Source organism: Pseudomonas putida (assembly GCF_026625125.1).
Lineage (GTDB): Bacteria > Pseudomonadota > Gammaproteobacteria > Pseudomonadales > Pseudomonadaceae > Aquipseudomonas > Aquipseudomonas putida_X.
On the sequence record NZ_CP113097.1, the window covers coordinates 57,672 to 113,434 of the forward strand.

Here is a 55,763-nt window from a genome sequence, read left to right on the forward strand (position 1 = left end):
GCAGGCGCGGTTCAGGCGGTTGCTCGCGGAGCACCAAGCGTGGCGTTTACTGCATGCAGAGAATGCGCCCATCGTTCTTGCGTTCATCAGTGATCTTTTTGCTCAAGACAGCGAGGTCCCATTCGGGAAAGCACGGGCTGCGTTGGAGGCTGAGCTGCCCCTCTGGCAGGAGGCTTACGGCCTGCACGACAACTCGGGAACCTATCTGCGCCAATGGATCCAGGCGGGCTGGCTGCGTGAGCTTGATGACAAGCTCGCCCGAACCGATGCCTTCGAGCTGGCACTACGCTTTGTCCAGAGCCTGGATCAGCGAGACAGTAACGCCACGGCCTCGCACCTGCGCATTGTGCAAGACGCCGTACGAGATTTGGCTGTCGCCCTGAGCCCAAACCCGGAAGAGCGAATCACTCTGCTCACTGCCCGCCGGCAGGAACTCGATCTGGAAATTGAGCGTTTGCAGATGGGCGAGGTGCCAGAGCTGAGCGCGCCGGAACAGCGTGAGCGCATCCGGGGACTGTATCACCTGACGTCAGTGCTCACGGGCGACTTTCGTCGGCTGGAGGACGAAATTCGCCAACTCGATCAGCGCATGCGTATCCGCATGATCGAGTCGGAGTCTGGGCGCGGTGAAGTGGTGAAGGCGTTGATAGAGCATGAAGGTGAACTGCTCCAGACCGATGCCGGGCAGGCCTTCGACGGCTTCTATCAGTTGCTCTGTGATCAGAATCGAATCACTGAATTCCGTGAGCAAATCCGTTCGATCTTGGCACGCCCGGCATCCCAGTATCTGAAATCAGACGAACTTCGTTACCTATCCCATCTGGTCCGCGAGTTGGGCAAGGAAAGTGAGCGGGTATTCCAGGTCCGGCGCCGGACCGAGGAGAGCCTGCGGGCTTTTGTGGAAAGCGGCGTTCAGCAAGAGCGCCGTGCGGTCGAACGACTGCTTCGCCAACTGGAGCGGCTGGCGGTGAATTTCAAGGAACAGGAGCTGAGCCTGCGCGAGCCGGTGGCTGTGGATCTCCCCACGGGCAGTCTGCGTGTGCGTTCTCCGTCCAGTATTCACCTACGACTACCTGAAGAGCGCCTAGATACCCGGCAGGTGGCCGCAAATACCAATAGTCACGTTGCCAGTCTCGGCATGCTGGATCACCTCAACACGGTCAAGGTGCTGGAAGTGGCCCAGGATGTGAAGCAGTTGCTCACTGAGCACGGCCCGATGACGGTGGCGAGCATCGTCAGTCACCGCCCTATCACCGGAGGGTTGGAAGAGCTGGTGGCGCACGTGCGGATCGCCAAAGCAGTCAGCGCTGTAGTGTTGGAACACCCAGAAAGTCTGGTGGTAGTGGATCGGACCGGCAATGGGATTCGGGCCAACATTCCCTCTTTGCTTATGTCCGCCGAGCAGTTTCCAACGGATTTGGAGGAACTCGCCTTATGAACGAGGAAGAGCAGCATTCCCAACAGGCCCCTGCCCTGTTTGACCAGTATCGAACGATTCGCCCTGAAACGCCGTCAGTCAGCGGTGAGGTGAAGACGTTTGAGGATGCCCCGGTTGAGCCGCCCGTCGTTGGGGGGGCTGAAGTCGGCATGCCACTAGAAGCCCGGCGCGCCCTGGTGCTGTTACTCCGCCAAGGGGTGGTGATGGCCGATAGCAAACGTCTGGCGTTCGAAGCGCTGTGCCGGCACGAGGGCCTTATTGCAGAGCACTTGGGCAACATGTTCATGCGCATGTTGCTGGACATGAAGGCCGGCATTGCCATCCTGCTCCAGCAGGAGGTGGCAGAGCAGGACGAGGAGGCTGACGAAGCGTCACGCCTAATCAACAAACGCACGCTCAGCCTCTATGACACGCTGCTGTTGCTGGTGCTGCGCAAGTACTACCAGGAGCGAGAAACAGCGGGCGAACAGAAGATCATCATCGATATCGAGCGGATCGAAGCATTGATGACACCCTTTTTGCCGCTGACCTACAGCTCCCGTTCCGAGCGGAGGACACTCAACGGATCGCTCGCCTTGTTGAAAGATAAGCGTCTCATCACTGCGGTTCGTGGGGATGACGAGCGGTTTGAGATCACCTCGGTGATCCGCTATGTCGTCAATGCCGATTTTCTTGAACGTCTATTGAAAGAGTACGAACGCCTAGCTGGTGATGCGGGCGTCAAAACGGGCGAAGAGGTGCAGGATGCTTGAGGCAAGCGAGGTAAGTCTGAGTGAGTTGTTCAGCACTGGTCAGATCCGTCTAGCCGAGCTGTCGGTATACAACTGGGGCTCCTTCCATGGCCTGCATTCCGCGAAGATAGACCCCGAGGGAACCCTCATTACCGGTGACAACGGTGCCGGTAAGTCGACACTCATTGATGGGTTGATGGCGCTGTTGCTGCCCTCCAGCAAGGCGTCGTTCAACATCGCGGCTGCTCAAGGGGACCGTACGGATCGCACCTTGATGTCCTATGTGCGAGGAAACTATGGCAAGGCCCATGATGGCAACGAGACGGCTACCCTGCTGAAACGCTCAGGGGCGACCGCAACGGGGCTTCGGGCGCTGTACCAAGCGGACGATGGTTCGAAGGTCACCTTGGCGGCCCTGTTCTGGATTACCCAGGCCAGCAACTCGCTCAACGACCTCAAACGCCTTTTTGTGGTGGGTAAGCGCGATGTGCGCTTGGATGAGCTGTTGCATCTCTTCGGTGAGGGCAATGCCCGTGTGCTGAAGCAACACCTCAAAGAGGACCCGCTGGTCGAGGCATTCGATTCGTTTACCGAGTATCAAGAGACCTATGTGCGGCTCCTGCGCATGGAGAACCGTAACGCTCCTGCCCTGCTCTCCCGGGCGCTGGGTTTGAAGAAGATTGATGACCTCACCAGCTTGATTCGAGATCTGGTCCTAGAGCCCAGTCAGGTCAAGGAGCATGCCCGGCTTGCGGTCAGTGAATTCGATGACTTGGTCAGCGTCCATGGCGAACTCGATGATGCTCGGCGCCAGCGGGATGCTCTGATTGAGTTGCCAGAGACCAGCCAAGCGCTGAATCAGGCCAGGGAGGAGATGCGGCGGATCTTAGCTGAGCTAGCCGGCCTGCCGGTCTACTTTGGCGAACAGTGTTCTCGACTGTGGGGGCTGCGCCTGAAGCAATACGAGGCGGAACTGTTTCAGTTGGCAGAGGAGATGACCCGCCTTGGCACTTTGGAGGAGCAAGCGACGGGGCGGGTACAGGCACTGTTCCATGCCTACCAGTCGCAAGGTGGTGAGCGACTGGAGGGACTGCGGAAAGACCTGAAAGCGGCGACGCAGGTGCATGACGACAGCGTGCGCGATGCGCGCCGGTATCAGATGGACGCACGAGTCCTTGGTTTGCCCGACACGCTGTCGCTCGACGTGTTCAAGCAAAACCAGGTGACAGCGCAAACGGAGTTGGCGGATATGCCGGCATTACGTCAGGCGCGCCAGGATCAGTTCGCCTCGTCGGCAGCGAACCTGTCCCGTGAGCAAACGCAGCTCAAGGAACTGGCAGGCGAGATCGAAGACATGGAGTCGCGACCTGACTCCAACATTGAACCTTCCTATCAGAAGCTTCGCGACCAACTGGTAGAGAGCTTGTCGCTTGATCCTGCGGAGGTTGTTTTCGTTGGCGAGTTGATCGCTGTCCTGGAGGCGCATCGACCTTGGCAAGGCGCTATTGAACGGGCGCTGGGAGGGCTTCGCACCACGCTGCTGGTGCCTGATGAGCGATATCGCTTGGTGACCAAGTGGCTGAACACTCGCCACACGGGGCTCCATGTCAGGGTGCAGGTTGTTCGGCTGAACCAGCAGCCGCAGGTTGCTGAGTTTCTGCCAGATGGCTTTCTAAAAATGCTGGATTGGAAGCCGCACCCCTATCGTGATTGGCTGAAAAAGCACCTCTCGCGTTTCGACCTGCACTGTGTGGCATCGACCGAAATATTGGACCAGACCGACTTCTCGATGACCATCCAGGGCCTGGTGCATCTGGATAAAGGGCGATTTGAGAAGAAGGACCAGCAGCGCATTGATAACCCGCGTTTCTGGTGTTTGGGATTCAGTAACAAGGGGCGTCTAGCGGCGTTAAGGAAGGATCGTGTCGAGTTGGAGGCAGAGGTCAAAAAGTTGGCCCAGCTGACAGCGGATGCGCGCACGGCCATGGACGACCTCGACAAGCACACACGCGTGTGGGAGCGCATCGCCCAGCTCACGTGGGCGGCAATTGATGTCCAGTCAGCTCAAGATCGGATGCAGTCGCTGAAGACGGATCTAGGGGCGCTTGAGCAGCCTGATAGCGAGCTGGGGGTGGCAAAGGCACGGTGGGAGCAGGCTGGAGCTGAACTTAAAGAGATCCAAGAGCAGAAGGGTGCTGTCAGCAAAAGGATTGGTGGGCTGGATAGCAATGTGACTCAGGCGAACCAGCAGCTGGACCAAGCTTTCGAGCAGGCTAAGGCTGGGTTGACGAATGAAGTACGTGAGTTGCTCATCCTACGTGTTGGGCAGCTACATCTTGAGGACTTGGATGGTGTTGCAGAGCTTGAAGGTCGCCATCGTTCAGAGGCGGAAGACGCGCGAAAGCGAACCCAAACCCGTGAGGTTAGGGCTTCTACTAAAGCGAGCGGAATTGTCTCCGATTTCAAGGCGAAATGGCCGCTCATCGCCAATGATTGGCTCGCAGGCGTCGATGGTCTGGAGGAGTATCTCGATCACCTGACCCACTTGGTACAGGAGGGCTTACCAGACCTGGTGGAGCGTTTCCGAGAGCGCTTGAACCGCAACGCAACCCAGTCACTGGCGCGAATCAGTCAAACGATTCAGGCCGAACGTGAGGACATCCAGGATCGAATCGAAACGATCAACGATGTCCTGAAGCGCACAGAGTTTAGGCAGGGAACCTACCTTCGTCTGGGAAGCCGGGCAGAACTCTTCGAACACGTGAAAGCGTTCAATGGCCAGTTAATGCGCGTGCTGGCACGAGCCGGAAGTGACGATCATGAGGCTCGCTTTGTTGAGCTGAAGGAGTTGATCGAGAAACTGGAGAAGGCCACCAATCCTGCGACCTCGGGCAACCTAGAGAGCCTGCGATTGTTGGACTCGCGCTACCAGCTGTCCTTCTACGCCGAGGAGGTTGAGAAAGGCAGCAAAAAGGTACGCGATGTGCTGGAGTCTTCCAGCGGAAAATCAGGCGGGGAAAAGGAGTCGTTTGCCGGCACCATCGTAGCCGCAAGCTTGGCTTACGTACTGACGCCCGATGGCAGCGACCGTCCGCTCTACTGCACCGTGTTCCTGGATGAGGCCTTCTCCAATACCGCCGAGGCGGTGAGTCGTCGGGTGCTCAAGGTCTTCCGAGAACTGAAGATCCACGTGAATCTGATTACTCCATACAAGAACCTCAACCTTGCACGTGAATCGGCGCGCTCGCTGTTGATCGCGGAGCGTGACCAGGACAAGCATGAGAGTCGGCTCTGCGAGGTCACCTGGGAGGAAATTGACGAGCAGCTGGCGCGTCATGAACAGCAGGGTCTGCAAAAGGTGGCCAGTTCACTGGGGATCGAAGTGGAGCCAGCTCTGTGAGGGATTGGGGACGACTTCCAGATGACGTTGTTGAGGAGCTGCGCCGACTGGAGTGGGAACATACAGGCCGGCTGCGGGAGCGGCTCTTAGGGGCGCGACCTTTCCCAATTCCTTGCTTGCTGAAGCCGCCAACCGGTAGCCAGGCGCTTGAGGATCTTGACCATTTCCATGGCTATATCGCGGCCTGGCGGAAATGGCCGTGGCCGCATCAAGTTGCATGGGTGACGAAGCGATTTCGGCAACTGGGTGAGTGCGAAGTCCCGGTCAGGTTGGAGATCGAATCAACGCAAGCCCTCATCGCTGCGCTGGGGGCTGAGGCTGTTGAACGAAGCAGGGGCTGGGCGGAGCGAATGGAGCCGTTGCTCTCGTTGGATAAGGCTCTGTTCACTACCCTCATCAAGCAGCTTGGAGAGCTGGAGAAGCTCTCCATGACGGACATCCATTTGCTGGCCTGCCTGCTGCCACAACTCCAGCGTGGAATGGGCCAGCGTCGATACTTGCGGGCCCTGCCACTCCAGAAGGTGGATACCAAGTTCGTGGAGCTGAACCAGAGCCTAATTGCCGCTCTGTTGGATACGATGCTCGACCAGGAGGTTTCCGCTCATGGCGGGTTAGAGGCTTGGCTAGGCTGCCGCGCCACGCCATCCAACTGGCTTCACGTGAAACCACTTTGCCCTGACGTGAAAGGTCGCCTTGCTGGGCTTGATCTCGTTCGGCTGTCCTTTGAGCAACTGATGACCCATCCGTTGCCTGCTCAGAACGTACTGGTGGTTGAGAATCTACAGGCTGGTTATGGACTTTCTGAGTTACCGGACACTATTGCGGTGTTCGGCGGAGGTGCAAACACCGCCTGGTTACAAGCCGACTGGTTGAAGAGCAAGCGCATAGGTTACTGGGGAGATCTCGATACGTGGGGGTTGAAATTCCTATCCGATGCCCGGCTGAGGCAGCCCCATGTTGAAGCCGTGATGATGGATCGCGAGACGCTGATCGCCCACGTTGAGCGAGGGGTATGCGAAGAGCTACCAGCTGAGCTACCGGAGTACGGTTTGACCCCTGCCGAGCAGACCCTGTTTGATGAGCTTCGCTCTAGTCAATTTGGGGTTGGCCGACTGGAGCAGGAGAGGTTGTCCCAGGATTTTGTCGAGCAGTTCCTGGCTAGCTGGCTCGGGTTCTCCAGGATCGTTCCGAAGGCTTGAGGTTTGCCAGAAAAAGCTTTTCTGAATGGAGTGCGCTTTTAGGCTGGAGTTTCCAATCAATCAGAGTTCACACGATTGGTTCATCCGAATTCAGTCTGTCGTTTGACGGCCTCTGAACCGATACTTTTTGGCTGGGGTATCGCTACGGCCAGTCTGGGACTGGCACGTAGCACATGCATGGATCAATCAAAGAAAGCCTCAAATGTTTGGTTGGCTTTCTGGCGAATTTCATCCGTGAAATAGGGAGTTAAGGCCACTGCCGCAGCCACTAGCACCCCCAAATCATCGCTATAGCCAACGACCGGGGCGACGTCAGGAATGAGATCAATCGGGCATACAAAATATGTCAGCGCACTGGCGCCAATCGCTTTGACTTTCATCGGGGTCTTCTCATCAATCGTGATGTAGTAGATCTCAAGCGCTTTCTGAACAACCTCACGCCCCGCTTTCTTTGCATACTTGGTCACTTTCTTCCAGAAGCTGTCTTGACTGAAGTCATCCGAGCTAAATTCGGCTGTGGTCATTTTTGCGGCTCCTATGAGCTTTGGTAAGCCATGGCAGCAGGATCTGCTCATGGTGAGAAAATAATTGATCAAAGAGCTGTAACCCGTCAAGTGGGTTGTAATGTATTTTTGTGGTTGGTAGTGTTTATTTGAGTTCCAACTATTGCGTGCTATGCTGCCGCGACTGAATGGCTAGGAGACGGTCATGAGCCTTCCAATTAAGAGCGCGACGTATGCGTCGGTCATCGGGGCAGTACTGAGCGAAGAGCGCGAACGACGCGTAATGACCCAAGCGTCGGTTGCCGCTATTGCCGGTCTGACCCAATCAACGTGGGGAAGAATGGAACTCGGCAGAGCATGCACCTTAGAAAATTTGGGTAGGGCTTCTGTGGCACTTAATATCAAGCTTTGGGAGCTGATGAAGGTTGTCGATGACAGAGTCGCTGGTTTGGAGAAGCAAGGTATCCAGGTTGTGTGTGAACTACCTTCAGAGGAGGAGATCAAGGCAAACCTGGATCAATGGGTGACAGGCAGCAGCCAGATATCAAAGCTCTCATTGATTGGATTAGGAGCGCTTTCTGGGATCGCCATAGGGGGAGTCAGCTCTTACATTTCGTCCATATTCAAGAAATGAAGCCTGCTCGCCGTGCCTGCCGCGCCTTAGGTATTCTTCTTTCTAGCGCCTAGGCAGATTGATGCTTGCCTGGGCATGAGTTGCACTCTGCTCCGACTGCTATGCCGTGGTTGTTTGATCCGCCCTTCCCCTGCTGATAGCCTGAACGATACTAAAGCGATCTATCAATGGCTGAGGCTCCGAAGCGGTGACCGATTCCACGCTGGTGGCGAAATTACGTGCTGAAAATGCTCGACTGATAGCTTTGCTTGAAGCACATCGCATTGAGTGGCAGCTTCCAGCTGAGCCTGTATGTGTACCGGTGGAGGGTAATCAGTCGTTCACCAGTCTTGATACTGGTAGCAAACTCGCCCTTTTCCGCAGCTTGTTCAAGGGCCGTATTGATACTTACCCGTTGCGCTGGGAAAGCAGAGGCGGCAAGTCTGGCTATGCACCCGCCTGCGCCAATGAATGGCGACCGGGAATCTGCGAAAAACCACGCATCAAGTGCAGTGATTGTGGGCAGCGTCAGCTACTGCCGGTGAGCGATGATGTCATTTATCGTCACTTAGCCGGAGCCATTGTGGTCGGCGTCTACCCGTTGCTTTCGGATGATACGTGTCATTTCCTAGCTGTCGATTTCGATGAGGCTGATTGGCGAGAAGATGCACTGGCCTTTGTGCAAGCTGCTCGCTCTCTCGATGTCCCCGTAGCACTGGAAGTCTCGCGTTCTGGAAATGGGGCTCACGCGTGGATTTTCTTCCAAGACAAAGTGCCTGCGATTGATGCCCGCCGTTTGGGGGCCGCGATCATTAGCCATGCTTGCGAGCGCACCCGGCAACTGTCACTCAGTTCGTACGACAGACTTTTCCCGAATCAGGATTTCATGCCCAAGGGTGGGTTCGGTAACCTGATTGCTTTGCCACTGCAAAAGCGAGCCAGGGGTAACAATCACAGTGTCTTTGTCGATGATTCCTTGGAGCCATATTCTGACCAATGGCGGTTCCTCGCCACGGTTCGACGGATGAGCCCTGAAGGTATCCAGCCCGCTGTCAATCAAGCTATGGGCAATCGCGATCCACTGGGTGTTGCTTTTGTCGACGAGCAGAACGAAGCCGAGCCATGGAAACAACGTGAGCAAACATCCCAGTCGTTGACCTGCTCTCTGCCAGCTACCCTTAAGGTCACGCTGGCAAACCTGATTTACTTTGAAAAATCGCAGCTGCCTCAACCCTTGGCTAACAGGCTAATCCGACTCGCTGCTTTTCAAAATCCTGACTTTTACAAGGCACAGGCCATGCGCCTATCAGTCTGGAACAAGCCCAGGGTCATCGGCTGTGCACAAAATTTTCCTCAGCATATTGGGATTCCCCGGGGTTGCTGGGATTCGGTACTGGACCTGTTAAATGAGTACAAAATCACCCCGCAGCTACAGGATGAACGCTTTGCTGGCGTCAGTCTCGACGTTGATTTCTTAGGTAGTTTACGGCCAGATCAAGACGCGGCGATCCACGCTTTGATGCCATACGACACCGGGATACTCTGCGCCCCTACCGCGTTTGGCAAAACAGTAACTGCTGCCGCACTCATCGCCAGGCGTAGAGTCAACACGCTGGTGCTGGTGCACCGCACAGAACTGCTTCGACAGTGGCAAGCTCGGTTACAAACATTCTTGGGCGTAGGCAAAGAGGTCGTCGGTACGATTGGCGGTGGGAAGCCCAAGACAACTGGGCAGATCGACATTGCTGTGATGCAGTCACTTTCGCGGAAAGGTGAAATCAGCGATCTGATCAAAAATTACGGTCAGGTCATTGTCGATGAGTGCCATCACCTCTCGGCGGTGTCTTTTGAAGCATTGCTGAGGAGCGCCCCCGCGCGCTATGTGCTTGGGCTGACCGCTACACCCATCCGTCGAGATGGGCAGCAGCCAATCATTTTCATGCAGTGCGGTCCCATTCGGCATACTGCCGCTCGACCAGAAAGCGCTCCCCATGATTTGTCAGTCATTCCTCGAATGCTCTCAGGTCCGATCCCATTACCTGACGGTGCGGGGATACAGGACGTCTTCAAAACTCTTGCTGATGATACGGGGCGTACCGCGCTGATTGTTTCGGACGTTTGTTCCGCGTATGACCAAGGTAGAAAAGTACTCGTGTTGACACAGCGCACCGAGCATGTAGATGTTCTAGAGCATGCACTGAAGGGACATGTCGAAAACCTCTACACCCTCCATGGGCGAATGCCTAAGAAGCAGCGGTTAGCTCGGCTTTCAGAGCTTGAGTCCTTATCTCAAGACGCACCTCGTGTGCTTCTTGCTACCGGAAAATTGATTGGTGAGGGATTTGACCATCCTGCATTGGATACTCTCGTGTTGGCTATGCCCATTTCCTGGCGAGGAATTCTCCAGCAGTACACCGGTCGGTTGCATCGAGCGCACACTGCCAAGACTGACGTACAAGTCATCGATTTTGTGGATGAGGGCAACGTCGCATTAATGCGGATGTGGGAAAAGCGCAAAATGGGCTACAGGACGATGGGGTACCGGATGATGGATACCCTAGCTACTATGAAACTGCTCTAGGATGGGGTACCTGATCCGCCCTCGTTGGTGTGGGCGTATGTTTCCGCATGCTTGGAGGCCTGTGGCTAAATGGTGGCTTGTAGCGAAACATGCTTCTGTCGTCTGTACGTATTCTACTAGCGTGAAGAGGCCGGTTTTGAAACGACATTTAATAGGGCCAGGAAGCCGCCATACGACACGAATTCGGTTCCGCACGCGACATTTATGGCGCCCATGTTCCACGTGGAACCCCCATTTTCTCGGGGGGAGCCATGACAATTTATGTGCCCATCGACATCAGGTTGTTCTCAACAAAAAGCCCGCGTAAGCGGGCTTTTTGCTTTGGGCGTGTTCAATCAAGCTTCCTGAGTTTCAGGTGAACCGCCCTCAGCTGATCTTTTTCATGCGCGAGTGTGAGTGAAGCATCTGCACGCATCACAAGCTGGTCGCCATGCCTGATGCAACTCTGCCCGAAAAGCGCGGGGTTTATCTGGGCCAGGCTGACCAGGGCCTTGAGCAATCGAAGGTCGACTTCTAGAAGGGCGGCGCCGTCTCTGCTGATAGGGGCAAAGAAATCGTCGAACAGATCATCCACCGTCAATGCTCGCAGGTGAACCCACTCGCAGCTTGTTCCCTGTTCCGGCTCGTAAACGTGGGCCTTGCCCCAGTGCGTCAGTGTCCTGAGGCCCCGGCCAATCACATCGATAGCGGTGCCCGGATCATTGACCGCCGGCGACAGCGCGCGGGACGCGATCTCCGATAGCACGCATAGCCCGAACCTCGGGTCATGCTCAAAGGTCCTTCGGGTGCCTATGGTCAACGTCGCCAGCAGGTCGTTGAGGCTTTGCTCATCAGGGTGTTCGCCACTCAATGGTACAACGCGAGCCACCGGCATACCGACGTGCACAAAACTCCCTGGGAGGACTTCCATATAAATCCGCATCTGTAGCGCTTTGGAAATGGCACTCAAGGCTTGCACATCGATATGTTGGATGTAGCCCGTCTGGTTGCTGGCAACTGTTTGCGCGGACAGCGGAAGTACAAGATCCATCGGGTACGCTGAGCCACCCAGATAGGGCCAGCGAGCGCGATGTGCTATGGCATCCATCGCTGCTTTTTCCACACGGTCAATGGTTTCTCCGACCCGTCCCAGTTTGGAAAGGTGATCGATCCAGCGCAGCAGTGTGTAAATGATCAGCGCCACGACAGCTAGCGTCACCGCAAAAAGCACGACACGCCCCTGGCTGCCGTAGAGGCCGGTACTCAGTGCGATGATGCCAACCAGGCTGAAGAGAAACGATCCGATGAATGTGGCCAGGGCGTTCTGGGTAGTGGTGTCCTCCATGACGAGGGTCGTGGCCCGGGGTGTCACTCCGCTACTGGCGGCCCCGTAAGCGGTGACCATCGTGCTCAATGAGAAGGTGGTGACAGCCAGCATGCTGGAGGCAATGATCCCGAGAATCTTGTCCACAGCATCTGCGCCGATGCGTGTTGGCAAGGTGTGCGGGATGAAATCTCTGAACACGATGGCAAGCAACGCAGTCGCTACACCCAGAAGGGAGAACAGCGTGGCTCTGAACCAGAGTCGCTTGGTAAGTTGTCCCGCTACCCAACGCCAACGCGCAATCATGTGCAGTACCTTCAAAAGACTGGTCGAATAGTTATCAGACTAGAGGTTTCAATCCAGAATCCGGCAAAAAACCCGCGCAAGCGGGTTTTTATGGTGGGCTGTAGGTTTCTACGCCTTAGTAGCCGCTGAGGATGCTAACGATCACCCCGGAAGCAATGGCCACCAATACGTAGTCGCCGTTGACGTACAGCCAACGGTGATCGCGTGGCGGTGGGGATAGATGCCGGGCTCGCCAGTCGGTCACCCAGTAGCGGTCGTTGCGATAGTGCGGGTCTACCACATGGCCACGCTGCCATTGCTGGTGAGGTATCGGCATCCCCGGTTGTGGATGGAAGTCTGGATTACGGTAGGAGTGAGCCTGGCCGTTGCCGGGTTTGCCATGTTGTTGCGGGTGGCCCTGATGCGAGCGGTCGCCATCGTGCCCCTGTGGCGGGCCGGGTTGGGCGAAGCTGGCCAGTGGTGCGCTGAACATCAAGGCAGCGCAGAGCACGGATAGGGTTTTTTTCATCGTATCTCGATCCTTTGCATGTAGACGTCCGGCGTGCTTCAACGAGACGCCGATTACGGTTAATGCTTCAGACCGTCGTTCGAGATGAGTAATCCCTGGCCAGAGGTAAAGGTCCGGTAAAGTATCGCTGGGCCCTAAGCCGGGTTCAGCCCCAGCGCTTTCAAGCGCCGATACAGCGTACGTTCACTCATGCCCAGGTGGCGCGCCAGCTCGCTGCGCGGGCCCGGAAACTGTTCCAGCGCCTGCGCCAGATCACCCAGGTCGCTGCGAGCGCGCCTCTTTTTCTCACCGGATGCGATTGGCGGGCCCACATCTTCCGGCAGATGTTCAGGCCGTATCAGCCCGTCATCGGCAAACAGGCGCGCCCTTTCCAGGATATTGCGCAGCTCGCGGATATTGCCTGGGAACCTATGCAGGGCCAATTGCTGAAGCGCAGCGTCGCTAAGACTGGCGGCAGGTTGGCCTGCCATGCGTTGCAGCAGGCTCTGCGCAAGCAGGGGCAGATCCTCTACGCGTTCGCGCAAGGCGGGCAGGCGGATCGGAAAGCCACTGATGCGGTAATACAGGTCTTCGCGGAACGTACCCTCTGCAACCATCTGCTTGAGCGGTTTGTGTGTTGCAGACACCAGGCGGAAATCTGCGTGCACGGTACGCAGGCTGCCGACTGGGCGGAAACTGCCGGATTCGATCAGGCGCAGCAATTTGACCTGCATCGCCAGTGGCACCTCACCAATCTCATCAAGGAACAGCGTGCCGCCATGGGCCGCTTCAGCCAGGCCGATCTTGCGCTGGTTGGCACCGGTAAAGGCTCCCTTCTCATAGCCGAACAGCTCGCTTTCGAACAGTGACTCGGTCAAACCGGTGCAGTCGACCACCACCAATGGGCCATTGGCCCGTGGGCTGCCCATATGGATCGCCCGGGCGAAAAGCTCTTTGCCTGTTCCGGATTCACCCTGCAGCAACACCGGGATCTGCGCGGGTGCCGCACGTTGCAGGCTGGCCAGCGCCGTTTTGAACGCTGGCGCCCGCCCGACCAAGCCCTGTTGTTGAGGTTGCGCCGAGGCCAGCGTGACCGTGGTCAGCCGTTCCACGAAGGCGACCACTCTGTCCTGCTCATCGAGGATCGGCCGCAGTTCCACATCCACATGTTCAGGCCCGCGCGGGGTGTGATGAATGTGCAGTACCCGTTCCGGCAGCTTGCTGTCCCAGGCCTTGCGCATGGGGCAATGCTCACCGGCCTGGTCGCAAGGCACGGCATAGTGATGGGAAACCCGGTGGCACTTCTCACCCAGTGGCGCACGGTCGTCACGGCCGAACTGGCGGCGATAGGCGGCATTGGCTGCGAGGATGTTGTAGTCGGTGTCCAGCACGATGGTAGGCAACGCATCGTGTTCGAGGTAGGAAACCAGAGCTAGGATGAGGGGATGGGATTCAGGCATGACGGCACCGATGGGCTAAGCCGTTGAGGGTAACAAGGACTGCCAAACACTGCCATTGGCTGACAGTCGACTGCCAGCGCAGCTGACAGACCGGCCTGCCTCGCGCCATCAGGGTTCGATTTTACGGGCGTTGGCATGGCCTGAACCCCTGGCATGCATCTTGATAAACCACCCGTAACTGCCTACGCCTCTAAATGGCGGGGTGGATTATTTGGAGACCGTGATGATCATCGGCAATAACCTTCAGGTGGACGCTTTTTTCGACGACGCCACCTCGACCATCAGCTACCTGGTGCTGGACCGTGAGACCAACCAGTGTGCGGTGATTGACAGCGTACTGGACTATGACCCCAAGTCAGGCCGCACCTGCACCGCCTCTGCTGACCGCCTGATTGATCGGGTTCACAGCCTTGGTGCCAAGGTGCAGTGGATTCTGGAAACCCATGTACACGCCGACCACCTTTCAGCCGCGGCGTATCTCAAGGAAAAGCTCGGCGGCCACACCGCCATTGGCGCGCAGATCACCAAGGTACAGAAAGTCTTCGGTGACTTGTTCAACGCCGAGCCCGGCTTTGCCCGTGATGGCAGCCAGTTCGATGTGTTGCTCATGGACGAGGAAGGCTTTCGCATAGGCAACCTGCACGCCCGCTCGCTGCACACGCCTGGGCATACCCCCGCTTGCATGAGTTACCTGGTAGAGGATGCGGGCGAAAAAGCGCTGTTCGTGGGCGACACTCTGTTCATGCCTGACTACGGTACCGCGCGCTGTGACTTCCCGGGCGCTGACGCTCGCACCCTGTACCAATCCATCCGCCGCCTGTTGGCTTTCCCTGACCAGACCCTGCTGTTCATGTGCCATGACTACCTGCCGGGGGGGCGCGACATGCGCTATGTCACCACCGTGGCTGAGCAGCGCGCCAGCAACATTCATGTCCACCAGGGCATTGATGAGGACAGCTTTGTCGCCATGCGTGAGGCGCGTGACAAGACCCTCGAAATGCCCGTGCTGATCCTGCCGTCAGTGCAGGTCAACATGCGCAGTGGCCATTTCCCACAACCGGAATCCAACGGCGTGAGCTACCTGAAGATCCCGTTGAACAAGCTCTGACAGCCCCACCCCATCGTTGGATTTTCCAGGATTTACGCCATGCCTGCCTTGTTGTCCCCTACTGATTCTTACCACCACAAGGTGGTCATCGTCGGTGCCGGCGCTGCCGGAATCGCCACTGCTGCCAGCCTCATCAGCCGCGACCCGTCACTGGATATCGCGGTGGTCGACCCAGCCGACATTCATTACTACCAGCCCGGCTGGACCATGGTCGGTGCCGGTGTGTTCAAGGCGCCGAGCACCGCACGTACCATGGCCTCGACCATTCCCCGTGGCGTGCGCTGGATCAGGGCGCGCGTGCAGGGGTTCGACCCGCAGGCCCAGCTGGTCATGCTCGAAGAGGGTCGCACCATCAGCTATGAACAGTTGGTGGTCTGCCCTGGCCTCAAGCTCGATTGGGCTGCCATTGACGGGCTCAGTGAGACCCTGGGGCGCAACGGCGTTACCTCCAACTACCGCTACGACCTGGCACCCTACACCTGGGAGCTTGTGCAGAACCTGAAGCAAGGCCGCGCCCTCTTCACTCAGCCACCGATGCCGATCAAGTGCGCCGGTGCGCCGCAAAAAGCGCTGTACCTGTCCTGCGACCACTGGCTGCGCCAGGGGCGGCTGGGCGATGTCAAAGCCTGCTTCTTCAATGCCGGTGCTGTGCTGTTCGGTGTGCCCGATTACGTACCGGCCCTGATGGCCTACATCGACAAGTACGGTGTAGACCTCAATTACAGCCACCGTCTGGTGGCAGTGGATGGCCCCAACAAGTGCGCCACCTTTGTCCGCACCTTGGCCGATGGCAGCACTGAAACCCGCACTGAAGCCTTCGATATGCTGCATGTGGTGCCGCCGCAGGTTGCCCCGGACTTCATTCGTCAAAGCCCATTGGCCGATGCCGCTGGCTGGGTCGATGTGGACCCGCATACCCTGCGTCATCGCCAGTTTGCCAACGTCCATGCACTGGGCGATGTGGCCGGCACCAGCAACGCCAAGACCGCAGCCGCTGCGCGCAAGCAGGCGCCGGTGGTTGCCAACAACGTGCTGGTGGGGTTAGGCAGGCTGGCTGACCTTGCTCAGTACGATGGCTATGGCTCCTGCCCGTTGACGGTCGAGCGCGGCAAGATTGTGCTTGCCGAGTTCACCTATGGCGGCAAGGTCGCGCCGAGCTTTCCGCGCTGGCTGCTGGATGGATGCCAGCCAACGCGTCTGGCTTGGCTGCTCAAGGCGCGAGTGCTGCCGCCGCTGTACTGGCAAGGCATGCTCAAGGGGCGGGAGTGGTTGGCGCGGCCCAAGCCGCTGGCTGCCGAGGCAGCCCAGTGATCGAGCATCAACTGTTCGGTGCCGGGCTGGGCGCCATCATTGGCGCAGTGCTGGCGTTGACTGGGGCGGGGGGCGGCATCCTGGCCGTGCCGCTGCTGGTGTTCGGTCTTGGCCTGTCTATGGCCGAAGCTGCGCCGATTGGCCTTCTTGCTGTAGGTCTTGCCGCTGGCGTAGGGGCGATCCTCGGCTTGCGCCAAGGGCTGGTGCGTTACCGCGCCGCGCTGTTCATCGCCCTGATCGGCATCGTCGCTGCACCGCTCGGGCTGATGCTCGCTCATCGTCTGCCCGATACCCCCTTGGCCCTGGTGTTCGCCGGCGTGCTGGTTTACGCGTGCCTGCGCATCTGGCGCAAGGCTGCCAGTGAGCTGCGTGGCGAGACCAACGGCGCGCACCGTTTCATCGAGCCGTGCGTGCTCAACCCGCTGCAGGGCCGTTTGCGCTGGACACTGCCCTGCGCGCGGGCGCTGGCCATCACCGGAGCACTCTCTGGATTGTTGTCCGGCTTGTTGGGGGTGGGGGGTGGCTTCGTGATCATCCCTGCCTTGAACCGCTACACCAACCTGCGCATGAAGAGCATCGTTTCGACCTCGCTGGCGGTGATCGCCCTGGTGTCCACAGGTAGCGTGGTCAGCGCCAGCCTGGCCGGGGTGATGCACTGGCAGGTCGGCGCACCTTTTGCCGTGGGGGCGGTGCTTGGCCTGCTGCTGGCCCGGCCACTGGCAACCCGGCTGGCCGGGCCTCGCCTGCAGCAGCTGTTCTCGGTGGTGGGCTTTGGGGCTGCCCTGCTGCTGGCCGGTAAGGCGCTACTCGGCTAGCAGCTCGGCCTGCTCCTGCGCGCACAGCGCCAGCAGGTAATCCCAGACCACCCGCAGGCGTACCGACTTGTGCAACTCACGCCGGGTGCATATCCAGTAGCTGCGCTGGATGGTTTCGCTGGGTAGTACCCGTACCAGTGTCGGGTCTTGGCGAGCCATGTAATTGGGCAGCACTGCGATGCCCAGGCCGGCGCGCGCAGCGGCTTGCTGGGCGATCACGCTGGTGCTGCGAAAGGCCACATTGGGCATCCGGCAGAAGCTGTTGAGAAACAGCAGCTCCTGGCTGAACAACAGGTCGTCGACATAGCCGATCCAGCTGTGCCGGGCCAGGTCTTCACGGTTGCGTAAAGGCGGGGCGCGGTCCAAGTAAGCCTGGCTGGCATACAAGGCTAGGCGGTAGTCTGTGAGTTTGCGGGTGATCAGCAGGTCGGCACTGGGGCGCTCCAGGTGAATGCTGATTTCCGCTTCGCGGTTGAGGATACTGACGAAGCGAGGCACGGCCACAAGCTCCACTTCCAGGCCCGGATACCGTTCGAACAGCGCGTTCATGCGTGGGGTGAAGAACATGATGCCGATGCCTTCGGTGACCCCAAGGCGAATCTTGCCCAGCGGCGTGATCGCCTGGGTGATTTCTTCCTGCGCCAGCAACGCGACATTCTCCATGGCTTCTGCGTGCTTGAGCAACGCCTGGCCGGAGGGGGTCAATTCGTACCCCTGCGCGTGTTGCACGAACAGCGGCGTGCCCAGGCATTTCTCGATGCTTTCGATATGCCGAGCAACCGTGCTATGGGTCGTGTTGAGACGCTTGGCAGCGCTGAGCAGGCGGCCACTGCGCTGCAACTCGAGGAAAAACCGCAGATCATTCCAGTCGAACATGCATCCTTTCCCTGTTTGTCGCTGTGCTAAAACGCACAACGGCTGCGCGAAATCTCGTGTTTCCTCAGCGAAATTAATCAATAAGATGTACGACGACAAGAATAAAAATCAGGCGCGAGGTTGCACATGCCATCAGCCGATTCTGTCTTCGACTACGTCATCGTAGGCGCTGGCCCTGCCGGTTGCCTGCTGGCCAATCGTTTGTCCGCCGACCCGTCCTGCCGCGTCTTGCTGCTGGAGGCTGGGGGCCGCGATAATTACCCCTGGATTCACATCCCCGTCGGTTATCTTTACTGCATCGGCAACCCCCGCACTGACTGGTGCTTCAAGACCGAAGCGCAGACCGGCCTGGATGGTCGCAGCCTGGGTTATCCCCGGGGCAAGGTGCTGGGGGGATGCTCATCGATCAACGGCATGATCTACATGCGTGGCCAGGCTGCGGACTATGATCATTGGGCCGAACAGGGCAACGACGGCTGGGCCTGGAAGGACGTGCTGCCGCTGTTCAAGGCCAGTGAGAATCATTTTGCAGGCAGCAGTGATCACCATGGCGCCACGGGCGAATGGCGGGTGGAGCGCCAGCGCTACAGCTGGCCGATCCTCGATGCATTCCGAGACGCTGCCGAACAGAGCGGTATCGCCAAGGTTGATGATTTCAATACCGGCGACAACCAAGGCTGTGGATACTTTCAGGTCAACCAGCGCAGCGGTGTGCGCTGGAACGCATCGAAGGCGTTCTTACGGCCTGTGCATAACCGTTCCAACCTAACCGTGTTGACCAGCGTCCAGGTTGATCAGGTGCTGCTGAACAATACCCGCGCCCGCGCAGTGAAAGCATTTTGGCGCGGCGCCTGGCACGAGTTCGCGGCGCGCCGCGAGATCATCCTGTGTGCAGGGGCGGTGGGTTCGCCCGGCATTCTGCAGCGCTCCGGCATTGGCCCGCGCAGGTTGCTGGAAACGCTCGGCATCGGTGTACGGCACGACATGCCCGGTGTCGGTGGCAACCTGCAGGACCACCTGCAATTGCGCCTGATCTATCAGATCGGCAATACCAGAACGCTCAACCAGATGGCCAACAGCCTGTGGGGCAAGATGGGCATGGGCCTGCGCTATCTCTACGACCGCAGTGGCCCGCTGGCCATGGCCCCGAGCCAGCTCGGGGCGTTCGTACGCTCCAGCCCCGAGCAGCGCACCGCCAACCTGCAATACCACATACAACCGCTGTCGCTGGAACGCTTCGGCGAGCCGCTGCACCGCTTCCCTGCCTTCACCGCTTCGGTTTGCAACCTGCGCCCGGTTAGCCGTGGGCGCATCGACATCCGTAGCTCGGACATGAACAGCGCGCCACTGATCGACCCCAACTACCTCAGCGACCCTCAAGACCTGCGCGTTGCCGCCGAGGCCATCCGTATCACACGCCGCATCGTCCAGGCCCCTGCCCTCGCCGCTTTCGAGCCGAAGGAATACCTGCCAGGCCCTGCCCTGCAGACCGAGGAGCAGCTGTTCGAAGCGGCCGGCAAGATCGGCACCACCATCTTCCACCCAGTCGGGAGCTGCCGTATGGGCAACGGCCCCCTGGACGTTGTGGATAACCAGCTGCGGGTGCACGGCATCCCCGGCCTGCGGGTCGCGGATGCTTCCATCATGCCGCAGATCACCTCTGGCAATACTTGTTCACCCACCCTGATGATCGCCGAAAAGGCGGCCCAACTCATTCTCAAGGGAGCAGCGACGCAAACCTGCCTGAACGAAGACGCGTTACCGACGCCCTGACCCGGGTGCGTGCAGTACCGGCAGCTTGCGGTCAGAAGCTGCCGACAGTGGAACAACAAGAATAATCACTGTGGCCTGCGGGCCGAGGACAGCAACGATGTCGGATTACATCCAAGAACAGGGGGCGACGGCGAGCAGCCCAAGCCGTCGTGAAGAACGCAAGATCATTTTCGCGTCATCCCTCGGGACGGTTTTCGAGTGGTATGACTTTTTTCTCTACGGTGCGCTGGCGGCGGTGATCAGCAAGCAGTTCTTCGCTGGCGTCAACGACACCACCGCTTTCATCTTTGCCCTGATGGCATTCGCCGCTGGTTTCCTGGTACGGCCCTTTGGCGCGCTGGTGTTCGGCCGGCTGGGTGACATGATCGGGCGAAAATACACCTTCCTGATCACCATCGTGCTGATGGGGCTATCCACGTTTGCCGTTGGCTTGCTGCCCACCTATGCAAGCATCGGCATTGCCGCGCCGATCATTCTGGTGGTGTTGCGCATGCTGCAGGGGCTGGCGCTGGGGGGCGAGTATGGTGGCGCGGCGACCTATGTGGCCGAACACGCACCGCCCGGCAAGCGTGGCTTGCACACGGGCTTCATCCAGTCCACTGCCACCCTCGGGCTGCTGTTGTCATTGCTGGTGGTGCTGGGCAGCCGCTACATCAGCGGCGATCAGTTCGAGACCTGGGGCTGGCGCTTGCCGTTCCTGCTGTCGATCGTGCTGCTGGGCATTTCCACCTGGATCCGCATGAGCATGCACGAGTCGCCGGCCTTCGTGAAAATGAAGGCCCAGGGCAAGGTCAGCAAGTCGCCAATCCGCGAGTCGTTCACTTCCTGGCCAAACCTCAAAGTGGTGCTTACCGCACTGTTCAGCATCAACGCCGGCCAGGCCGTGACGTTCTATACGGCGCAGTTCTATGTGCTGTTCTTCATGACCCAGATGCTCAAGATGGATCCTTCCCAGGCCAACACCTTGCTCATCATCAGTGTGGTAATCGGTGCGCCGTTCTTTGTGTTCTTTGGCTGGCTGTCCGACCGCATCGGCCGCAAGCCTATCTTGATGCTCGGCCTGTTGCTGGCCACGGTGTTGTACTTCCCGCTGTTCAAGGCGCTGAGCCACTACGCCAACCCGCAGATCGACGCCGCGAGCCGTCAGGCGCCGATCGTGGTCACCGCTGACCCGCAAGGTTGTACCTTCCAGTTCGACCCAGTCGGCAAGGCGCGTTTCGACAGCCCGTGTGACAAGGTCAAGACCTTCCTGGTCAAACAGGGCCTGCCTTACAGCTCGGTGAATGTCGCGGGCAGCCAAGTGGTCGTGAACATTGGCGACAAGACCATTAACGGTTTTGACGAATCAGCCATGCGCAACGCCATCGAGCAAGCAGGTTACCCAGCCAAGGCAGACCCCTCGCAGGTCAACCAGGTGATGGTAGTGGTGCTGATCGTTGCGATGATCCTGATCGCAACCATGACCTACGGGCCGCTGGCGGCAGTCATGGTGGAGCTGTTCCCGACGCGCATCCGCTATACCTCGATGTCGCTGCCCTATCACATTGGCAATGGCTGGTTCGGCGGTTTCTTGCCCACGGTTTCGTTCGCGCTGGTGGTGTATACCGGGGATATCTTCTACGGCTTGTGGTACCCGGTGCTGGTCACCGGGATCAGCTTGGTGGTGGGCATCTTCTGCCTGAAAGAAACCAGAGACGTGGATATCGACAAGGTCTGATGATGTCTTGAAGCCATAAAAAAACCGGCTGTAAAAGCCGGTTTTCTTATGCCTCAAAAAAACTTATGCACGATTTTCAGGAAAATGTCATACACAAAAATATATAGCTAATTCATAGGCTTAGCTATCGAGTGAGGTATTTCGTCGAAAAATTGCTAACAAGTTATCCACAGATCGTCAGGCTATCTGCTCGTGCGGTTTTTCATCCACCGGTGGCAACGAACCCAAGCGCCGCTGAGTCGCTTCGTTCCAGGCTGCGGCACGGTCATTGAGCTCTGCAATGGCACGCGGGCCGGTGCCATTGGCATACATCGGCTCCCCGATCACCACCTCGATGGTGCCGGAGCGCTTGCCCCACCCTGACTTGGGCCAGTACTTGCCGGCGTTATGCGCGATCGGCAGCACTGGCAGCCCGGCATTGACCGCCAGCGCGGTACCGCCACGGGAAAACTTGCCCACGGTGCCAAAGGGTACCCGAGTACCTTCCGGGAAGATCAGCACCCAAACCTTCTGCTTGAGCAACTCGTCACCCTTGCTCGCCACCTGGCGCAACGCTTCCTTGGGGTTGTCGCGGTTGATCGCGATCGGCCGCAGCATGGCCATGGCCCAGCCAAAGAACGGCACGTACAGCAGTTCACGCTTGAGCACCTGGCTCAATGGCGAGAAATAGGCTGACAGGAAGAATGTCTCCCAGGTGCTCTGGTGGTTGGACAGGATCACACAGGGTTCCTTGGGCACATTCTCGGCACCCGTGACCTTGTAGTGGATACCCAGGATCACCCGCGCCAGCAGCACGGCAAAACGGCACCAGTAGACGTTGATGAAGCGGTAGCGCTTATGAAACGGCAAAAATGGCGCGATAAAAAAGCTCAGCGAGCACCACAGCAGCGAGCTGGTGCCCAGCAGCAGGTAAAAAAGAAAGATTCTGATCGCCTGCAGGATCGACATAGTGGCATGTACCGTTGCGGGCTTGCCCGCCTGATAAAAATGCGCCCTCAGGCGCATTGTTTAGATTAGTTCTCTGGCGATAGCTGCCAGATCGTCGAAAATCAGTGTGGTTTGCGCGACGCCCTTTTCTAGCGTGCGCTCGCCTTTGCCGGTTTTCACCAGCACCGGTTGTGCACCGACGGCCAGGGCGGCCTCCAGGTCACCTTTACTGTCGCCGACGAACCATACGCCGCGCAGGTCGGCCTGATAATGTTCGGCGATAGCCCGCAACATGCCGGGCTTGGGCTTGCGGCATTCACAACCCTCGTCCGGCCCATGTGGGCAATACACGATGTGGCCGATTTCGCCGCCTTGCTCTGCCACCAGCGTGCGCAGACGCGCATGCATGGCTTCGAGTGTTGCCAGCGAATAGTAGCCACGGGCAATGCCGGACTGGTTGGTGGCCACGGCCACCGTCCAGCCCGCTTTGCTCAACTGCGCAATGGCCTCGATCGAGCCGGGGATCGGTATCCACTCCTCCAGCGACTTGATGTAGGCGTCGGAGTCCTGGTTGATCACCCCGTCACGATCGAGAATCAGCAGTTTCAAGGCTTACCCCAGCAGCGAAATATCGGCAACGCCCAGGAACAGGCCGCGCAGGCGGCTGAGCAGGGCATAACGGTTGGCGCGAACTTTGGCGTCCTCGGCGTTGACCATCACGGCCTCGAAGAAGGCGTCGACCGGATCACGCAGGGCCGCAAGGCGGGCCAGCGATTCGCTGTACTGACGTGCAGCGGCCATCGGTTGCACAGCCTGGTCGGCTTGCTGGATCGCCGAGTACAGCGAGAACTCGTTGGCGTTGTCGAAGTACTTCGGCTCGACCTGTTCGGCAATGGCGCCTTCGGCTTTGCCCAGCAGGTTCGACACGCGCTTGTTCACCGCGGCCAGCGCCTCGGCTTCGGGCAGCTTGCGGAAGGCCTGCACGGCCTGCACACGCTGGTCGAAGTCCAAAGCCGAACCCGGCTTCAGGGCACGAACCGACAGGTAGGTGGCAACGTCGATGCCTTCGTCTTCGTAACGCGCACGCAGGCGGTCGAAGATGAACTCCAGCACCTGCTCGGCCAGGCCGGCGGCCTTGACCTGGGCACCGAACTGCTTGACCGCGAATTCGACCGCAGTGGTCAGGTCCAGGTCCAGTTGCTTCTCGATCAGGATACGCAGCACGCCCAGGGCGGCGCGGCGCAAGGCATACGGGTCTTTGCTGCCGGTGGGCAGCATGCCGATGCCGAAGATGCCGACCAGAGTGTCGAGCTTGTCGGCGATGGCCACCGCAGCACCGGTCAGGGTCTGCGGCAGCTCGGCGCCAGCACCACGCGGCATGTACTGCTCGTTCAGCGCCAGGGCGACGTCTTGCGGTTCACCGTCGTTGAGCGCGTAGTAGTAACCGGCAACGCCCTGCATTTCTGGGAATTCGCCGACCATCTCGGTGGCCAGGTCGCACTTGGACAGCAGCCCGGCGCGGCCAGCGCGCTGGGCGTCACCGCCGATCAGCGGGGCAATGTACGCGGCAAGCCGGGATACACGCTCGGCCTTGTCGTAGACGGTGCCCAACTGCGCCTGGAAGACGACGTTCTTCAGGCGCTCGTTGAAGGTTTCGAGCGGCTGCTTCTTGTCCTGCTTGAAGAAGAACTCGGCGTCGGTCAGGCGCGGGCGCACTACCTTCTCGTTACCCGAGACGATCTGCTTGGGGTCACGGCTTTCGACGTTGGCCACGGTGATGAAGCGCGGCAGCAGTTTGCCTTCGCTGTCCAGCAGGCAGAAGTACTTCTGGTTGTCCTGCATGGTGGTGATCAAGGCTTCCTGCGGCACCTCGAGGAAGCGCTCCTCGAACGAGCACACCAGCGGTACCGGCCACTCCACCAGCGCAGTTACCTCATCCAGCAGTGCCGGCGGCACGATGGCAGTGCCTTCCTGCTGCATGGCCAGTTCGCTGGTGCGCTTGGCGATCAGCTCGCGGCGTTCGGCGAAGTCGGCCAGCACGTAGGCTTTGCGCAGGTCTTCGACGTAGTTGGCCGGGGTGGTGATGACCACGTTCTGCGGATGGTGGAAGCGGTGGCCACGGGACTCACGGCCGGCTTGCTGCGAAAGGATGGTGCAGTCAACCACCTGATCGCCCAGCAGCATCACCAGCCATTGGGTCGGGCGCACGAACTCTTCACGGCTAGCGGCCCAGCGCATGCGCTTGGGGATCGGCAGGTCGTTTAGCGAATCTTCGACGATGGTCGGCAGCAGGCTGGCGGTGGCTTTGCCCGGGATGTGTTGGGAGAAGCGCAGCTTGGCGCCGCTCTGGTCGATTTCCGACAGCTCTACCCCGCACTTCTTGGCAAAGCCCAAGGCAGCCTGGGTCGGCTCGCCGTCTTTGAAGGCAGCCTGCAGGGGCGGGCCGTCGATATTGATGCTACGGTCAGGCTGCTGTACATCCAGCTGGCGAATCAGCACGGCCAGACGACGCGGCGCGGCGTACACCTGCTTGCCGGTGTAGTTCAGGCCAGCGGCCTGCAGGCCTTTTTCGATGCCGGCCAGGAAAGCGTCACCGAGGGTGGCCAGGGCTTTGGGAGGCAGCTCTTCGGTGCCCAGTTCTACCAGGAAATCTTGAGCACTCATTGTGCAGCCTCCAGCTTCGCCAACACTTCGTCACGCAGTTCAGGGGTGGCCATCGGGAAGCCCAGGCGTGCGCGGGCTTGCAGATAGCTTTGCGCCACGTCCCGGGCCAGGGTACGCACACGCAGGATGTAACGCTGGCGTTCGGTCACCGAGATGGCGCGACGGGCGTCGAGCAGGTTGAAGGTGTGCGAGGCCTTGAGCACCATTTCATAGGTCGGCAGCGGCAGGTCCAGCTTGATCAGGCGGTTGGCTTCGCTTTCGTAGAAGTCGAACAGCTCGAACAGTTTCTCGACGTTGGCGTGCTCGAAGTTGTAGGTCGACTGCTCCACTTCGTTCTGGTGGAACACGTCGCCATAGGTGACCTTGCCGAACGGGCCGTCGGCCCATACCAGGTCGTACACCGAGTCGACACCCTGGATGTACATGGCCAGGCGCTCCAGGCCGTAGGTGATTTCACCGGTGACCGGGTAGCACTCGATGCCGCCTACTTGCTGGAAGTAGGTGAACTGGGTCACTTCCATGCCGTTGAGCCAGATTTCCCAGCCCAGGCCCCAGGCGCCCAGGGTCGGCGATTCCCAGTTGTCTTCGACGAAACGGATATCGTGGACCAGCGGATCCAGGCCGATGGCTTTCAGCGAGCCGAGGTACAGCTCCTGGAAGTTGGCCGGGTTGGGCTTGAGCACCACCTGGAACTGGTAGTAGTGCTGCAGGCGGTTGGGGTTTTCGCCATACCGCCCGTCGGCAGGGCGACGGCTGGGCTGCACGTAGGCGGCGTTCCAGGTTTCTGGGCCGACGGCGCGCAGGAATGTAGCGGTATGGAAAGTGCCGGCGCCTACTTCCATATCGTAGGGCTGAAGCACCACACAACCTTGAGCTGCCCAGTAGTTTTGCAGGGCGAGGATCAGGTCTTGGAAGGTACGCACGGCTGGCGTAGGCTGGCTCACGAAATTCACCTGTATCTGGGGATGCGGATGTAAAGAGCGGGAGTATAACCTGATTCGCCTCGCCCTCTACTCATTGGAGCCTTATGCCACGCTGCTTTTGGTGTACCGACGATCCGTTGTACCAGGCCTACCACGACCAGGAATGGGGAACACCGCAGCGTGATCCGGCGTTGCTGTTCGAGATGCTTTTGCTCGAAGGGTTCCAGGCGGGGCTTTCATGGATCACCGTCTTGCGTAAACGCGAGCGCTATCGTGAGGTGCTGCACGGCTTCGACCCGGTGAAGCTTTCGCAGATGAGCGATGAGCGCATCGAAGAGCTGATGCTCGATGCCGGCATCATCCGCAACCGCCTCAAGCTCAAGGCTGTGCGGCGCAACGCCCAGGCCTGGCTGGCTGTGGATAACCCGGCCGAATGGCTGTGGTCGTTCGTCGGCGGCGAGCCGAAGATCAACCATTTCACTGCCCGTAGCGAAGTGCCGGCGGTCACCGACGAGGCCAAGGCGATGAGCAAGGCGCTGCTCAAAGCCGGCTTTACCTTCGTCGGCCCGACCATCTGCTACGCCTTCATGCAGGCTACCGGCATGGTCATGGATCACACCACCGATTGTGATCGTTACGCCGCCTTGCTGCGCTGAAGGGTTACAATGCGCGCCTTGCTGAAATAAGGAACTGGCCTGTGGAAAAGTTCAAAGGCGCCCTGATGGTCGGGGTGCTGCGTCTGTTTGCCAAGCTGCCCTGGGGCGCAGTGCAACGCGTCGGCGCCGGGATCGGCTGGCTGATGTGGAAAGTCCCCAACGGTTCGCGCAATGTCGTGCGCATCAACCTCGCCAAGTGTTTCCCTGAGATGGACCCGGTCGAGCGCGAGCAACTGGTCGGCCGTGCCCTGAGAGACATCGGCAAATCCTTTGTCGAAAGTGCCTGTGCCTGGATCTGGCCGCCCCAGCGTTCGCTTGATCTGGTCAAGGAAGTGCACGGCCTGGAAGTGCTGGAGCAGGCGTTGGCCTCAGGCAAGGGTGTGGTCGGCATCACCAGCCACCTGGGTAACTGGGAAGTGCTCAACCACTTCTACTGCAACCAGTGCAAACCGATCATCTTCTACCGCCCGCCGAAGCTCAAGGCTGTGGATGACCTGCTACGTGAACAGCGGGTACAGATGGGCAACCGTGTCGCGCCTTCGACCAAGGAAGGCATCCTCAGCGTGATCAAGGAGGTGCGCCGCGGTGGGCAGGTGGGGATTCCCGCCGACCCGGAGCCTGCGGAATCGGCCGGCGTGTTCGTGCCATTCCTGGGCACCCAGGCGCTGACCAGCAAGTTCGTGCCGAACATGCTGGCCGGTGGCAAGGCGGTGGGGGTGTTCCTGCATGCCCTGCGCTTGCCGGATGGCTCGGGCTTCAAGGTGTTTCTGGAAGCTGCGCCAGAAGAGATGTACAGCACGGATGTGAACGTGTCGGCGGCGGCCATGAGCAAGGTGGTCGAGCGCTATGTGCGCCAATACCCGAGCCAGTACATGTGGAGCATGAAGCGCTTCAAGAAGCGCCCGGCGGGCGAGCCGCGCTGGTATTGAGGTTGTTGGGGGCGCCTTCGTCCTGGGTTTTCAATCAGGGCGGATGGCACGCTTGCGAGGATTAGCTTTGCGGGGGCTTGAGTCTTGCACCGAATTTACCGGCCCTATCGCCGGCAAGCCGGCTCCCACAAAAAAACCGCTGCTTCCAAAGGTACCTCGCTGGTTCCACAGATACCCTGCTCTCCCACAGGTACTGCGCTGTTCTCAAGCACAGCGCAAACCCGGTGGGAGCCGGCTTGCCGGCGATGGGCTGCACAGCAGCCCCGGCACTTCAGACCTTGTTCAGCTTCTTGAGAAACACCGCCATTTCCTTCTCGGCCTGCTTGTCCCCATGGGCCTGCGCCGCCAAGACCCCGTCCTCCCAGGCCCTGCGCGCCGCCGTCAGGTCACCCTGCAATTGGTACGCCTTGCCAAGCAGCTTCCACGCTGCCGAATACGTTGGGTCCTGTTCCACGCAACGGGCCAGATGCACCGCCGCTTCGGCGCCATTGCCCTCGTCCAGCCAGGCCTTGCCCAGGCCAAACCGCAGCAGCGGGTTATCCACACCCTTGGCCAGCATCTTCTCCAGCGATTCGCGCATGCCCGCCTCCTCTAGAAGAAACTCAAGCCGACATGGAAAAGCTTCTCCACGTCGCGAATGTGCTTTTTATCCACAACGAACAGGATCACGTGGTCACCCGACTCGATCACTGTATCGTCGTGGGCGATCAGCACCTGCTCGTCGCGGATGATGGCGCCGATCGTGGTACCCGGCGGCAGGGTGATGTCTTCGATGGCCTTGCCGATCACCTTGCTCGACTTCGAGTCGCCGTGTGCCACCGCCTCGATGGCCTCGGCCGCACCCCGGCGCAGGGAGTGCACGCTGACGATATCGCCACGGCGCACGTGCGCCAGCAAGGTACCGATGGTAGCCAGCTGGGGGCTGATGGCGATATCGATTTCGCCGCCTTGTACGAGGTCTACATAGGCCGGGTTGTTGATGATCGTCATCACCTTGCCCGCGCCCAGGCGCTTGGCCAGCAGTGACGACATGATGTTCGCCTCGTCATCGTTGGTCAGGGCCAGGAAGATGTCGGCATCGGCAATGTTCTCTTCGAGCATCAGGTCCTTGTCCGAGGCGCTGCCCTGCAGCACCACGGTGCTTTCCAGGGTGTCGGAGAGGTGCCGGCAACGGGCTGCGCTCATCTCGATGATCTTCACCTGATAGCGGCTTTCGATGGCCTCGGCCAAGCGCTCACCGATCTGCCCGCCCCCGGCGATGACCACACGTTTGTTGGTCTCGTCGATGCGGCGTAGCTCGCCCATCACGGCGCGGATATCTTTCTTCGCGGCGATGAAGAACACCTCGTCATCGGCCTCGATCACCGTGTCGCCCCGTGGGGTGATCGGCCGGTCACGGCGGAAGATCGCTGCCACACGGGTATCGACGTTAGGCATATGCGCGCGGATCTGGCGCAGTTGCTGGCCCACCAATGGGCCGCCGTAATAGGCCTTGACCGCCACCAGCTGCGCCTTGCCCTCGGCAAAGTCGATCACCTGCAGCGAACCTGGATGTTCTATCAGCCGCTTGATGTAGTTGGTCACGACCTGCTCGGGGCTGATCAGCACGTCCACCGGGATATGGTCGTTGTCGAACAGTTCTTCGCGGGTCAGGTAGGCCGATTCACGCACGCGGGCGATCTTGGTGGGCGTGTGGAACAGCGAATAGGCGACCTGGCAGGCGACCATGTTGGTTTCATCGCTGTTGGTCACCGCAACCAGCATGTCTGCGTCATCGGCGCCGGCCTGGCGCAGGACCGTCGGGAGCGAGCCGCGGCCTTGCACGGTACGGATATCCAGGCGGTCGCCCAGGTCACGCAGGCGGTCGCCGTCGGTATCGACCACAGTTATGTCGTTGGCTTCGCTGGCCAGATGCTCTGCCAGCGTACCGCCTACCTGGCCTGCGCCAAGGATGATGATCTTCATCCGCTACTCCCTAACCCTTTTTCTTAACCGCGCGAGGCGGCGATCTTGATCAGCTTGGCATAGTAGAAGCCGTCATGGCCGCCTTCCTGGGCCAGCAGCTGGCGGCCATGGGGCTGGCGGATACCAGCGTCGGTGGCCAGGTCCAGCTCACGGGCGCCCGGAGTGCGGGCAAGGAAGGCCTCGATCACTTCGGTGTTCTCGGTCTGCAGGCTGGAGCAGGTGGCGTACAGCAACATGCCCCCCACCTCCAGGGTCGGCCACAGGGCATCGAGCAATTCCCCCTGCAGCGCGGCCAGCGCCGGAATGTCATCAGCCTGACGGGTCAGCTTGATGTCCGGGTGGCGGCGAATGACCCCGGTAGCTGAGCAGGGCGCATCGAGCAGGATGCGCTGGAACGGCTTGCCGTCCCACCAACTGGTGGTGTCACGGGCGTCGCAGGCGATCAGCTCGGCGTCCAGCTGCAGGCGGTCGAGGTTCTCGCGCACCCGCGCCAGGCGCTTGGCTTCCAGGTCGATGGCCACCAGATGAGCCAGGCCCGCTTCTGCCTCGAGCAGGTGGCACGTCTTGCCACCCGGGGCGCAGCAGGCATCGAGCACGCGCTGGCCGGGAGCCAGTTCAAGCAGGTCGGCCGACAGCTGCGCGGCCTCGTCCTGCACGCTCACCCAGCCGTCGGCAAAGCCCGGCAGGCTGCGCACATCGCAGGCTTCGGTCAGCACAATGCCGTCACGGCTGAAGCGACAGGCGCTGGCGCCAACGTCGGCTTCGCTCAGCAGGGCCAGGTAGTCATCGCGGCTGTGGTAGCGGCGGTTGACCCGCAGGATCATGGGCGGGTGAGCGTTGTTGGCCGCGCAAATGGCTTCCCACTGCTCGGGCCAGAACGCCTTGAGCGCCTTCTGCAGCCAGCGTGGGTGGGCGGTACGTACGACCGGGTCGCGTTCCATGCCAGCGAGCAGCGCCTCGCCTTCACGCTGGGCGCGGCGCAGCACGGCGTTGAGCAGGCCCTTGGCCCACGGTTTTTTCAATTTGTCGGCGCAACCGACCGTCTCGCCAATGGCGGCGTGGGCCGGGATGCGCGTGTAGAACAACTGGTACAGGCCTACCAGCAGCAGTGCCTGCACATCGGCATCAGCGGTCTTGAACGGCTTCTGCAGCAGTTGCGCGGCGAGCAGGTCCAGGCGCGGCTGCCAGCGGGCGGTACCGAACGCCAGGTCCTGGGTCAGGCCGCGGTCGCGTTCCTCGACCTTGTCCAGTTGCGCAGGCAGCGAGCTGTTCAGCGAGGCCTTGCCACTGAGCACTGCGGCCAAGGCACGGGCGGCGGCGAGGCGTGGGTTCATTGGCCAAGCACCTTGCCGGCGGTGAACTTCTCGCGGCGGCTGTTGAACAGGTCGCTGAAGGCCAGGGCCTTGCCGCCAGGCAATTGCAGGCGGGTAAGGCTCAAGGCCTGGTCACCGCAGGCGACCACGAGGCCGTCTTTGCTGGCGGACAGGATCTCGCCAGGGGTGCCTTCCCCTGTGCACAATCTGGCGGCCAGCACTTTCACGCTTTCGCCATCCAGGGTGCTGTGGCACACCGGCCAGGGGTTGAAGGCGCGGATCAGGCGCTCGAGCTCCACGGCCGGGCGGCTCCAGTCGATGCGCGCCTCGTCTTTGTTCAGCTTGTGCGCGTACGTGGCCAGGGCGTCGTCCTGCACCTCGCCGTGCAGGCTGCCATCAGCCAGGCCGGCAATGGCTTGCACGACGGCTGGCGGGCCCATTGTGGCGAGGCGATCGTGCAGGCTGCCACCGGTATCTTCTGCACTGATTGGCGTGACCACCTTGAGCAGCATCGGGCCAGTGTCCAGGCCTGCTTCCATGCGCATCACGGTAACGCCACTCTCGGCGTCGCCCGCTTCCACGGCGCGCTGGATCGGCGCCGCGCCGCGCCAGCGTGGCAGCAGGGAAGCATGGCTGTTGATGCAGCCCAGGCGCGGGATATCCAGCACCACCTGGGGCAGGATCAAGCCATAGGCGACCACTACCATCAAATCCGGCTTGAGCGCCGCGAGTTCTGCCTGGGCATCCTCATTGCGCAGGGTTGGCGGCTGGAACACAGGGATGCCATGGGCCACCGCCAACGCTTTGACCGCGCTTGGCATCAGCTTCTGGCCGCGGCCGGCCGGGCGGTCGGGCTGGGTGTAGACGGCCACGATCTCGTAGGGGCTGTCGAGCAGGGCCTTGAGGTGTTCGGCGGCAAACTCTGGAGTGCCTGCAAAGACGATGCGCATGGAGTTCTCGCTTCAAAAAAGAAAAAGGCTTGCCGGAGCAAGCCTTCTGGAAGGTGGGGATCAGGCTTGCTGGCGGTGCTGCTTTTCCAGCTTCTTCTTGATCCGGTCGCGCTTGAGCTGGGACAGGTAGTCGACGAAGAGCTTGCCGTTAAGGTGATCGAACTCGTGCTGCACGCAGACAGCCAGCAGGCCTTCGGCTTCAAGCTCGAACGGCTTGCCGTCACGGTCCTGCGCCTTGACGCGCACACGCAGCGGGCGGTCGACGTTTTCGTAGAAGCCCGGCACCGACAGGCAGCCTTCCTGGTACTGGCCCATGTCGTGGGTCAGCTCTTCGACCGACGGGTTGATGAAAACCCGTGGCTCGCTGCGGTCTTCGCTCAGGTCCATGACCACAACCTGTTTGTGGACGTTGACCTGTGTGGCAGCCAGGCCGATGCCAGGCGCTTCGTACATGGTTTCAAACATGTCGTCGATCAGCTGGCGCAGGGCGTCGTCGAACTCCGTCACCGGTTTGGCGATGGTGCGCAGGCGCGGGTCTGGGAATTCGAGAATGTTCAAAATGGCCATAGGGTCAGGCAATCACTGTGCGTTCGGTTGAAAACTGAGCACACATAATAAAGGGAATCGAAGATTTCGGCACCTGGCAAGCTCGTCTAGGGTGTCTATGGGCTTGATAGCGTCCATTTAATAGACAGCTTTTCAAAGTGTTACCCACAAACTTATCCACAGGTTGTGCCACGTAAATGGCCCTGTTTCGATCAAGGATGATCTCCATGCCGTTCCACCATTCGTCGCTTTGCCCGCCTGCCGAACTGGAAGCGCGGCTACGTCTACACCGCCTCCCCGAGACGGGATTGCGTCGTTTTCACACCTTGTTGCAAGCCTTTGGCAGCGCTTCTTCTGCACTCAGTGCACCGGCTGGCGCCTGGCGTGCCCTGGGGGTCGCCCAGGCCACCATCGACGCCCGGCGCAGTGCCGAAGTACGCGATGGGGCATTGGCTGCAATGGCCTGGATAGAGCATCCGGGCCAGCATTTGCTGATGTGGGACAGCCCTGGCTACCCCGCGCTGCTGGGTGAAATCGATGATGCCCCGCCGCTGCTTTTCGTCGCAGGCGACCCGGCTTTGCTCGAACAGCCACAGCTGGCGATAGTGGGCAGCAGGCGTGCTTCACCCCCGGCGCTCGACACCGCCAAGGCATTTTCCCGTTGCCTCTCGCAGGCCGGGTTCACCATCACCAGTGGGCTTGCTTTGGGGATCGACGGTGCCGCTCATCGGGCCGCGTTGCAGGCTGGGGGCGCCACGATCGGTGTGTTGGGCACCGGGCTGCAAAAACTTTATCCACAGCGCCACCGCGACCTGGCCAAAGCGATGATCGACAGCGGTAGCGCGCTGGTTTCCGAGTACCCGCTCGATGCCGGGCCGCTGCCAGGCAACTTCCCACGACGCAATCGCATCATCAGTGGCCTGTCGCTCGGCGTGCTGGTGGTAGAGGCGAGCCTGGCCAGCGGTTCGTTGATCACCGCACGTCTGGCTGCCGAGCAAGGCCGTGAGGTTTATGCCGTTCCCGGCTCGATCCACCACCCCGGCGCCAAGGGCTGCCACCAGTTGATTCGCGACGGCGCACTGCTGGTTGAAAGCGTGGGTCAGATCCTGGAAAGCTTGCAGGGCTGGAAGAACCTGCCGCCAGCCGTTGTGGATAAACCGTCGCATCCCCTACTCGCCTTGCTGCATGCTGCGCCGCAGACCAGCGAAGCACTCGCGGCTTGCAGTGAGCTGCCTTTGGCGCAAGTACTGGCGCAATTGACCGAGCTGGAGCTCGATGGCCGGGTGACCAATGAAGCCGGGCGTTGGTTTGCCCGCGCTGGCTAAGTAAACTGCGGCATGGCTTAAATGCGGAGAGACACAAATGGTGAGCAGTTGGCGTGTGCAACAAGCCGCGCGTGAGATTCGGGCCGGTGCGGTGATCGCCTACCCGACAGAAGCGGTCTGGGGCCTGGGCTGCGACCCCTGGAACGAGGACGCGGTGTATCGCTTGCTGGCGCTCAAGTCGCGGCCTGTGGATAAAGGGCTGATCCTGGTCGCCGACAACATCCGGCAGTTCGACTTTTTGTTCGAGGACTTCCCGGAAGACTGGATCGACCGCATGGGCAGCACCTGGCCTGGGCCCAACACCTGGCTGGTGCCGCACCAGGACCTGTTGCCCGAGTGGGTGACCGGGCAGCATGACACGGTGGCGCTGCGGGTCAGCGATCACCCAGTGGTGCGTGATCTGTGTTCACTGGTAGGGCCGCTGATTTCCACCTCGTGCAACCCCGGCGGGCGCCCGGCGGCGAAGACCCGGTTGCGGGTGGAGCAATACTTCCACGGCCAGCTGGACCTGGTGCTTGGCGGGGCGCTGGGGGGGCGGAAGAACCCGAGTGTGATTCGCAATCTGGCAACCGGCGAGGTTGTACGCCCAGGCTGATACCGCTGCCGAGGGCTTCGCCCACGATCGCCGGCACGCCAGCGCCTACAGGTTCTGCACAAGGCTTGAAGCCGGTGTGGTCGGTGGGGGAGCTGGCTTGCCGGCGATGGGGCCGCAAACCCCTGCAGATTTTTCTGATTTTGTCTTGAAGGGTTGTCCGGTTTGAGGATTGGGAAATATCCTTCGAGCCGCGTCCCCTGCCATCACCTGTTCAGTAGGAACCAGTGTCTCTAGGCTCTACCCGTCGCCAAATAACTTGGCGATCGGGTGTGGTAGCCCGTATGCATTTTTTCCATGACAGTCCATGGCGGCTGTGCGTGGGAGGCTTTCGAGCCTGCCTGGATTGGAAAATGCCCGGGTCTACCACCTCGCGTACAGTCGCCACCCCTACCCTGCACCACCACCCGCTCTTCAGCGTCAACCCAAACATTTCCGCCGAGGACGCTCGATCTACGTAACACCAAAAAAACCAGGGCAAGCACCATTTCCTACGGTTTCTGTCGAAAGCAATCACCTGCCCATCAGAAGACATCCAATTTATGCTTTGCATTCTCAAGTTTCCCGACCATGGGATATTGAGGTGTGTGCCTAGGTTTGTACTTTTTTTGAGCAGGTCTCTGCCAGATCCATTAGCAGAAGCCATCAAGCCTATTGCCTATTCAGCGGCATTGCCCGGGCCGAGAAAAACCTGATCCAGGCCTACCTGGGAAGGATCTGACGAAGTGCATGTACTGACTTTTAGCCAAGCTCGCGCCGACCTGAAGCAGACGATGGATGATGTATGTCGGGATCACGAACCTGCGATCGTTACGCGCCAGCCCGGCGAGCCGGTGGTCATGATTTCACTTGAGGATTACAACGGCATGCAGGAGACCATGTACCTGTTGGGCTCATCAGCCAATGCCAAGCGCTTGCGCGCATCCATTGATCAGCTGCGGTCGGGTAAAGCTGCTACCCATGCGTTTAATTTTAGATGGCAACGGTCGAGTCAGCAGCCTCAGAAGAAGGTGTGAGCGCTGACAGGTGCCTGAGGGTGTTCAGTGCCTATGAGGTCGAGCGTCACGCGGGCGACTCTCGATCTCACAGGCACTGAACACCTTTAGGCAAGCACCTGGTCGCCCTGGTGCAATCCCCTGTCCTTCTCAAGGCAACAAAACAGTAGACCCAACAGTCCTGCGCGCCGACAGCTCAGCTTGCGCCTTGGCTGCCTCACTCAGCGGATACCTTTGCTGGATATCCACAACCAGTTTGCCACTGCCAATCATCGCAAACAGGTCGTCGGCCATGGCCTGGGTGTTCTCGGCATTATTGGCATAGGTCGCCAAGGTCGGGCGAGTGACGTACAGCGATCCTTTCTGCGACAGGATCCCAAGGTTCACCCCGCTCACGGCCCCCGAGGCATTGCCAAAGCTCACCATCAAGCCGCGCGGTTGCAGGCAGTCCAGCGAGGTAAGCCAGGTGTCGGCGCCCACGCCGTCATACACCACCGGGCACTTCTTGCCATCGGTCAGCTCCAGCACCCGCTTGGCCACGTCTTCGTGGCTGTAATCGATGGTTTCCCAAGCGCCCAGCGCCTTGGCCCGTTCGGCCTTCTCGGCAGAGCTCACGGTGCCGATGAGCTTGGCGCCCAGCGCCTTGGCCCACTGGCAGGCCAGCGAGCCCACGCCACCGGCGGCAGCGTGGAACAGGATCACATCGCCGGGCTGCACGGCGTAGGTCTGCTTGAGCAGGTACTGCACGGTCAGGCCCTTGAGCATTACCGCCGCCGCCTGCTCGAAGCTGATGTCGTCGGGCAGCTTGACCAGGTTGGCTTCCGGCAGTGTGTGCACCTCGCTGTAGGCACCCAGCGGGCCGCCGCCATAGGCCACGCGGTCACCCACTCTCAGGCGGGTGACGCCCTCGCCCACTGCATCGACCACGCCGGCGCCCTCTGTGCCCAGGCCGGATGGCAGCGCAGGCGGCGCATACAACCCGTTGCGGAAATAGGTGTCGATGAAGTTCAAGCCGATCGCGTGGTTACGTACGCGCACTTGCTGCGGCCCCGGCGGTGCCGGATCGAACTCTACAAGTTGCAGCACTTCGGGGCCGCCATGCTGGCTGAACTGGATACGCTTGGCCATCTCGCACTCCTGTTGTCGGGATCGGAAAAGGCCTTCTATCGGACGCCTTTGCTTGATCGCCGTCAACTGCGGCGCTCAGGTTTGCGGTGGTATGCTACGCGGCGAATTCTTCCCTGCCCGTTTCTGGTGACCCGATGACTAGCCGCACCGAGGCCGTGAAAGCCTACCTGCTCGACCTGCAAGACCGCATCTGCTCTGCCCTCGAAACCGAGGACGGCGGCGCCCGCTTCGTCGAGGATGCCTGGGTGCGCGAAGCCGGTGGCGGGGGCCGTACGCGCGTGATTGGCGACGGCAAGGTGATCGAAAAAGGCGGGGTCAACTTCTCCCATGTGTTCGGCTCTGGCCTGCCACCTTCGGCCAGTGCACACCGGCCCGAGCTGGCGGGCCGAGGTTTCGAGGCTTTGGGCGTATCGCTGGTGATCCACCCGCACAACCCGCACGTGCCGACGTCCCACGCCAACGTGCGCTTCTTCATTGCCGAGAAAGAAGGCGAAGAGGCGGTGTGGTGGTTCGGCGGTGGCTTCGACCTGACCCCGTACTACGGCAACGAAGAAGACTGCATTCACTGGCACCGCGTGGCCGAGCAGGCCTGTGCGCCCTTCGGCGCAGACGTATACCCCCGCTACAAAGCCTGGTGCGACCGCTATTTCCACATCAAGCACCGTGGCGAGCCACGAGGCATTGGCGGGCTGTTCTTCGATGATTTGAACGAGTGGGATTTCGATACCTGCTTCGCGTTCATTCGCGCCATCGGCGATGCTTTCGTCGACGCCTACCTGCCGATCGTCCAGCGTCGCAAGGCCACGCCTTACACCGCCGAGCAGCGCGAATTCCAGGAGTTCCGCCGCGGCCGCTACGTGGAGTTCAACCTGGTCTACGACCGCGGCACCCTGTTCGGGCTGCAGTCCGGCGGCCGCACCGAGTCGATCCTGATGTCGCTGCCACCGCAAGTGCGCTGGGGTTACGATTGGAAGGCAGCGCCCGGCAGCGAAGAAGCCCGCCTGACCGAGTACTACTTGCAGGACCGCGACTGGCTCGGCCAGTAAGCCTGTGGATAACCGAGGAACCCCCATGGACCAGTACGTCGTGTTTGGCAACCCCATCGGCCACAGCAAGTCGCCGTTGATTCACCGGCTGTTCGCCGAACAGACCGGACAGGACCTGGAATACAGCACGCTGCTTGCGCCGCTGGACGAATTCAGCGACTGCGCCCGCGGCTTCTTCAAGCAAGGCAGCGGCGCCAACGTGACCGTGCCCTTCAAGGAAGAGGCCTATCGCCTGTGTGACAGCCTCACCCCGCGTGCCCAACGGGCCGGCGCGGTGAACACCTTGAGCAAGCTGGCCGATGGCTCGCTGCGGGGTGATAACACTGATGGCGCCGGCCTGGTGCGTGACCTCACCGTGAATGCCGGGGTTGAACTGGCTGGCAAACGTATTCTGATCCTTGGCGCCGGGGGCGCGGTGCGTGGCGTGCTTGAGCCGATCCTGGCGCATGAGCCCCAATCCTTGGTAATTGCCAACCGCACACTGGAAAAGGCCGAGCAGCTGGCGCGCGAGTTCGATGAGGTTGGGCCGGTGATGGCCAGCGGTTTCGCCTGGCTGCAGGAGCCGGTGGACGTGATCATCAACGCCACGTCGGCGAGCCTGTCCGGCGAGCTGCCGCCGATTGCCGACAGCCTGGTCGAGGCCGGGCGGACCGTGTGCTACGACATGATGTATGGCAAGGAGCCCACGCCGTTCTGCCAGTGGGCCAGCAAGCTAGGTGCAGCAAAGGTGCTGGATGGGCTGGGCATGCTGGCTGAGCAGGCGGCTGAGGCGTTCTTCATCTGGCGTGGGGTGCGGCCGGATACGGCGCCGGTATTGGCAGAGTTGCGCCGGCAGCTGGCGCGGGGCTGAGATTGCTGGGGCCGCTCTGCGGCCCATCGCCGGCAAGCCAGCTCCTACACCTACAGCGCCGACCACAGGCCTTGTGATACCCCTGGGGGAGCCGGCTTGCCGGCGATGGGCTGCAAAGCAGCCCCAATGATCATTCCGCAAATTGAATTGGGCAAAGCTCCTCCCCTTCCAGCTTCTGCAATTCCTCGACCACCTGCGGCCTGGCGCGCAGCAAGGTCAAACTCCCGCCTGCCCGGCGCAACCGCCGCGCCTCGCGGTGCAACATATCCACACCCGAGTAATCGATGAAATTCACCTGCCGTGCATCGATCACCACATGCGGCCCCTGGCAACGCTGCAGGCGCACCTGCAGGTAGTGCGCTGCACCGAAGAAGATCGATCCGCCTACTCGCAGTACATCGGCCTGACCTTCGCGGCTCTGCTGAATCCGAGGCCGTGAAGTGCGTTTGAGGTAGAAGAACAGCGAAGCCAGCACACCGGCGTAAATCGCTGTCTGCAACTCCAGCAGCAAGGTTGCGGCAGCGGTCAGGGCCATGACCAGGAACTCGGAGCGGCTGACCCGGAACAGCGCGCGTATTGCGCGGTGGTCCACCAGGCCCCAGCAGATCAGCAGGATACTACCGGCCATGGCCGGTATCGGCAGGTGTGCGATCAACCCTGCACCCGTGACGGCGAACAGCGCTACCCACAGCGCCGAGAACACCCCGGCCATGGGGGAACGGGCGCCAGCGTCGTAGCTGAGCCCAGAGCGGGTGAAGGATCCAGAAGACAGGTAGCCGGAAAAGAATGACCCGACGATGTTCGACATGCCTTGGGCGCGGATTTCCTGGTCGGCGTCGATCAGCTGCTCGGAGCGTGCCGACAGCGAACGGGCGATCGACAGGCTGGTCACCAGGCCCAGCATGCCCACCGCCACGGCACTGGGCAGCAGGCGCAGCATCAGCTCCACATCCACTAACGGCAGTGGGCTGAGTGGGGGCAGCTGGCCGGAGAATGCTGGCACGCGCGGTACATGGCCAAAGAAACCGGGCAGCGACCAGGCCACCAGGCTGATCACGATCAGGCTTATCAACAGGCTCGGCCAGCGTGGCCGCCAGAGTTTGAAGGCCGCACCGACAAGCACGGTACTCAAGCCCAGGATCAGGGACGGCAAGTCGACCTCGCCAGCATGGCTTGCCAGGTCTTGTACCGTTTTCAATGCCGTGGCCTGGCTCGGCAAATCCATCCCCAGCAGGTTGGGCAATTGGCCGAGGGCAATGACGATGGCGGCGCCCAGAGTGAAGCCAAGCACCACCGAATGGGAGACGAAGTTGACCACTGCGCCGAAGCGTAGCAGCCCGAGCAGCAGTTGGAAGATGCCAGCGAGGAAGGTCAGCAGCAGCACGAGCGTCACGTAATCGGCGCTACCGGCCACTGCCAAGGGGCTGATGCTGGCGTAAAGGACGATGGAGATGGCGGCGGTCGGTCCGCAAATCAGGTACCAGGACGAACCCCACAGGCAGGCGACCAGCACTGGCACGATGGCCGCATAAAGACCATATTCGGCAGGCAAGCCGGCGATCAGGGCATAGGCGATGGATTGCGGCAGGGCAAGGATGGCGCCGCTGAGCCCGACCAGCAGGTCCTCGCGCAGGCTACGGCCCGATTGACGGGGCAGCCAGGTCAAGAAGGGCAGCAGGTGGGTCAACTGAATCATCATCCCTCTCGTATTCGGATCTTGGGTTGGTTTGGCTGGCCTCATCGCCGGCAAGCCGGCCCCCGCAGGGGGATCACAGAGGGCGAGCCTACGGCTCTAGCTGAGCCGGCGCGCCGGCGATGAGGTCGGTCCAGCCTCTACAACTCAGCTTTTACAGCCTCTTTGGCATCGCCGCCGTCTTTGGTCGTGACGCCCGCCAACCAGCCTTCCAGCCATTGCGGATGCGCTTTGACCCACGCCTTGGCCGCGTCATCGAAACTCATCTTCTTATCCACAACCTCAGCCATGATGCTGTTTTCCATGTCCAGGGTGAATTTCAGGTTACCCAACAATTTTGCAGGGTTGGGGCAGGCCTGTGGATAACCTTTGCGGGTCAAGGTGTAGACCTCCCCCTTGCTGCCAAACCACTTTTCCCCGCCCGTCAGGTAATGCATCTTCAGTTTTACGTTCATCGGGTGCGGGGTCCAGCCCAGGAAAGTGATGTACTGGTTTTTCTTAACGGCGCGGTCCACCTGCGCCAGCATCGCTTGTTCACTCGATTCAACCAGCTTCCATTGGCCGAGGTTGAATTCATTCTTGTCGATGATCTCCTTCAGCGACAGATTGGCTGGCGCGCCCGAGCCGATTCCGTACAGCTTCTTGTCGAACTTATCGGCATGCTTTTGCAGGTCGGCGAAGTTTTTCACGCCGGCATTCCACACGTAATCGGGCACTGCCAGGGTGAACTCGGTGCCTTCGAGGTTGCGCGACAGCTGCTGCACGTCGCCATTGGCGATGAACTTGTCATGAAAGCCCTGCTGGGCCGGCATCCAATTGCCCAGAAAAGCATCGACCTTACCGTCCTTGAGGCCGCCGTAGATGATCGGCACCGCCAGGCTGTCGATCTTCACCTGGTAACCCAGGCTTTGCAGAAGCAAGCGGGCGATGGCATTGGTGGAGGCGATGTCGCTCCAGCCGGGGTCGGCCAACCTCACGGTGCTGCATTGTGCATCTTCGGCGTGAGCCGTAGCGGTGCCCAGGCTCAGGGCCAGGGCAAACACGATGGTGGAAAACTTCTGCATGGCGGCTTCTCTTCTCAATCCAGGGGTGCGGGCTGTGGATAACGTGCCTTGCGCTCGAGGTCGTCGAGATCGATGTGGTTGCGCATGTACTGTTGGCTGGCGTCCACCCGTGGTTGGTGGTCCCAGCTTTTCAGTGTGCCGATTGCCAGCGCTTCGGCCACCAGGCGGCGGCGCCGCTGGCTGGCCAGCACTTGCTGGCGCAGGCTGGGGATATCCCAGCGCTGGTGTGCTTCATCGACAAATGCCTGCAGCAGCGCCTGATGGTCCGGGCTGCCGGAGAGGTTCTCCCGCTCGTGCGGGTCGCGGCTCAGGTCATAGAGTAAACACGGGTCGTCTTCGCTGTACACGAACTTGTACGGGCCGCGGCGGATCATCATCAGGGGGCCGACGGTACCCTCGGCCATGTATTCGCCGATCACCTGGTCGTGGCCACCCTGCCCTTGCAAGTGGCCGAGCAGTGACTGCCCATCCAGATGCAGGCTTTTATCCACAGTACCGCCGGCAAGCTCGACCAGCGTCGGCAGCAGGTCGCAGGTCGATACCGAGGCACTGACCCGGGCAGGGGCGAAGCGCTTGGGTGCGTAGACCAGCAGCGGCACCCGCGCCGACATCTCGAACCAGTGCATCTTGTACCAGAGCCCGCGCTCGCCGAGCATGTCGCCGTGATCGCCGGAGAAAACGACCAAGGTGTCGTCCGCCAGGTTGCACTCCTCCAGTGTCTGCAGAAGCAGGCCGATGTTGTCGTCGATGTAGCTGCAGGCGCCGAAGTAGGCGCGACGTGCATCGCGGATCTTTTCCACAGGCAGGGGCTTGTTCCACAGGTCATAGACCTTGAGCAGGCGCTGTGAGTGGGGATCGAGCTCGCTTTGGCCTAATTCGGCGCGTGGCATGGGGATCTCCACACCCTCGTAGCGATCCCAGTAGCGCTTGGGGATGGTGTACGGGTCGTGGGGGTGAGTCATGGACACAGTCAGGCAGAACGGCCGACCATCGCTCTCGCGCACATGGTCGTAAAGGTACTGACGGGCCTTGAACACCACCTCTTCATCGAAATCCAACTGGTTGGTACGCACGCAGGGGCCGGCCTGCAATACCGAAGACATGTTGTGATACCAGCTTGGCCGCTCGTCCGGCGCGTCCCAATTCACTGCCCAGCCGTAGTCGGCAGGGTAGATGTCGCTGGTCAAGCGCTCTTCGTAGCCGTGCAACTGGTCCGGGCCGCAGAAATGCATCTTGCCCGACAGTGCGGTGCGGTAGCCAAGCCGGCGCAGGTAGTGGGCGTAGGTCGGGATATCGGCCGGGAAGTCGGCGGCGTTGTCGTAGGCGCCAATGCGGCTGGGCAGTTGGCCACTGACCAGGGTGAAGCGCGAGGGGGCGCACAGCGGGCTGTTGCAGTAGGCCGAATCGAACACCACCGCCTGATCGGCGAGCCGGCTCAGGTGGGGCATCTGGATCGGTGAGGGGCCATATATCGGCAAGATGGGGGCGGCCATCTGGTCGGCCATGATGAACAGGATATTCGGTCGCGTCATGGTTCGATTCCATCGTTGAAGGTTATGCGAACTGCTTGCCTATCAAGATGCGACTGTGGATAACATGGGTAAAGCCCATGACGGGCAATGACTGGGATTAGCTGCGCTTATGTTTGACCACCTCGCTGACCTGTCACTCGACGCGCTGCGCGTGTTCGAGGCCGCTGCCCGCTTGCGGGGTTTCACGGCGGCGGCTTTGGAGCTGGGCACTACCCAACCGGCGGTAAGCCAGCAGGTCAAACGACTGGAGGCTCAGCTGGGCACGCGCCTGTTTGACCGTATCTACCGCGGCATCGCGCTGACTGACGCCGGGCAGGTATTGTTCGAGCAGGTGCATCAAGCCCTGCAGGCCATGGATGACGGCGTTGCCCAAGCCAGCGGACGGGACCAGCGCGAAGTGTTGCAGGTGGCCACTGACTTCGCCTTCGCAGCGTTCTGGCTGATGCCTCGATTGCAGCGGTTCCACGAAGCTTATCCACAGGTGGACGTGAGCCTGGTGACCGGTGAGCGCAGCCAGGGGATGTTACGGCCGGACATCGATGTGGCGGTGTTATTTGGTGATGGGCGGTTCCACCAGGGCGAAAGCCGATGGCTGTTCGATGAAGAAGTATTCCCGGTCTGCAGCCCTCGGCTGACTCATGGCAAACCCTTGTCAGCTGTGGCTTTGCAACGATTGCCACTGCTTCATCTGCGTGGCGAGCAGGCCAGCCGCTGGTTCGACTGGGCCGGTGTGTTTCGTGGCTTTGGCGTTCAAAGCCCGCCGCCTCCAGGGCAGTTACGGTTCGATAACTACACGCTGTTGGTCCAGGCGGCAATTGCCGGACAAGGCGTGGCTATCGGCTGGCGGCATCTGGTCGATGGGCTGGTCGAGCAAGGGTTGTTGTGCCGGCCGCTGGAGGGTAGCTTGCGTTCGGCGCGGGGGTATTACGTGGTGCTGCCGCCGCGCAAGCGGCGTGGGGCGCTGATCGAGCGGTTTGTGGATTGGCTGGAAAGTGAGCGGACTCGGTGAATGAATGGGGCTGCTGCGCAGCCCACCGCCGGCAAGCCAACGCCTACAGGCCCATGGCGTGGCTTGAGCTAGTGCGTTACCTGTAGGCCCCTGGCGGCTTACGTCACGAAGTTCAGATGCTCGCCCCGATGCAGGTCCAGCTCGAGCATGTCGGCCATCCCCGCCGCCATTCGCTCCAGGTCCATCAGTGGCTGTGGCGCATTGATCAACGTCCAGTGCAAAGGGCTGCGTTGCAGTGCATCTACAACCTGGTCCACACACTCACGTTCTTCTTCGGTGTACTTGCCCGGCGCGTCCAGCACATCGAAATCGCCCACCAGCAGCACCCGGCGTATAGTCGTGCGAGAAAGGCCGGCGACCAACGCTTCGCTCATCCGCCCTTGCGCGGCAAGGTCACCGGATGCCAGCGCCGACAGCAGGGCAATCACCGCCGAGCCCCCCGCTGCGCCCTGCTCCGCCTGGTCGGCATCACCCAGCCCGCCTATCTTGAAATGCAGGCCCGGGCGCGGAGCATGGCGGTTGAGGTCATCGACCACGGCAGTGACTTCATGCTGACGTGACAGCAACTCGACCATCAGGGCACTGCCCAGGCGGCTTTCAGCCCCGAACAGCACCAGCTTGAACACTGGGGTTTCGGCATTTTTCACTGCATCGCTCCCTTCGCAGGTGGGTGATGGTTTGACCGCAATCAGGAGACATCGTGCAAAGGATCAAGGGCTATCACGCCCACGTTTATTACGACGCATCGACTATCGAGCAGGCTCGTGCGCTGTGCGAGGAGGCGGCGCGGCTGTTTCCCGTGACCATGGGGCGCATGCACGAGAAGCCGGTAGGGCCGCACCCGGACTGGAGCTGCCAGCTGGCGTTCGAGCCGCAGGTGTTGGCGGTGGTGTTGCCGTGGTTGGCGCTGTATCGCAAGGGGTTGGTGGTGTTTCTGCATCCGCTGACCGGGGATGAGCTGGCAGATCACCGTGATCATGCGATCTGGATGGGGGCTTTGCGACCTTTGAAGTTATCGGTTTTTGGCGGTTAGCGATGTGTCGGCTTCTTCGCGGACAGACCCGCGAAGAAGCCACTGGGATCAGTGTCGGGCGCCGCGCACACCTTCAGCCAGCGCAGAGCACAGGCTCAGCACATCGGCAACAGCCTGATCGGCATCTTTGGCCTGCGCGATCTTGTCGACCAGCGCCGACCCTACCACCACACCATCAGCCAGGCGCGCGATCGCTGCGGCCTGCTCTGGTGTACGAATGCCGAAGCCAACGCTGATCGGCAGGTCAGTGTGCCGACGCAGACGGGCGATGGCTTCGGTGACGTGCTCGGTGGTTGCCGAGCCGGCGCCGGTCACACCGGCCACTGATACGTAATAGACGAACCCGGAGCTGCGCTCCAGCACTCGTGGCAGGCGCGCATCGTCGGTGGTCGGGGTGGTCAGGCGAATGAAGTCGATGCCAGCGGCCTGGGCCGGCGTCGCGAGCTCGGCATCGTGCTCCGGCGGCAGGTCGACGATGATCAGGCCATCGACGCCTGCTTCTTTGGCTTGTGCAACGAACTGTTCTACACCAAAGCGGTGGATCGGGTTGTAGTACCCCATCAGCACGATCGGTGTGGCCTGGTTGTCGACGCGGAATTCACGCACCATCTTCAGCGTCTTGGCCAGGTTCTGGCCTGCTTCCAGCGCACGCAGCGTGGCCAGCTGAATGGCGACGCCATCGGCCATCGGGTCGGTGAACGGCATGCCCAGTTCGATCACATCGGCGCCGGCCGCCGGCAGGCCCTTGAGGATCTGCAGCGAGGCATCGTAGCCAGGGTCGCCGGCGGTGACGAAGGTGACCAGTGCAGAGCGGCCTTCGGCTTTCAGCTCGGCAAAGCGTTGTTCAAGACGGCTCATGCCTGTTTCTCCTGGGCGGCCATGTGGTTCATCACGGTTTGCATGTCTTTGTCGCCACGGCCTGACAGGCAGATGACCATCAGGTGATCCTTGGGCAGGCTCGGCGCGCGCTTGATCGCTTCGGCCAGGGCGTGCGAGCTTTCCAGGGCCGGGATGATGCCTTCCAGGCGGCAGGTAGCGTGGAACGCGTCGAGGGCCTCATCGTCAGTGATGCTGACGTACTCCACACGCTTCACTTCATGCAGGTAGGCATGTTCCGGGCCGATGCCTGGGTAGTCGAGGCCGGCCGAGATCGAGTGCGCGTCAGTGATCTGGCCGTCATCGTCCTGCAGCAGGTAGGTACGGTTGCCGTGCAGCACGCCGGGTACGCCGCCGTTGAGGCTGGCCGCATGCTTGTCGGTATCCACGCCATGGCCGCCGGCTTCCACGCCAATGATCTTGACGCTCTGTTCTTCGAGGAATTCGTGGAACAGGCCCATGGCATTGGAGCCACCGCCAACACAGGCAATCAGGCTGTCGGGCAGGCGGCCTTCCTTCTCTTGCAACTGGGCGCGGGTCTCTTTGCCGATGATCGACTGGAAGTCGCGGACCATTGCCGGGTACGGGTGTGGGCCGGCCACGGTACCGATCAGGTAGAAGGTGTCGTCGACGTTGGTGACCCAGTCGCGCAGGGCTTCGTTCATGGCGTCTTTGAGTGTGCCAGTGCCCGCTGTAACCGGGACGATCTCGGCGCCCAGCAGCTTCATGCGGAACACGTTGGCCTGCTGGCGCTCGATGTCGGTGGCGCCCATGTAGATTACGCAGGGCAGCCCGAAGCGTGCAGCGACGGTGGCAGTGGCCACGCCGTGCATGCCGGCGCCGGTTTCAGCGATCAGGCGTTTTTTGCCCATGCGCTTGGCCAGCAGCACTTGGCCGATGCAGTTGTTTACCTTGTGCGCGCCGGTGTGGTTGAGCTCTTCACGTTTGAAGAAAATCTTTGCGCCGCCGCAATGCTCGGTCAGGCGCTCGGCGAAATACAGCGGGTTGGGGCGGCCGATGTAGTCGCGCTGGAAGTAGGCCAGTTCTTCGAGGAACTTCGGGTCGGCCTTGGCGGCTTCATACTCGCGGGCCAGATCCAGCACCAGCGGCATCAGGGTTTCGGCCACGTAGCGGCCACCGAACGAGCCGAACAGGCCGTTGGCGTCGGGGCCGGGGCGGTATTGGGACTGGGTCATGGGGCGCTCCAGGGCGTAATGAATGAGTGATGGGCTTTACTCTAACCACGGCAAGCCCGGCTGAAAACCGATAAGATTGCGTAAACCTGTCAGGAAAACTCACACGTCAAATGGCCCACGACCTCCCTCCCCTCAACGCCCTGCGGGCCTTCGAATGCACCGCCAGGCTCAATAGCGTCAGCCAGGCTGCCGAGGCACTGCATGTCACTCATGGTGCTGTGAGCCGGCAGATCAAGGTGCTGGAGGAGCACTTGGGCGTGGCCTTGTTCGTCAAGGACGGCCGCGGCATCAAACTCACAGATGCCGGGGTCAGGCTACGTGATGCCAGTGGCGAAGCGTTCGACAGGCTGCGCAGCGTATGCGGCGAACTCAGCCGGGATGTCAGCGAGGCACCGTTCGTGCTGGGGTGCTCGGGAAGCCTGCTGGCGCGATGGTTCATTCCCCGGCTTGGGCGCCTGAACGCGGACCTGCCAGAGTTGCGCCTGCACCTGTCAGCGGGCGAAGGCGACCTTGACCCGCGCCGGCCGGGGCTCGATGCGCTGCTGGTGTATGCCGAACCCCCTTGGCCTGTGGATATGCAGGTACATGTCCTGGCCGAGGAGCGTATCGGGCCGGTGCTGAGCCCACTCTTTACCGGTTTCGAGCGGTTACGCAGTGCACCCGCTGTAGCGCTGCTGGACGAAGCCTTGTTGCATACCACCTCACGCCCGCAGGCGTGGCCGACCTGGGCCGAACAACAGGGGTTGGATCGGGCTGCGTTGCAGTATGGGCAGGCCTTCGAGCACTTGTATTACCTGCTGGAAGCGGCTGTGGCAGGGCTTGGCGTGGCTATCGCACCGCAGCCGTTAGTGGCGGATGACTTGCGTGCAGGGCGGCTCAGTGCACCGTGGGGCTTTTCCCCTACAGCAGCGGCACTGGCGCTGTGGGTGCCGCGGCGCGCCGCAGACGGGCGCGCCGAGCAACTGGCGCAGTGGCTGCGCCGTGAACTGGAGCGGCAGGCAGGTTAGTTGCGGCGGTACAGCAGGTAGGCCGCGAGCAGGCCGAGCGCGCCGATGGCTACACCAGCAGTGGTCACCGGGTGCTCTTGAGCGTAGTCACGGGTGGCGATACCGGTCTGGCGGGTGCGGGTTTTCACTTCCTCGTAAGCATCGCTAAGCAGGCTGCGCGAGTGCTTCAATGCGCTTTCGGCGTTGCTGCGGATTGCCTTCACGGACTTCTGTGACTCCTCCGAGGCATCATGTTTGAGGCTCTCCAGACTCTTCAGGAGGCTTTCGATCTCCGCTTCCATGCTTTCCAGGGATGTTTTACGCAGCGAATTGCGGTGCATGGTGACTCTCCTTTGCAGTATGGACTGTATGGATTGCGACTGCGCCCCGCGGCGAAAGTGCGATCGAACTTTCGCCAAGGCTGACGGCTCGCAGGTAAACCAGGCCTGCGCTGCTAGGCTCAATTCACTGTCACCCACGGAGAGCGCTCATGACCGATCATCACACTTACAAGAAGATCGAGCTGGTAGGTTCATCGACCACCAGCATCGAAGACGCCATCAACAATGCGTTGGCCGAAGCGGCCAAGAGCATCAAGCATCTGGAATGGTTCGAAGTGATCGACACCCGCGGCCACATCGAAGGCAACAAGGTGGCGCACTTTCAGGTCACGCTCAAAGTGGGCTTCCGCATCGCCAATAGTTGAAACAGTGGCGGGCTGGCTAAGGCCGGCGTGATAGCGTTATACAGACAAGGGCGCCTTTGCCGGCGCCCTTTGCCATTTTCATCTGCACAAGGAAAGCGAGTGATGAAGAAACTGATTCTGGCGGTGGGCCTGATGACGCTGGCGGGTGGCGCGCTGGCGGCGGGCAAGCCTTGCGAGGAGCTCAAGGCGGAGATTGCCGCGAAGCTGGATGCCAAGGGTGTGGAAGGTTACACACTGGAGATCGTCAGCAAGGGCGACCCTGCGGGCAAGGTGGTGGGGAGCTGTGAGGGTAGCACCAAGGAAATTGTCTACCGGCGTGGTTGAACGCTGGCCTAGCCGCCAGCAAGCCGGCCCCACAGCGTTGCCAACACCTCGCGGCTTTGGCGTGTGCTGTGGGCGCCGGTTAGCCGGCGATTTGGGATTACTCAGACCTCAAGGCTTGCGCCAACAATTCATACGACCTGATCCGGTCCTCATGCTCGTACAGGTCGCAGGTAAAGATCAGCTCATCCGCCCCGGTCTGCTCCAGTAGCACCTCGACCTTGGCCCTTACTTTCTGCGGGCTGCCGATCATCGCCAAGCCCAGGAAGCTACCCACCGCATCCCGCTCGTGCGGTAACCACAAGCCATCCATGCTCGGCACGGGCTTGCGCTGCATCAGGCTCTGGCCGCGTATCAAGGCAAGAATGCGCTGGTACACCGAGGTGGCCAGGAATTCGGCCTTGTCGTCGGTTTCGGCCACCACCATCGGAATGCCCAACATGACGTAGGGCTTGTCCAGCGTGGTAGAGGGTTTGAAATGGTCGCGGTAGATACGGATCGCCTCATGCATGTAGCGCGGCGCGAAGTGCGAGGCGAAGGCGTAGGGCATGCCGCGCATGCCGGCCAGCTGTGCGCTGAACAGGCTGGAGCCGAGCAGCCACATCGGCACCTCGGTGTCGTGCCCAGGGACGGCGATCACTTTTTGATCATCTGTGCGCGGGCCAAGGTAGCGCGACAATTCTTCGACATCGTCCGGGAAATCATCGGCGCTGCCCGAACGCTCGCGACGCAGGGCGCGTGCGGTCATCTGGTCGGAGCCCGGCGCACGGCCCAGCCCAAGGTCGATACGCCCTGGATAAAGGCTGGCCAACGTGCCGAACTGTTCGGCGATGACCAAGGGGGCATGGTTGGGCAGCATGACGCCACCGGAGCCGACACGGATGGTTGAAGTGCCCCCCGCCAAGTAGCCGATCAGTACGGAGGTCGCGGAGCTGGCGATGCCGTCCATGTTGTGGTGTTCAGCGACCCAGAAACGGTTATAGCCGAACCGCTCGACGTGCTGCGCCAGGTCCAGCGAATTGCGCAACGCTTGTGCAGGGCCCGAGTCGGCCCGCACAGGCACCAGATCGAGGGTGGAAATTTTCAGGTCACGCAGCTGCGTCATTCGAGCCTCCGCAAAAGTGATTGGCCGAAGGCCTTTCTAACTCTGTATGGGCACATTCGGAAGATTCAATGCTTGCGGTGCGATTGATCTGAACTTGCCGAAGGTGGGTGGCCTCTGAACCCATAGATACGTAACCGAGTGACCAGGAGGCATCATGAAAAAGACTGCATCGGCGATCTGGCAAGGTGGCCTGAAGGACGGCAAAGGCGTTATTTCGACTGAAAGCGGCGCCTTGAAGCAGAACCCTTATGGTTTCAACACCCGCTTCGAGGGCTCGCCCGGCACCAACCCAGAGGAGTTGATCGGCGCGGCTCATGCTGGCTGCTTCTCGATGGCGCTGTCGATGATGCTTGGCGAGGCGGGCCTGACCCCAGACCGTATCGATACGATCGCTGAGGTGACCTTGGACAAACAGCCCGACGGCTTTGCCATCACTGCTGTGCACCTGGTCCTCAAGGCCAAGGTGCCTGGTGCGAGCGAAGCCCAGTTCCTTGAGATTGCCAACAAGGCCAAAGCTGGCTGCCCGGTGTCCAAGGTGTTGAACGCGAAGATCAGCCTGGACGCCAGCTTGGTGGGCTAAGCGGCGCAACCGCTTCGGTTTGCTGTAGTCTAAACAGCACCGGCAGCCCAGCTGTCTAACCAGGAGCAGTGCCATGAAACGCGTCGTAAGCGCCGTGTTGGCGTCTCTGCTAGCCACTTCTGCCTCGGCGGCGGTCAAGCCGTGCGAGGAACTGAAGGCCGAGATCGAAGCCAAGATCCAGGCTCAGGGTGTGCCGTCGTACACGCTGGAGATCGTGCCCAATGCTGAGGTCAAGGATCAGAATATGATCGTCGGCAGCTGTGACGGCGGGACCAAAAAGATCATTTATCAGAAGAACGGATGATCACCGATGGAAACCGGGGCTGGACAGCAGCCCCGGGTTTCAGGGAATGCAGAACACATTGCTGGGCTCGTCGACCACCACGGTGCGGCTGGCGTCATACAAGAGCACTTGCGGTTCCATTACCGGTGCCCGCGCCTCCAGACGGTAACGTTCGCCTGCCTTGAAATCGTCGAAGCGCACGGTCAGGTAACACGTCCGATCCCTGGGCTGGCTCATCATGCCGCCCCCGTAAATTTCATAATCGAAGCGCACCACCAGTTCGTGCTTGCCAGGTGTGACCTGGAAGTAACGGCCGTCCTCAAGGCGCTTGCCATCGAGCTTATCCGCCATGATGACTCGGCCGGGCGTGATGGTGTAGAGGTCGACCCAGGCTTGCTTAGGGTCTACGGGGGGCAAGGGGCTGGCGCATGCCCCCAATGCACTGAGGGCCATCAGCATCATGGGCTGGCGCATGGTGAAAATCCCACTTGCGATTCACAAGTTACAAGCATAGCGCCGTTTGCAGGCTTCAGGTGCGTTGACAGCCCGCCGGCAGGCCTTGGCCGACCAGTTTTTGCTGGTGGTCATAGAGCTTGATCCAGGGCCGGAAGCCTATGCTGCCTGCCTGCAGGCTATAACGCTGGCCGGCGCTGAAGTCCTTGAAGGTCAAGTTGAGCTGGCAGTCGCGCCACAACGGTGCCTCAACGGGGCCGATATTGCTGGGTGTGACCGGGAACTGGTAGCGCACGGTCAGCTCGTGGCTACCGGGCTGGACCTCGAAATAGCGGGTGTCAGCCCAATCGCGCTCATCCACCTGCACCGCGTGCAGCGAACTCTCGTCATGTGGGGTGAGGTCGATCCACGCTTGGTTCGGGTCCGGGTCTGGCAGGGTCGAACAGGCAGACGTCAGCAACAATGAGCCGGCGACGAACAGTGCACGCATGGCGAAACTCCCCCTTGGCGAGATAGTCTTGGAGTGCATCGGCCGTGAGCGAATGGATAGTCCAAGATGGTCTGGTTTTTTCTTTTGAAGCGCTCAGGCCCTGGGCCACTCGACCGCGTTTTCAGCACTTTGGTTCCAGTGCTGGGCGCCTTTCTGCTGAGTGGTTGCAGCAGCCTTGCCTATTACGGGCAGTTGGCCGATGGTCAATGGCAGCTGTTGCGTGCACGTCAGCCGGTGGAGCAGGTACTCGCCGATCCGGCCAGCAGCCCGCAGTTGCGGGCCCGCCTGCAACACGCCGAGCAGGCGCGGCTGTTCGCCAGCAAGCAACTGGGCCTGCCGGACAACGGTAGCTACCGGGTGTATGCCGACCTCGGGCGGCCCTATGTGGTGTGGAATGTGTTCGCTACGCCTGAGCTCTCGCTGCAGCCGGTGACGCACTGTTTCCCTGTGGCCGGTTGCGTCGCCTACCGCGGTTATTACCAACAGGGTGCAGCCCGCGGCGCGGCGGCGGTGATGCGCCAGGCGGGCATGGATGTCTATGTGGCCGGTGTCGAAGCTTATTCGACGCTTGGCTGGTTCGACGACCCGATCCTGTCGTCGATGGTCGGCTGGGGCGATGAGCGCCTGGCCGCGTTGATCTTCCACGAACTGGCGCATCAGCGCGTGTACGTGCAGGACGACACGGCGTTCAACGAGTCCTTCGCCACGTTCGTCGAGCACGAAGGATCGCGGCAATGGCGCGCCGCCCGTGGGCTTGAAGCGAATCAGGGTGAGCAGAGCCTGCAGCGTGACCAGTTCATACGGCTGATTCTGGCCAGTCGCGAGCGGCTGCAGGCGATCTATGCCGGGCCGCTGGATGACACCCACAAACGTGCGGCCAAGCAGGCAGAGTTCGAGCGCTTGAGGCGGGAGTATCGCCAGGTGCGAGATAGCCAGTGGGCTGGGGACAAGCGCTATGACGCCTGGATGTATGGGCCGATGAGCAATGCCAAGCTGTTGCCGTTCGGGCTGTATGACCAATGGGTGCCAGCGTTTGCGGCGGTGTTCCGTGAGGTTGGGGGGGATTGGGCCCGGTTTTACGAGAAGGTAGAAGCGCTGGGACGGTTGCCGGGCGAACAGCGCAAGGCGATGTTGGCTCGATTGGTGGCGGGTCAGTGAACGCTGGGGGGCCGCTATGCGGCCCATCGCCGGCAAGCCGGCTAGCTACGCGCGCGCTCAGGCCTTGATGAACGCCTGATGCATCTCAGCCAAGGTGGCGTAGTGAAACTCAGGCGTGTGGGCCTTCAATTCTTCGTCGCTGCCAAACCCGTAGCCCACTGCCACTGCCTGCACCCCATTGCTGCGCGCCCCGATCAGGTCGTGCTTGCGATCGCCGATCATCAGGGTCTGCGCCGGGTCCAGTCCTTCCTCGTCCAGCAGGTGGCGAATCAGCTCGACCTTGTTGGTGCGGGTGCCGTCCAGTTCGCTGCCGTAAATCACCTTGAAGTGATGATCGAAGGCAAAGTGCCTGGCGATCTCACGGGCGAACTCCCAAGGCTTGGACGTTGCGATGTACAGCGTACGGCCCTGACGGTTCAGGTCCTGGAGCAGTTCCGGCACGCCTTCGAAGACCAGGTTTTCGTAGAGGCCGGTGACCCGGAAGCGCTCCCGGTAAAAATTCACCGCCTCCCACGCCTTGGCTTCATCGAAGCTGTAGAACTGCATGAAGGCCTGCAGCAGGGGTGGGCCGATGAAGTGCTCGAGCCGCGTCAGGTCTGGCTCGTCGATGCCCAGTTTGGCCAGGGCGTACTGGATCGAACGGGTGATGCCCAGGCGCGGGTCGGTCAGGGTGCCGTCAAGGTCGAAAAGGATATTCTGCTGGTGCATGGTGGTCTCGGTGGTCAGGTTCATTCCGGGCGGTCGTAGCCTTCGGCCAGGTGCTGGTCCTTGAGCTTCACGTAGTTACCGGCGCTATACGGGAAAAAGGCACGTTCCTTGTCGGTCAGTGGCCGTGCCTGCTTTACCGGGCTGCCCACGTACAGGTAGCCGCTCTCCAGGCGCTTGCCCGGCGGCACCAGGCTACCGGCGCCGATGATCACCTCGTCTTCGACGATGGCGCCATCCATGATCGTGCTGCCCATGCCGACCAGAATGCGGTTGCCCAGGGTACAGCCATGCAGCATGACTTTGTGGCCGATGGTCACTTCGTCGCCGATGATCAGCGGGAAGCCGTCCGGGTTGAACGGGCCGGCGTGGGTAATGTGCAGCACACTGGCGTCCTGCACGCTGGTCCTTGCACCGATGCGGATGCGGTGCATGTCGCCGCGAATCACCGTCAACGGCCAAACAGAGCTGTCTTCACCGATTTCCACATCGCCCAGCACTACCGCCGAGCGGTCGACGAAGGCCCGTGGCCCAACTTTCGGAGTGTGTTGCTGGAAGCTACGAATGGCCATGATAGGGTCTCTCATCTGTGCCGATAGGCAGGCTGCCTGCTGCGGTCGGCGTCGATTGTAATTAAGATGGGGCAGTGTTTCTTCTGCCAAGGTAGCCAAACCGTGAGTGCGAACAACCCGCTTCTGCAGTCTTATGATCTGCCGCCCTTCTCGGCGATCCGTGCCGAACACGTGCTGCCGGCGATCGAAGAGATCCTGGCCGATAACCGTAAAGCCATTGCCCAGATCCTCGAAAAGCAAGGCAAGAACCCCACCTGGGCCGGCCTGGTGCTGGCCATGGACGAGCTCAACGACCGCCTGGGCGCTGCCTGGAGCCCGGTCAGCCACCTCAATGCGGTGTGCAACAGCAAAGAGCTGCGTGAGGCCTACGAGTCCTGCCTGCCGGCGCTCAGTGCCTACTCTACCGAACTGGGCCAGAACCGCGCGCTGTTCGAGGCCTATGAGGCTCTGGTCAACAGCCCTGAGGCCGCCGGTTTCGATGTGGCGCAAAAAACCATCCTCGAGCATGCACTGCGCGACTTCCGTCTGTCGGGCATCGACCTGCCACCTGCCCAGCAGCAGCGTTACGCCGAAGTGCAGAGCAAGCTCAGCGAATTGGGCAGCCGCTTCTCCAACCAACTGCTCGACGCCACCCAGGCCTGGACCAAGCACGTTACCGACGAAGCCGCGCTTGCCGGCCTGACCGATTCGGCCAAGGCGCAGATGGCGGCAGCCGCCCAGGCCAAAGGCCTCGATGGCTGGCTGATCACCCTGGAATTCCCCAGCTACTATGCGGTGATGACCTACGCCAGTGACCGCGCCCTGCGTGAAGAGCTGTACGCCGCCTACTGCACGCGCGCCTCTGACCAGGGCCCGAATGCCGGCCAGTTCGACAACGGCCCGGTGATGCGCGAGATCCTCGACCTGCGCCAGGAACTGGCCGGGCTGCTGGGCTACAAGAACTACGCCGAGCTGAGCCTGGCCACCAAGATGGCTGAGTCCAGCGACCAGGTGCTGAGCTTCCTGCGCGACCTGGCCAAGCGTTCCAAGCCGTTCGCCGTGCAGGATCTGGAGCAACTCAAGGCCTATGCCGCCGAGCAAGGTTGCCCCGAGCTGGCTAGCTGGGACGCCGGCTACTTCGGTGAAAAGCTGCGCGAGCAGCGCTACAGCGTGTCCCAGGAAACCTTGCGCGCCTACTTCCCGATCGACAAGGTACTGTCCGGCCTGTTCAGCATCGTCCAGCGCCTGTACGGCATCGAAATCGCCGAGCTCAAAGGCTTTGATACCTGGCACCCGGACGTACGCCTGTTCGAGATCAAGGAAAACGGCCAGCACGTCGGCCGCTTCTTCTTCGACCTCTATGCCCGCGCCAACAAGCGTGGCGGTGCCTGGATGGATGGTGCCCGCGACCGCCGCCGTACCGCGGGTGGTGAGCTGCAAAGCCCGGTGGCCAACCTGGTGTGCAACTTCACGCCCGCTGCGCCGGGCAAGCCTGCGTTGCTGACCCACGATGAAGTGACAACCCTGTTCCACGAATTCGGCCACGGCCTGCACCACCTGCTGACCCGTATCGAGCATGCTGGCGTGTCGGG

At 60.9% G+C, this 55,763-nt stretch carries 54 protein-coding genes (2 of these 54 cut by a window edge); 27 read left to right on the top strand and 27 right to left on the bottom strand.

Going from position 1 to position 55,763, the window contains the following annotated elements; genetic code table 11:
- The 4 genes in view from OSW16_RS00285 to OSW16_RS00300 are tightly spaced (each overlapping or abutting the next) and all read left to right on the top strand, a layout consistent with a single transcriptional unit that may run on beyond the window.
- Positions 1-1,438: the 3' portion of a DUF3375 domain-containing protein gene (locus OSW16_RS00285; RefSeq protein ID WP_267819890.1), read on the top strand. It extends 17 nt beyond the left edge of the window; only the last 1,438 of its 1,455 coding nucleotides appear in the window; its start codon lies off the left edge, out of view; the stop codon is at positions 1,436-1,438.
- The gene (locus tag OSW16_RS00290) at positions 1,435-2,190 is read left to right on the top strand and encodes a DUF4194 domain-containing protein (RefSeq protein WP_267819892.1); all 756 of its coding nucleotides are present in this window, start codon (positions 1,435-1,437) and stop codon (positions 2,188-2,190) included. The genes OSW16_RS00285 and OSW16_RS00290 overlap by 4 nt, the downstream gene beginning before the upstream one ends.
- Entirely contained in the window at positions 2,183-5,569 is a 3,387-nt protein-coding gene (locus OSW16_RS00295) for an ATP-binding protein (RefSeq protein WP_267819894.1), read from the top strand. The genes OSW16_RS00290 and OSW16_RS00295 overlap by 8 nt, the downstream gene beginning before the upstream one ends.
- The gene (locus tag OSW16_RS00300) at positions 5,566-6,768 is read left to right on the top strand and encodes a DUF3322 domain-containing protein (protein WP_267819896.1); all 1,203 of its coding nucleotides are present in this window, start codon (positions 5,566-5,568) and stop codon (positions 6,766-6,768) included. Before OSW16_RS00295 ends, OSW16_RS00300 begins: the two co-directional genes overlap by 4 nt.
- A gap of 182 nt (positions 6,769-6,950) precedes the next feature.
- Here OSW16_RS00300 and OSW16_RS00305 read toward each other — a convergent pair whose 3' ends face one another.
- Complete coding sequence (locus tag OSW16_RS00305) at positions 6,951-7,292, bottom strand: YkvA family protein (protein WP_267819898.1); 342 nt, start codon at positions 7,290-7,292, stop codon at positions 6,951-6,953.
- A 184-nt stretch (positions 7,293-7,476) separates the two neighbouring features.
- Between OSW16_RS00305 and OSW16_RS00310 the strand changes: the two genes are divergently transcribed.
- Positions 7,477-7,905, top strand: coding sequence for a helix-turn-helix domain-containing protein (locus tag OSW16_RS00310; protein ID WP_267819900.1), 429 nt, complete (start codon positions 7,477-7,479; stop codon positions 7,903-7,905).
- A gap of 187 nt (positions 7,906-8,092) precedes the next feature.
- On the top strand, positions 8,093-10,465 hold the full coding sequence (locus OSW16_RS00315; RefSeq protein ID WP_267819902.1) for a TOTE conflict system archaeo-eukaryotic primase domain-containing protein: 2,373 nt from the start codon (positions 8,093-8,095) through the stop codon (positions 10,463-10,465).
- Between the two features lie 331 nt (positions 10,466-10,796).
- Here OSW16_RS00315 and OSW16_RS00320 read toward each other — a convergent pair whose 3' ends face one another.
- The 3 genes from OSW16_RS00320 to OSW16_RS00330 form a co-directional block, all read right to left on the bottom strand.
- A complete protein-coding gene (locus OSW16_RS00320) occupies positions 10,797-12,074 on the bottom strand; it encodes a DUF2254 domain-containing protein (RefSeq protein ID WP_267819904.1) in 1,278 nt (425 codons plus the stop codon).
- Positions 12,075-12,189: 115 nt separating this feature from the next.
- On the bottom strand, positions 12,190-12,582 hold the full coding sequence (locus OSW16_RS00325; RefSeq protein ID WP_267819906.1) for an RcnB family protein: 393 nt from the start codon (positions 12,580-12,582) through the stop codon (positions 12,190-12,192).
- A gap of 134 nt (positions 12,583-12,716) precedes the next feature.
- Positions 12,717-14,021 carry a sigma-54 interaction domain-containing protein gene (locus OSW16_RS00330; protein ID WP_267819908.1) on the bottom strand — a complete coding sequence of 435 codons (1,305 nt, stop codon included), beginning with the start codon at positions 14,019-14,021 and terminating at the stop codon, positions 12,717-12,719.
- A 223-nt stretch (positions 14,022-14,244) separates the two neighbouring features.
- On the opposite strand from OSW16_RS00330, the gene OSW16_RS00335 reads away from it, so the two are divergent.
- The 3 genes from OSW16_RS00335 to OSW16_RS00345 are packed head-to-tail and all read left to right on the top strand — an operon-like array spanning position 14,245 to position 17,255.
- Positions 14,245-15,129 carry an MBL fold metallo-hydrolase gene (locus OSW16_RS00335; RefSeq protein ID WP_241806654.1) on the top strand — a complete coding sequence of 295 codons (885 nt, stop codon included), beginning with the start codon at positions 14,245-14,247 and terminating at the stop codon, positions 15,127-15,129.
- A 39-nt stretch (positions 15,130-15,168) separates the two neighbouring features.
- Positions 15,169-16,440 carry an NAD(P)/FAD-dependent oxidoreductase gene (locus OSW16_RS00340; RefSeq protein ID WP_267819910.1) on the top strand — a complete coding sequence of 424 codons (1,272 nt, stop codon included), beginning with the start codon at positions 15,169-15,171 and terminating at the stop codon, positions 16,438-16,440.
- The gene (locus OSW16_RS00345) at positions 16,437-17,255 is read left to right on the top strand and encodes a sulfite exporter TauE/SafE family protein (RefSeq protein ID WP_241806656.1); all 819 of its coding nucleotides are present in this window, start codon (positions 16,437-16,439) and stop codon (positions 17,253-17,255) included. Before OSW16_RS00340 ends, OSW16_RS00345 begins: the two co-directional genes overlap by 4 nt.
- Here OSW16_RS00345 and OSW16_RS00350 read toward each other — a convergent pair.
- Positions 17,244-18,131: a LysR family transcriptional regulator gene (locus tag OSW16_RS00350; protein WP_267819912.1), complete on the bottom strand. Its 888-nt coding sequence runs from the start codon at positions 18,129-18,131 to the stop codon at positions 17,244-17,246. The genes OSW16_RS00345 and OSW16_RS00350 overlap by 12 nt on opposite strands.
- Before the next feature lie 126 nt (positions 18,132-18,257).
- On the opposite strand from OSW16_RS00350, the gene OSW16_RS00355 reads away from it, so the two are divergent.
- Together OSW16_RS00355 and OSW16_RS00360 are read left to right on the top strand one after the other, a co-directional pair.
- Complete coding sequence (locus OSW16_RS00355; RefSeq protein WP_267819914.1) at positions 18,258-19,904, top strand: GMC family oxidoreductase; 1,647 nt, start codon at positions 18,258-18,260, stop codon at positions 19,902-19,904.
- Between the two features lie 97 nt (positions 19,905-20,001).
- Complete coding sequence (locus OSW16_RS00360) at positions 20,002-21,621, top strand: MFS transporter (RefSeq protein ID WP_241806659.1); 1,620 nt, start codon at positions 20,002-20,004, stop codon at positions 21,619-21,621.
- A gap of 177 nt (positions 21,622-21,798) precedes the next feature.
- Here the strand turns inward: OSW16_RS00360 and OSW16_RS00365 are convergent, their stop codons facing one another.
- Genes OSW16_RS00365 through glyQ form a run of 4 tightly spaced genes read right to left on the bottom strand, consistent with a single transcriptional unit; the run spans position 21,799 to position 26,156 of the window.
- Complete coding sequence (locus OSW16_RS00365) at positions 21,799-22,569, bottom strand: lysophospholipid acyltransferase family protein (RefSeq protein WP_241806660.1); 771 nt, start codon at positions 22,567-22,569, stop codon at positions 21,799-21,801.
- Between the two features lie 60 nt (positions 22,570-22,629).
- The gene (gmhB, locus tag OSW16_RS00370; protein WP_241806661.1) at positions 22,630-23,157 is read right to left on the bottom strand and encodes a D-glycero-beta-D-manno-heptose 1,7-bisphosphate 7-phosphatase; all 528 of its coding nucleotides are present in this window, start codon (positions 23,155-23,157) and stop codon (positions 22,630-22,632) included.
- A gap of 3 nt (positions 23,158-23,160) precedes the next feature.
- Positions 23,161-25,212, bottom strand: a complete 2,052-nt coding sequence (gene glyS, locus OSW16_RS00375; RefSeq protein WP_267819918.1) for a glycine--tRNA ligase subunit beta — start codon at positions 25,210-25,212, stop codon at positions 23,161-23,163.
- Positions 25,209-26,156, bottom strand: coding sequence for a glycine--tRNA ligase subunit alpha (gene glyQ / locus OSW16_RS00380; protein WP_012312032.1), 948 nt, complete (start codon positions 26,154-26,156; stop codon positions 25,209-25,211). Before glyQ ends, glyS begins: the two co-directional genes overlap by 4 nt.
- An 83-nt stretch (positions 26,157-26,239) precedes the next feature.
- Here glyQ and OSW16_RS00385 point away from each other — a divergent pair, with 83 nt between their 5' ends.
- Both OSW16_RS00385 and OSW16_RS00390 read left to right on the top strand, forming a co-directional pair.
- Positions 26,240-26,791 carry a DNA-3-methyladenine glycosylase I gene (locus OSW16_RS00385; RefSeq protein WP_241806663.1) on the top strand — a complete coding sequence of 184 codons (552 nt, stop codon included), beginning with the start codon at positions 26,240-26,242 and terminating at the stop codon, positions 26,789-26,791.
- A 41-nt stretch (positions 26,792-26,832) separates the two neighbouring features.
- Positions 26,833-27,720 carry a lysophospholipid acyltransferase gene (locus OSW16_RS00390; protein ID WP_241806664.1) on the top strand — a complete coding sequence of 296 codons (888 nt, stop codon included), beginning with the start codon at positions 26,833-26,835 and terminating at the stop codon, positions 27,718-27,720.
- Between the two features lie 271 nt (positions 27,721-27,991).
- Here the strand turns inward: OSW16_RS00390 and OSW16_RS00395 are convergent, their stop codons facing one another.
- From OSW16_RS00395 to def, 5 genes are read right to left on the bottom strand one after another with little or no spacing between them, the layout of a single operon-like run.
- A complete protein-coding gene (locus OSW16_RS00395) occupies positions 27,992-28,300 on the bottom strand; it encodes a tetratricopeptide repeat protein (RefSeq protein ID WP_267819921.1) in 309 nt (102 codons plus the stop codon).
- An 11-nt stretch (positions 28,301-28,311) separates the two neighbouring features.
- Positions 28,312-29,685, bottom strand: a complete 1,374-nt coding sequence (gene trkA, locus OSW16_RS00400) for a Trk system potassium transporter TrkA (protein WP_241806666.1) — start codon at positions 29,683-29,685, stop codon at positions 28,312-28,314.
- 23 nt (positions 29,686-29,708) lie between these two features.
- A complete protein-coding gene (rsmB, locus tag OSW16_RS00405) occupies positions 29,709-31,019 on the bottom strand; it encodes a 16S rRNA (cytosine(967)-C(5))-methyltransferase RsmB (protein ID WP_267819923.1) in 1,311 nt (436 codons plus the stop codon).
- On the bottom strand, positions 31,016-31,948 hold the full coding sequence (gene fmt, locus OSW16_RS00410) for a methionyl-tRNA formyltransferase (RefSeq protein WP_267819926.1): 933 nt from the start codon (positions 31,946-31,948) through the stop codon (positions 31,016-31,018). The genes rsmB and fmt overlap by 4 nt, the downstream gene beginning before the upstream one ends.
- 60 nt (positions 31,949-32,008) lie before the next feature.
- On the bottom strand, positions 32,009-32,515 hold the full coding sequence (def, locus tag OSW16_RS00415) for a peptide deformylase (protein WP_241806669.1): 507 nt from the start codon (positions 32,513-32,515) through the stop codon (positions 32,009-32,011).
- Between the two features lie 206 nt (positions 32,516-32,721).
- Here def and dprA point away from each other — a divergent pair, with 206 nt between their 5' ends.
- The 3 genes from dprA to OSW16_RS00430 all read left to right on the top strand — a co-directional run bounded on the left by dprA (position 32,722) and on the right by OSW16_RS00430 (position 35,427).
- Positions 32,722-33,819 carry a DNA-processing protein DprA gene (gene dprA, locus OSW16_RS00420; RefSeq protein ID WP_267819928.1) on the top strand — a complete coding sequence of 366 codons (1,098 nt, stop codon included), beginning with the start codon at positions 32,722-32,724 and terminating at the stop codon, positions 33,817-33,819.
- A gap of 37 nt (positions 33,820-33,856) precedes the next feature.
- On the top strand, positions 33,857-34,414 hold the full coding sequence (locus OSW16_RS00425) for an L-threonylcarbamoyladenylate synthase (protein ID WP_241806671.1): 558 nt from the start codon (positions 33,857-33,859) through the stop codon (positions 34,412-34,414).
- Positions 34,415-35,136: 722 nt separating this feature from the next.
- On the top strand, positions 35,137-35,427 hold the full coding sequence (locus OSW16_RS00430) for a type II toxin-antitoxin system Phd/YefM family antitoxin (protein ID WP_267819930.1): 291 nt from the start codon (positions 35,137-35,139) through the stop codon (positions 35,425-35,427).
- Between the two features lie 129 nt (positions 35,428-35,556).
- On the opposite strand, the gene OSW16_RS00435 is transcribed toward OSW16_RS00430, so the two are convergent.
- Complete coding sequence (locus tag OSW16_RS00435) at positions 35,557-36,534, bottom strand: NADPH:quinone reductase (protein WP_267819932.1); 978 nt, start codon at positions 36,532-36,534, stop codon at positions 35,557-35,559.
- Between the two features lie 134 nt (positions 36,535-36,668).
- Here OSW16_RS00435 and hemF point away from each other — a divergent pair, with 134 nt between their 5' ends.
- Positions 36,669-37,580: an oxygen-dependent coproporphyrinogen oxidase gene (hemF, locus tag OSW16_RS00440; RefSeq protein ID WP_267819934.1), complete on the top strand. Its 912-nt coding sequence runs from the start codon at positions 36,669-36,671 to the stop codon at positions 37,578-37,580.
- A 25-nt stretch (positions 37,581-37,605) separates the two neighbouring features.
- Positions 37,606-38,430 (top strand): shikimate dehydrogenase, encoded by an 825-nt coding sequence (gene aroE / locus OSW16_RS00445; RefSeq protein WP_267819936.1) that lies wholly within the window; start codon positions 37,606-37,608, stop codon positions 38,428-38,430.
- Positions 38,431-38,560: 130 nt separating this feature from the next.
- On the opposite strand, the gene OSW16_RS00450 is transcribed toward aroE, so the two are convergent.
- The 3 genes from OSW16_RS00450 to betC all read right to left on the bottom strand — a co-directional run bounded on the left by OSW16_RS00450 (position 38,561) and on the right by betC (position 42,719).
- A complete protein-coding gene (locus OSW16_RS00450) occupies positions 38,561-40,126 on the bottom strand; it encodes a SulP family inorganic anion transporter (protein WP_267819938.1) in 1,566 nt (521 codons plus the stop codon).
- Between the two features lie 137 nt (positions 40,127-40,263).
- Entirely contained in the window at positions 40,264-41,187 is a 924-nt protein-coding gene (choX, locus tag OSW16_RS00455) for a choline ABC transporter substrate-binding protein (RefSeq protein WP_267819940.1), read from the bottom strand.
- Between the two features lie 14 nt (positions 41,188-41,201).
- Positions 41,202-42,719, bottom strand: a complete 1,518-nt coding sequence (gene betC / locus OSW16_RS00460) for a choline-sulfatase (protein ID WP_267819942.1) — start codon at positions 42,717-42,719, stop codon at positions 41,202-41,204.
- Between the two features lie 109 nt (positions 42,720-42,828).
- On the opposite strand from betC, the gene OSW16_RS00465 reads away from it, so the two are divergent.
- The gene (locus OSW16_RS00465; RefSeq protein ID WP_241806678.1) at positions 42,829-43,728 is read left to right on the top strand and encodes a choline sulfate utilization transcriptional regulator; all 900 of its coding nucleotides are present in this window, start codon (positions 42,829-42,831) and stop codon (positions 43,726-43,728) included.
- A gap of 98 nt (positions 43,729-43,826) precedes the next feature.
- On the opposite strand, the gene OSW16_RS00470 is transcribed toward OSW16_RS00465, so the two are convergent.
- Positions 43,827-44,375, bottom strand: a complete 549-nt coding sequence (locus tag OSW16_RS00470) for an NAD(P)-dependent oxidoreductase (protein WP_267819945.1) — start codon at positions 44,373-44,375, stop codon at positions 43,827-43,829.
- A 53-nt stretch (positions 44,376-44,428) separates the two neighbouring features.
- Between OSW16_RS00470 and OSW16_RS00475 the strand changes: the two genes are divergently transcribed.
- Positions 44,429-44,761 carry a DOPA 4,5-dioxygenase family protein gene (locus OSW16_RS00475; protein ID WP_267819947.1) on the top strand — a complete coding sequence of 111 codons (333 nt, stop codon included), beginning with the start codon at positions 44,429-44,431 and terminating at the stop codon, positions 44,759-44,761.
- 48 nt (positions 44,762-44,809) lie between these two features.
- Here the strand turns inward: OSW16_RS00475 and trpA are convergent, their stop codons facing one another.
- Together trpA and trpB are read right to left on the bottom strand one after the other, a co-directional pair.
- Entirely contained in the window at positions 44,810-45,619 is an 810-nt protein-coding gene (gene trpA, locus OSW16_RS00480) for a tryptophan synthase subunit alpha (RefSeq protein WP_267819949.1), read from the bottom strand.
- Positions 45,616-46,833 carry a tryptophan synthase subunit beta gene (gene trpB / locus OSW16_RS00485; RefSeq protein WP_241806682.1) on the bottom strand — a complete coding sequence of 406 codons (1,218 nt, stop codon included), beginning with the start codon at positions 46,831-46,833 and terminating at the stop codon, positions 45,616-45,618. Before trpB ends, trpA begins: the two co-directional genes overlap by 4 nt.
- Positions 46,834-46,943: 110 nt before the next feature.
- Here trpB and OSW16_RS00490 point away from each other — a divergent pair, with 110 nt between their 5' ends.
- Positions 46,944-47,840 (top strand): LysR family transcriptional regulator, encoded by an 897-nt coding sequence (locus tag OSW16_RS00490; protein WP_267819951.1) that lies wholly within the window; start codon positions 46,944-46,946, stop codon positions 47,838-47,840.
- Here OSW16_RS00490 and OSW16_RS00495 read toward each other — a convergent pair.
- Complete coding sequence (locus tag OSW16_RS00495; RefSeq protein ID WP_012312055.1) at positions 47,837-48,160, bottom strand: DUF883 family protein; 324 nt, start codon at positions 48,158-48,160, stop codon at positions 47,837-47,839. The genes OSW16_RS00490 and OSW16_RS00495 overlap by 4 nt on opposite strands.
- Before the next feature lie 149 nt (positions 48,161-48,309).
- Here OSW16_RS00495 and OSW16_RS00500 point away from each other — a divergent pair, with 149 nt between their 5' ends.
- On the top strand, positions 48,310-48,525 hold the full coding sequence (locus OSW16_RS00500) for a dodecin (protein WP_241806684.1): 216 nt from the start codon (positions 48,310-48,312) through the stop codon (positions 48,523-48,525).
- Between the two features lie 102 nt (positions 48,526-48,627).
- A complete protein-coding gene (locus OSW16_RS00505; protein ID WP_267819954.1) occupies positions 48,628-48,849 on the top strand; it encodes a DUF1161 domain-containing protein in 222 nt (73 codons plus the stop codon).
- 97 nt (positions 48,850-48,946) lie between these two features.
- On the opposite strand, the gene OSW16_RS00510 is transcribed toward OSW16_RS00505, so the two are convergent.
- On the bottom strand, positions 48,947-49,951 hold the full coding sequence (locus OSW16_RS00510; RefSeq protein ID WP_267819956.1) for an LLM class flavin-dependent oxidoreductase: 1,005 nt from the start codon (positions 49,949-49,951) through the stop codon (positions 48,947-48,949).
- Between the two features lie 154 nt (positions 49,952-50,105).
- Between OSW16_RS00510 and OSW16_RS00515 the strand changes: the two genes are divergently transcribed.
- Together OSW16_RS00515 and OSW16_RS00520 are read left to right on the top strand one after the other, a co-directional pair.
- Positions 50,106-50,531, top strand: coding sequence for an OsmC family protein (locus OSW16_RS00515; RefSeq protein WP_241806687.1), 426 nt, complete (start codon positions 50,106-50,108; stop codon positions 50,529-50,531).
- A gap of 73 nt (positions 50,532-50,604) precedes the next feature.
- The gene (locus OSW16_RS00520) at positions 50,605-50,835 is read left to right on the top strand and encodes a DUF1161 domain-containing protein (protein ID WP_267819959.1); all 231 of its coding nucleotides are present in this window, start codon (positions 50,605-50,607) and stop codon (positions 50,833-50,835) included.
- 39 nt (positions 50,836-50,874) lie between these two features.
- On the opposite strand, the gene OSW16_RS00525 is transcribed toward OSW16_RS00520, so the two are convergent.
- Positions 50,875-51,288 (bottom strand): hypothetical protein, encoded by a 414-nt coding sequence (locus OSW16_RS00525; RefSeq protein ID WP_267819961.1) that lies wholly within the window; start codon positions 51,286-51,288, stop codon positions 50,875-50,877.
- Between the two features lie 55 nt (positions 51,289-51,343).
- Complete coding sequence (locus tag OSW16_RS00530; RefSeq protein WP_267819963.1) at positions 51,344-51,757, bottom strand: hypothetical protein; 414 nt, start codon at positions 51,755-51,757, stop codon at positions 51,344-51,346.
- 84 nt (positions 51,758-51,841) lie between these two features.
- Between OSW16_RS00530 and OSW16_RS00535 the strand changes: the two genes are divergently transcribed.
- Complete coding sequence (locus tag OSW16_RS00535; RefSeq protein WP_267824145.1) at positions 51,842-52,915, top strand: aminopeptidase; 1,074 nt, start codon at positions 51,842-51,844, stop codon at positions 52,913-52,915.
- Positions 52,916-52,972: 57 nt separating this feature from the next.
- On the opposite strand, the gene OSW16_RS00540 is transcribed toward OSW16_RS00535, so the two are convergent.
- Positions 52,973-53,623: an HAD family hydrolase gene (locus OSW16_RS00540; protein WP_267824147.1), complete on the bottom strand. Its 651-nt coding sequence runs from the start codon at positions 53,621-53,623 to the stop codon at positions 52,973-52,975.
- Between the two features lie 20 nt (positions 53,624-53,643).
- Positions 53,644-54,192, bottom strand: coding sequence for a gamma carbonic anhydrase family protein (locus tag OSW16_RS00545; protein ID WP_039603776.1), 549 nt, complete (start codon positions 54,190-54,192; stop codon positions 53,644-53,646).
- 66 nt (positions 54,193-54,258) lie between these two features.
- Between OSW16_RS00545 and prlC the strand changes: the two genes are divergently transcribed.
- Positions 54,259-55,763, top strand: the 5' portion of a protein-coding gene (prlC, locus tag OSW16_RS00550; protein WP_241806691.1) for an oligopeptidase A. Its footprint extends 583 nt past the window's final position; 1,505 of the gene's 2,088 nt are visible here — the first part of the coding sequence; it begins with the start codon at positions 54,259-54,261; the stop codon falls past the right edge of the window.

What these genes read in the sequence shown, in the direction of transcription:
- OSW16_RS00340 (WP_267819910.1), top strand. Translation starts at nt 15,169, where the DNA reads ATGCCTGCCTTGTTGTCCCCTACTGATTCTTACCACCACAAGGTGGTC.
- OSW16_RS00505 (WP_267819954.1), top strand. Translation starts at nt 48,628, where the DNA reads ATGAAGAAACTGATTCTGGCGGTGGGCCTGATGACGCTGGCGGGTGGC.
- dprA (WP_267819928.1), top strand. Translation starts at nt 32,722, where the DNA reads ATGCCGTTCCACCATTCGTCGCTTTGCCCGCCTGCCGAACTGGAAGCG.
- fmt (WP_267819926.1), bottom strand. Translation starts at nt 31,948, where the DNA reads ATGCGCATCGTCTTTGCAGGCACTCCAGAGTTTGCCGCCGAACACCTC.
- OSW16_RS00325 (WP_267819906.1), bottom strand. Translation starts at nt 12,582, where the DNA reads ATGAAAAAAACCCTATCCGTGCTCTGCGCTGCCTTGATGTTCAGCGCA.
- OSW16_RS00465 (WP_241806678.1), top strand. Translation starts at nt 42,829, where the DNA reads ATGTTTGACCACCTCGCTGACCTGTCACTCGACGCGCTGCGCGTGTTC.
- OSW16_RS00500 (WP_241806684.1), top strand. Translation starts at nt 48,310, where the DNA reads ATGACCGATCATCACACTTACAAGAAGATCGAGCTGGTAGGTTCATCG.
- OSW16_RS00360 (WP_241806659.1), top strand. Translation starts at nt 20,002, where the DNA reads ATGTCGGATTACATCCAAGAACAGGGGGCGACGGCGAGCAGCCCAAGC.
- OSW16_RS00495 (WP_012312055.1), bottom strand. Translation starts at nt 48,160, where the DNA reads ATGCACCGCAATTCGCTGCGTAAAACATCCCTGGAAAGCATGGAAGCG.
- OSW16_RS00355 (WP_267819914.1), top strand. Translation starts at nt 18,258, where the DNA reads ATGCCATCAGCCGATTCTGTCTTCGACTACGTCATCGTAGGCGCTGGC.
- choX (WP_267819940.1), bottom strand. Translation starts at nt 41,187, where the DNA reads ATGCAGAAGTTTTCCACCATCGTGTTTGCCCTGGCCCTGAGCCTGGGC.
- betC (WP_267819942.1), bottom strand. Translation starts at nt 42,719, where the DNA reads ATGACGCGACCGAATATCCTGTTCATCATGGCCGACCAGATGGCCGCC.
- OSW16_RS00545 (WP_039603776.1), bottom strand. Translation starts at nt 54,192, where the DNA reads ATGGCCATTCGTAGCTTCCAGCAACACACTCCGAAAGTTGGGCCACGG.
- OSW16_RS00530 (WP_267819963.1), bottom strand. Translation starts at nt 51,757, where the DNA reads ATGCGTGCACTGTTCGTCGCCGGCTCATTGTTGCTGACGTCTGCCTGT.
- OSW16_RS00290 (WP_267819892.1), top strand. Translation starts at nt 1,435, where the DNA reads ATGAACGAGGAAGAGCAGCATTCCCAACAGGCCCCTGCCCTGTTTGAC.
- OSW16_RS00515 (WP_241806687.1), top strand. Translation starts at nt 50,106, where the DNA reads ATGAAAAAGACTGCATCGGCGATCTGGCAAGGTGGCCTGAAGGACGGC.
- OSW16_RS00365 (WP_241806660.1), bottom strand. Translation starts at nt 22,569, where the DNA reads ATGTCGATCCTGCAGGCGATCAGAATCTTTCTTTTTTACCTGCTGCTG.
- OSW16_RS00305 (WP_267819898.1), bottom strand. Translation starts at nt 7,292, where the DNA reads ATGACCACAGCCGAATTTAGCTCGGATGACTTCAGTCAAGACAGCTTC.
- hemF (WP_267819934.1), top strand. Translation starts at nt 36,669, where the DNA reads ATGACTAGCCGCACCGAGGCCGTGAAAGCCTACCTGCTCGACCTGCAA.
- aroE (WP_267819936.1), top strand. Translation starts at nt 37,606, where the DNA reads ATGGACCAGTACGTCGTGTTTGGCAACCCCATCGGCCACAGCAAGTCG.
- OSW16_RS00330 (WP_267819908.1), bottom strand. Translation starts at nt 14,021, where the DNA reads ATGCCTGAATCCCATCCCCTCATCCTAGCTCTGGTTTCCTACCTCGAA.
- OSW16_RS00525 (WP_267819961.1), bottom strand. Translation starts at nt 51,288, where the DNA reads ATGCGCCAGCCCATGATGCTGATGGCCCTCAGTGCATTGGGGGCATGC.
- glyS (WP_267819918.1), bottom strand. Translation starts at nt 25,212, where the DNA reads ATGAGTGCTCAAGATTTCCTGGTAGAACTGGGCACCGAAGAGCTGCCT.
- trkA (WP_241806666.1), bottom strand. Translation starts at nt 29,685, where the DNA reads ATGAAGATCATCATCCTTGGCGCAGGCCAGGTAGGCGGTACGCTGGCA.
- OSW16_RS00435 (WP_267819932.1), bottom strand. Translation starts at nt 36,534, where the DNA reads ATGGCCAAGCGTATCCAGTTCAGCCAGCATGGCGGCCCCGAAGTGCTG.
- def (WP_241806669.1), bottom strand. Translation starts at nt 32,515, where the DNA reads ATGGCCATTTTGAACATTCTCGAATTCCCAGACCCGCGCCTGCGCACC.
- OSW16_RS00490 (WP_267819951.1), top strand. Translation starts at nt 46,944, where the DNA reads ATGGCCCACGACCTCCCTCCCCTCAACGCCCTGCGGGCCTTCGAATGC.
- OSW16_RS00395 (WP_267819921.1), bottom strand. Translation starts at nt 28,300, where the DNA reads ATGCGCGAATCGCTGGAGAAGATGCTGGCCAAGGGTGTGGATAACCCG.
- OSW16_RS00320 (WP_267819904.1), bottom strand. Translation starts at nt 12,074, where the DNA reads ATGATTGCGCGTTGGCGTTGGGTAGCGGGACAACTTACCAAGCGACTC.
- OSW16_RS00295 (WP_267819894.1), top strand. Translation starts at nt 2,183, where the DNA reads ATGCTTGAGGCAAGCGAGGTAAGTCTGAGTGAGTTGTTCAGCACTGGT.
- OSW16_RS00335 (WP_241806654.1), top strand. Translation starts at nt 14,245, where the DNA reads ATGATCATCGGCAATAACCTTCAGGTGGACGCTTTTTTCGACGACGCC.
- OSW16_RS00425 (WP_241806671.1), top strand. Translation starts at nt 33,857, where the DNA reads ATGGTGAGCAGTTGGCGTGTGCAACAAGCCGCGCGTGAGATTCGGGCC.
- rsmB (WP_267819923.1), bottom strand. Translation starts at nt 31,019, where the DNA reads ATGAACCCACGCCTCGCCGCCGCCCGTGCCTTGGCCGCAGTGCTCAGT.
- OSW16_RS00350 (WP_267819912.1), bottom strand. Translation starts at nt 18,131, where the DNA reads ATGTTCGACTGGAATGATCTGCGGTTTTTCCTCGAGTTGCAGCGCAGT.
- OSW16_RS00520 (WP_267819959.1), top strand. Translation starts at nt 50,605, where the DNA reads ATGAAACGCGTCGTAAGCGCCGTGTTGGCGTCTCTGCTAGCCACTTCT.
- OSW16_RS00450 (WP_267819938.1), bottom strand. Translation starts at nt 40,126, where the DNA reads ATGATTCAGTTGACCCACCTGCTGCCCTTCTTGACCTGGCTGCCCCGT.
- OSW16_RS00510 (WP_267819956.1), bottom strand. Translation starts at nt 49,951, where the DNA reads ATGACGCAGCTGCGTGACCTGAAAATTTCCACCCTCGATCTGGTGCCT.
- OSW16_RS00540 (WP_267824147.1), bottom strand. Translation starts at nt 53,623, where the DNA reads ATGCACCAGCAGAATATCCTTTTCGACCTTGACGGCACCCTGACCGAC.
- trpA (WP_267819949.1), bottom strand. Translation starts at nt 45,619, where the DNA reads ATGAGCCGTCTTGAACAACGCTTTGCCGAGCTGAAAGCCGAAGGCCGC.
- OSW16_RS00385 (WP_241806663.1), top strand. Translation starts at nt 26,240, where the DNA reads ATGCCACGCTGCTTTTGGTGTACCGACGATCCGTTGTACCAGGCCTAC.
- trpB (WP_241806682.1), bottom strand. Translation starts at nt 46,833, where the DNA reads ATGACCCAGTCCCAATACCGCCCCGGCCCCGACGCCAACGGCCTGTTC.
- OSW16_RS00310 (WP_267819900.1), top strand. Translation starts at nt 7,477, where the DNA reads ATGAGCCTTCCAATTAAGAGCGCGACGTATGCGTCGGTCATCGGGGCA.